Below are 57,671 nucleotides of genomic sequence, written 5' to 3' on the forward strand. Positions count from 1 at the left end.
AATGACCCCTCATCGCAGATCACTGTGCTTTGTCGTTCGATGTCCGGAAACTCCGCCTCAAATGCAGCCTCATAGCACCAATGAACCGAGAGCGGATGCCCCGCCACCAAACCTGTCCGTGCCAGCGGGAAAACCCCACCGCTGAAAGCGCCGAGCCGGGTCTTGCGTCGGGTGATCCGTTGCAAGGCTGCTTTGGCTCGTGCGGGCTGGTCAAACTGCGCATTTGGTCCCGCCGTAAAAAACAGAAAATCATGCTCCGCCAGGTCCGCCAGCACAGTATCCGGACCAAAACTGACCCCAGCTGAGGAGGCGACCGGGTCCGCAGTCTCAGCGACCACCGTCCAGCGAAAGGCCTCCTTCCCCGCGATTTCATTGGCGGCGCGCAAGGGTTCAATGCAGGAGGTCAGACAGGCCATGGGAAAGCCGGGGAAGATCAGAATGCCCAGTGTGAGCGGCGTGTCGGTTCGGGTCATGACAGGCCTCCTTCGGTCAGTTCAGCAGCACAGGTGAGAATGTGTTTTTCCAGCAGTCGCGCGGCTGGTGACAGGGCGGTATCGGTTTTGCGCAGCAGATGGATCTGGCGTGTGGCCTGCGAATCAGCCAGCCGACAGAACACTAGCTCCGGCGCATTTGCAGCCCGCGCGGCCATTTCCGGCAAAATAGTGATGCCAATTTCTGCCCGCACCATGGCCATGATGGAGGTCAGGTTCTGTGCTTTCAACAAAGCCTTATCGTGCAGTATCCGGGATGGTTCGGCATTGATGCCGGCTGACAAACTGTTGGCGATCAGACGCTCATTCTGCAGCATGCCCCAGTCGATTTTTCCTCGTTCCTGCGCCAATGGATGATTGCGGGTGCAGATCACTCCAAAGGCATCCGACAGCAGGTGCTGGCTGTGCAGGCCGGAGCTGTTTTGACCCAGTGTTGCAATCCCGATGTCGATTCGCTCACGGGACAATTCATGTAGGACAGATATGGAATCCATATCGCGAAGCTCGATATCGACATGCTCGAAATCACTGATATGTCTTGAAAAAACCAAAGGCATTACGGTGCCTGCAACAGATGGGACGGTGGCAATCCGCACATGTCCATGTGTGGCCTTGGCATAACCTTCAATCGCTTTGACCATTGTGTCGTATTGCTGCAACTCGCGCTCAGCCTGTTCCAGCACAAAGGCCCCCAGCGCCGTCAGGCGGTTCTTTCGATCGGTCTCAAACAGCGGTTCGCCCAGATGCGTCTCCAATTGTTTCAGCATCATCGACACCGCCGACGGTGTGCGCCCCAGAATGCCTGCTGCATCACTTAGGTTTCCGCTTCGGGCAACTGCGGCAAATCCGCGAAGCAACTCAATTTTCAGCGCCATAGCTAAAGACTTCAAAGTTTCTGAAATGATGTTCAGTTATTTGAGTTTGATTGAAGTGACCTCTCATGTCCATACCCATGGAAACTGAATTCTGTGTGAGGCCTCTGACCATGACTGATATCCAAAAGAACCTGATCGCCGGTGAATGGCTTGCTGGTGAGAGCGAAGTGGAGAACCGTAACCCGTCGGATCTGAGCGATCTGGTCGGTATCTTTGCCCAGGCCAGCGCCGATCAGCTGGAGGCGACACTGGATCAGGCGCAGGTGGCACAGCGCGAATGGGCTGCCTACGGTCTGGAGCGCAAACAGGCGGTGCTGAATGCCATCGGGAATGAAATGATGGCCCGCGCAGAGGAGCTGGGTACACTTCTCAGCCGTGAAGAAGGCAAGCCGCTGGCCGAAGGTAAAGGCGAAGTCTATCGCGCTGGCCAATTCTTCACCTACTACGCTGCCGAATGCCTGCGCCAGATCGGTGAGAATGCGGATTCTGTGCGCCCCGATATTGAGGTCGACGTCCGCCGCGAAGCTGTCGGAACCGTCGCGATTATCAGCCCCTGGAACTTCCCGACTGCAACCGCCTCCTGGAAAATTGCCCCGGCGCTTTGCTATGGCAATGCCGTGGTCTGGAAACCGGCAAATATCACCCCGGCATCGGCTGTTGCGCTGGCGGAGATCATTGAGCGGCAGGACATTCCCAAAGGTCTGTTCTCTCTGGTGATGGGGTCAGGCCGGTCCATTGGTCAGCGTCTGGTCGAAAGCCCCAAGGTGAACGCGATTTCCTTCACCGGTTCGGTGCCGGTCGGCAAGGGAATCGCGTCTGCCGCCATCCAGAACCTGACCAAGGTACAGATGGAAATGGGCTCCAAGAATGCGCTGGCAGTCATGGACGATGCAGATCTGGATTTGGCCGTGACGCTGGCACTTGGTGGTGCCTTTGGCGGCACCGGTCAGAAATGCACGGCCTCCTCGCGACTGGTGGTCCATGCCGGTGTTCATGACGCCTTCGTGGAGAAGCTGGTGGCAGGGGCACAGGCCATGAAGGTGGGTCACGCACTGGAAGCAGGCGTGCAGATGGGGCCAGTGGTCAGCGAACAGCAGCTGACTGAAAACCTCGCCTATGTTGATCTGGGCAAAACCGAAGGCGCCGAACTCGCCTGCGGTGGCCAGCGTCTCGAGATGCCGCATCAGGGGTTCTACATGTCCCCGGGCGTGTTCCTGAACTCAACAAACGACATGCGTATCAACCGCGAAGAAATGTTCGCGCCGCTGACTTCGGTCATTAAGGTTGGCAGCTATGATGAGGCGCTGAGCGTGGTGAATGACACCAACTTTGGCCTGACCTCGGGCATCGTCACCCAATCGCTGGCCCGTGCCACGCATTTCCGCCGCAATGCCCGCACCGGTGTTGTGACTGTCAATCTGCCGACCGCTGGAACCGATTACCATGTGCCCTTCGGTGGTCGTGGCGATAGCTCCTATGGTCCGCGCGAACAGGGCAAAGCAGCAGCGGAGTTCTACACCACAGTTAAGACTGCCTATATCAGCGCAGGCCCGGTTTGATGCGCCCGGCGCTCAGGATTGACGGGCTGCAATACGCCAACTGGTCGGAGAAGATCTTTCGCCAGCTGCGGGAGGGGGGCGTGGATGCAATCCACGTCACCATCTCCTACCATGAGAATTTTCGTGAGACGGTACTGAACTTCGAAAAATGGAACCGTTGGTTTGAACAGTTTCCTGATCTGATCATGAAGGGTCTCTGGGCCTCCGACATCGACAAGGCGCGCGAAACTAAGCGTACCGCTGTGTTTTTCGGCTTCCAGAATCCGTCGCCCATCGAAGACGACATCGGCCTGGTCGAAATCGTGCACACTCTGGGCGCGCGGTTCATGCAGCTGACCTATAACAACCAATCGCTACTGGCGACCGGCTGTTATGAGGCGGAGGACACCGGCATCACCCGTATGGGCAAGCAGGTCATCAAGGAGATGAACCGCGTCGGTCTTGTGGTGGATATGAGCCATTCCGCGGACCGTTCGACTATTGAAGCAGCGGATCTTTCGGAACGCCCGATCGCTATCACCCATGCCAATCCGCATGACTGGTCCCCTGCCCTGCGCAATAAGAAAGATGACGTGATCCGCGCAGTGACCTCCAATGGTGGGATGTTTGGGTTCTCAGTTTACCCGCATCATCTGAAAGACAAGTCCGCCTGCACGCTGCAAAGTTTCTGCGAAATGATCGCGCGGACCGCGGATCGCTATGGTGTGCAACACCTCGGCATTGGAACCGACCTTTGCCAGGATCAGCCCGACAGCATCGTCGAATGGATGCGTGTCGGTCGCTGGACCAAAGAAATCGACTACGGAGAGGGTTCAAAATCCGCGCCAGGATTCCCGCCAATGCCCAGCTGGTTCGAGGACAACCGTGACTTCGGCAATATCGAAGACGGTTTGCGCAGCGTCGGGATGAATGAGGAAGAGGTCGCCGCTGTCATGGGGGGCAACTGGTACCGCTTTTTCGATGAGAATTTCGGTGCGAAGTCAGGGAGCTGACGGACCGGGATACGTTTAACGGCCCAGTACAATGATATCGGGCCGACCAATGGGAGGGACAGATGTCAGAGACATCGATGGAAACAACACCGCAGGAGAGCCGCATTAACAAGCCGCTCTTTCTGCTTTCGGGCGGCTTTATCGCGCTGTTCTGTGTGGCGGCACTGGTCAATCTTGACGGCCTTTCAGCACTGGTCGATTGGGGATTTAACATCGCCGCGACCTATTTTGGACTATATTGGCAGATCCTGCTGCTAGCCACCTTCTTGATTGGGCTGGTCCTTTGCATACTGCCGGGTGGCCGCGCCATTATGGGCGGTTTGGCAACACCTGAGTTCACCACATTCCAGTGGGGCTCCATGATCATGTGCACATTGCTTGCGGGCGGTGGCGTATTCTGGGCCGCAGGCGAGCCGATTGCACATTTCCTCTATTCGCCGCCGCTTTATGGCGCCGAAGGTGGCAGCGAAGCCGCTGTGACACCAGCCATCGCACAGAGCTTCATGCACTGGGGGTTCTTGGCTTGGGCGATCCTCGGCTCGCTCTCGACCGTGATGCTGATGCATTACCACTATGAAAAAGGTCTGCCGCTGGCGCCGCGGACGCTGCTGTATCCTGTGTTCGGCGACAAGGCCATCAATGGTCCGATTGGCGTCATTGCCGATGCGTCTTCCATCATTGCCGTGGTGGCGGGCACCGTGGGTCCGATTGGCTTTCTCGGGCTTCAGGTCAGCTACGGTCTGTCTGACCTCTTTGGGATCCCGGATGTTTTTGCCACGCAGTTCGTGGTGATCGGTGCGCTGGTCGCGCTTTATACCATTTCAGCCATGACCGGGCTGTCCCGTGGCATTCAACTGCTGTCAAAGATCAATGTGATCCTCGCCGCGGTCCTGTTGATTTACGTCCTTCTGGCGGGGCCTACCGGCTTCATCTTCGGGTCGTTCTTCTCAGGCTTCGCAACCTATCTGGGCAACTTCTTCCAGATGGCTCTGTATCGTGGTGATGCGGCCGTCTTCGGCGCCCCTGGTTGGTTGGGTTGGTGGACCGTGTTCTTCTGGGGCTGGTTCATGGGGTATGGTCCGCTGATGGCCATGTTTATCGCGCGGGTGTCCCGCGGGCGGTCCATTCGCTCGATCATCATCATGCTGTCGATCATCGCACCGATTGTGACCAACTTCTGGTTCACCATCATCGGCGGTACCGGCATCGCTATGGAACTGGCCGAGCCGGGCACCGTCTCCGCGGCGTTCGAGGGCTTCAACCTGCCCGCCGCTCTGCTGGCGATTACCAACAACCTGCCGATGGGCTTCCTTGTCTCCATCCTGTTCCTGATCCTGACCACGATCTTTGTGGCCACAACCGGGGATTCGATGAGCTATGTGATTTCCGCTACAATGACCAAGGGCGACACACCCAGCACGGCTGTGCGTGTTTTCTGGGGTATTGCGATGGGTGTGATGGCCGTGATTTTGATCTCTGTCGGCTCCGGCGGCGTATCAAAATTGCAAAGCTTCATCGTGGTCACTGCTGTGCCGGTGTCACTGATCCTGCTGCCGTCGCTCTGGGATGCGCTGCGCATCACCCTGGCAAAGGGCAAAGAGAGCTAAACATCTGCCGGGCGTCACTGGCGCCCGGCACTCATTTCAACCGCCCGACCTGTTCAGATCATACGGGATATGACTAACGACCTGATTGCAAAGGCCAATCCGAATGACCGACATTCTCTGCCGTGAACCGAATACTGTTATGCGTCTGGCGCGCCTCGGTTCGATGCACCAATCTCGCCTGTCTTTCATGCGGGTGCTCACCCGACGTCTGGCACGCGAGGGCTGGCGTTTTGAACAAACTGCCTTTGAGATTGATGAGATGGGCCAAGGCCATGCGGTTTACACCGCGCACGGGCCAGAACGCTCCTATTCGCTGGTGGCCTTTGCCCATGACCTGCCGCCTGAGAAACGTTCTGACCGGGTCATCGCGGAGGCATGGGACGCCACATTCACCCTGTATGACGGGGTGCCGACCGACGCGGATATCGCACGGTTGTCGCAGAATATTCCTGTTCAGGAAGCCGGGCGTGTCTCCGGCTCGGAACTGTCTGTCTCCCGTGCGAACCGCTCTGTACGTTTGTGGGAACATGTGGTCAGCGCGTTGGCCTCAGGCAAGCAGCCTTCTGCCGAACAGATCGACGCGGTGGGTTATCTGATGCGGACCACGGCCGTATATGGGTCGGGAAAACTGGGGGCGGCAGATCGCGAAATGATTGCGGAGCGCCCAGAATTCCGCGCGCCCTTCCAAGTCGAGATGCTGTCGGTCTATCTGACCCGTTGGTTTGTGACCGATCTGGTCCAGCACATGGCCGACTGCCGCGCGAGAGTGAAGGGAACCACTGCCGTGAGACTGGCGCCGGAGTTGGCGCGATCAATGGGAATTGGCAATTCTACCGGCCTTGGAATGGCTCCGTTTCTGCTGAACCATCCCGTATTGTTCAACAATTGGGTGGCCGCGCGTGAAAAGGCCATTCAGGCTGTGCGCAACATTGAAGAAGCCCATCCAGATGATATTGCGCTGTTCCGTTCTCTGGTCGAGCGCAGCAAGATGACAATCGCGGACTGGCAGTCTGAACATCCGATCCAGATCCAGAAACTGAGCGCGCTGCGGTCGGATGCCGATCAGGTGACAAGCTATCTTGAAATCCAGACATTGGCTGGGCCAAAGCCATGGGATGTTCTCTATCGTTGGGCTGAAGAGACGCTATCTCTGGAAGGGCAGGAGTGGATCGCCTCGCTAATGCTGGAACCTTATGGCGGATTGGTCGATGGATTTGCCGAAGATATGTCGGCAGACAATACCGCCACCTTCCGCATTGCTGGCGCGATGACGATTGGAGATTTGCGCAAAATCCTCTGCGACGTCTACGCATGGGCAATCGATACCAACTGGCAGACGCCGGCGAACAAGGCACGTGCCTGGTATGTCTCGGAAGAGAAGCTCGAACCTCGGTTGGGTGAACGCTTCGAGGAGCCGATCGAAGAATATGAGCAGCCGCTGGCACCGGGTCGTGATGCAGCCATGTTGTATCAGGCCCTCGCCCATTGGCCGGACGAGGCTCAGGTCGCCGATTTCCTGCTGCGCCATTCGGAGCATCGCCACGTCCTGCGGAGGGCCCAGATCGTCGGGCGCGCGCCCTATGCGGAAATTCGCGACAACACGATTTCAGATCAGGTGCTCCCCATCGATATGCTGCGCTGCAAGCTGGCTTTTTTCGGGGCAACCAAGTTTGATCCCCGGTCGGATCGCTGGGTGCGGATCTGTATGTATGGCAACGCCCCGCTTCCCACTGAGTTAACCGCAGAGAACGCGGAATTTTGGGTGTTTCCTGAATTGGAAGAGGGTGCGGCATGAGCCATTCGTTGAATGAAATTGAGGCCATGAGCAAGCGCGCTGCCCGCGGGGCTGGTCTCTCATGGGGGCTGGCGGAAGAGGCTGCCAAGGGCACCCGCTGGCTGTCGTCCTTTGGCTTTCCCGGCACCGAAATGCTGGCGGGTCTTCTGACCATGAATGACCGCATTCCCTCGATTGATGTCTCGCCTGTTTCGTTGCGGGCAGAGATCTGGCACGCGCCCGCCCGCAGGATGAGCCCGCTGATTGCCGGCGCTGCGCTGAGCGATTGCGCTGTGCGCCTGTTGGAGCGCGGCCGGATCACGATGGAAAATGTGAATTTTCCCTTGCTGGCTGTCCCCTTTATGGGCGGGGCTGCATTGAGACTGGGGCGCCCGGTTGCTGCTGAATGGGATGGCGTGCGGCTTGCCACCGATGGCAAGCGGCTCTGCGTGCAGGGTGACAGCGAGGCCTTTCTTACACGGCTGGCGGATCAGATGGTGTTTTACGCTCCGGCAGATATGACGGGCCAGCAGGAACCGGTCATGCGTGCCGATGTGTCAGAGGAAAGCTGGGAACAGCTGGCTAAATTCGCACATCGCACATTTGCCCCCGCAACCGAAGAAAGCCGTTTGCGCGGCGCCGGCGCGGGTCTCAGCGACAACGATTGACGAAACCTATTGGGGCGCAGGTCCACCCTGTGCGCTCCGCATATGCATAACAGAAAGACCGACATGACTGCGACAGAAACCCTGACCCTTGCCGAAATAGAAGATCTGGCCTTCCGTGCGCTGGTTAAGGCTGGCACCTCTGAGGCCAACGCACGCCCCTTGGCTGTCGCCACAGCCATGACCGAAGCCGATGGCGTTGCCTCGCACGGGCTGGCCTATATCCCGATCTACGCTCAACATGTGGAATGCGGCAAGGTTGATGGTCAGGCCACCCCCGTTGTCGACCAGCCTCGCCCCGCCGTTGTCACCGTGGATGCGGCTACCGGATTTGCCCATAGCGCGATCGATCAGGGGTTCGAAAAACTGATCCCACTGGCCCGTGAAATGGGGGTTGCGGTTCTGGCAGTGAACAATTCCTACAACTGTGGTGTTCTGGGGGTTCATACCCAACGTCTGGCACAGGCGGGTCTGCTGGGCATCGGTTTCACCAACGCGCCTGCGTCTATTGCTCCATCTGGTGGGGCAAAGCCGGTTGTGGGCACCAACCCGTTTTCGATCGCCGCCCCGGATGCTGACGGCAACGCTGCGTTGCTGATCGACCAATCTGCCAGCACCATCGCCAAAAGCGAGGTGATGAAACACGCCCGTGAAGGCAAACCTGTGCCAGAGGGCTGGGTTTTGGATGCGGATGGCCAACCCACGACCGATCCCGAGGCGGGTCTCAAAGGCTCCATGGTGCCCTCCGGTGGCTACAAAGGGGTCGGTATTGCGCTGACTGTTGAACTGATGGCCGCTGCCATGACCGGTGCGACACTCGGTTCAGTCGCAAGCCCCTTCTCCGGCACTGCGGGCGGCCCTCCGAAAACCGGTCAATTCTTCGTCGCAGTTGATCCGGCGGCAACCGCAGGTGGCGCATTTCAGCAAAGGCTGGCCGACCTCATTGCATCGATCCATGATCAGGATGGTGCGCGCCTGCCCGGCGATGGGCGGCGCGCCTGCCGCATCCGCGCGGCCTCAGACGGTGTCGCCGTCAATGCCGCTCTGTTGGAGAAAGTCCGCGCCCTGCTGTGATATGGCAGATATGCAGCCAACATCCGGCATCGTGGTGTGAGAGAACGAAGTGGAGGCCGAGCGGCCTCCATTTTTCTTTTCTATATTGAGTTTTAACCGCGCAGTATGGCGCCATCGGGATCAAATGGCGGGCGGTCAAGGATCACTGCCCGATGCGGACGACCCAACACCATGACCTCTACCTCGTCACCAGGGCCTGCATCCCGCACAAAGCCAAGCGCCAGAGACATACCAACGCTATAGCCATAGGCGCCGGAGGTTACGCGGCCGATGCCCTTACCATCCTTGAAAATGGGTTCGCCGCCTGTCGCATCTGCATTGGAGGCAGCGGTCTCTGCCTCGTCCAGATGCAACAACACCAGCTGTTCGCGTGCCGGTTTTTTTAACACGTCTTCGGCAGCAGCTTTGTTCAGGAACTCTTTCTGCAGCTTGCAAAGCCGGCCCAAGCCAACCTCCTGCGGCCAGTATTCCGGACTGTATTCCCGACTCCAGGAGCCATAGCCCTTTTCGACACGCAGGGACATCAAGGCCCGGCTGCCAACGGGACCTGCCCCAAATTCCTCACCCGCCGCTAACAGGGCCGCATAAAGGCGTTGTTGATCTTCGCTTTTGCAATGCAGCTCCCAACCCAGGTCGCCGGTAAAGGACACCCTTAGCGCCAATACCTCAACGCCAGCAAGATCGATCATCGCCGACCGCATGAAAGGGAAGTCTTCCGTCGCAAGTGAGGTATTGGTCAGCCGCTGCAACATCTCGCGCGACTTGGGGCCGGCGACGTTAAAACCGCAGATCGCCTCCGTCCGGGGCTGAAATGTTGTTCCCTCAGGCAGCGGCACCGCCTTGAAGAACCGCTTGTGGTAGCGTTCGGCCATGCCAGACCCGATGATCCAGAATGCGTCTTCGGCCACGCGCGTCACAGTGAAATCCCCGGCAATCCCGCCGCGTTTCGAGATCAGAGGCGTCAGACAGGAGCGACCCACAGCTTTAGGCATAGTGTTCGCAAAAACCGCGTTCAGCCAGGTTTCCGCATCCGGCCCTGCACAGCGGTATTTCGCAAAGTTGGAGATGTCGATAATGCCTGCGCGGCTGCGCAGCATCCGGCATTCCGCGGCCACCGGTTCCCACCAGTTTTGGCGGGTAAACCCATTGGTGTCCTTGGCTCCGGGAGCTGTGGCAAACCAGAGCGGATGCTCCCAACCGGCATTGAGACCAAAAACCGCGCCCATTTCAGCCTGTAGCGCATAAATCGGACGGGCCCGTGCCGGACGGCCTGCACTGCGCTCCTCATTGGGGAAATGGATTGCAAAACGATGCGCATATTGATCCTGCACTCGCGCCTTGGTGAATTCTTTGGTGGCCCAAGTATCAAACCGTGCCATGTCCCAGGCGAACATGTCGTATTGGGTCTCGCCCTCGATGATCCATTGTGCTGCCATCAAGCCCATCCCGCCGGACTGAGAGAAACCCGGAATAATCCCGTTGCAGCAGAAATACCCCTCAAGTTCCGGGACCGGCCCCATCAGCACATTGGCATCCGGAGACCAGATCATCGGCCCGTTGATGACACGTTTGATCCCCGCCTCTCCTACCGCTGGTAGCCGCTCAATGGCGTTCATCATATTGTCCTCAATCCGCTCCAGATCGTCCGGGAACAGATCATGGGCGAAATCCAGCGGCGTGCCTTCCTCGGCCCAGAACTTCATGTCCTTCTCATAGGCGCCGACCAGAAGACCCTGCCCTTCCTGGCGCAGATAATATTCGCCATCCCGGTCGCTGACTGATGGCAAGCGGGTTCCGTGACCAGCGACATCGGCCATGGTTTCAGTCACGAAATACTGATGCTCCGTTGGCTGCAAAGGCAGTTCAACCCCAGCAAGGGCGGCAACCTCCCGACCCCAAAGCCCGGCGGCATTCACCACCCAAGGCGTGCGGATATCACCTTTCGGGGTTTTGACGAGCCAACTCCCGTCCGTCTGCTGCTCGGTGGCTGTGACGGGGGTAAAGCGATGGATCTCCGCGCCACGCTGACGCGCGCCAACCGCATAGGCATTTGTTACGCCGGACGGATCCACATTCCCGCCATCAGGTTCGTACATCACACAACGGATGCCGTCATAATTGACCAGCGGGTTCAGGCGTTTGGCCTCCTCAAGGCTGATCTCGTAGAAATTCATCCCGTACAGTTTGGCCTTGGCGGCCTGAAGCTTCAGCTGATGTTCACGCTCTTCGGTCTGCGCCAGATAGAGTGAACCGGGCTGAAACACACCACAGCTCTGACCGGTTTCCGCTTCCAGCTCTTTGTAGAGTGTCATCGTATAATGCTGGATACGGCTGATATTGGTACTGTCGTGCAATCCATGGATATTGGCCGCTGCATGCCAGGTCGAGCCGGAGGTCAGCTCATCACGTTCCAGCAGTACCACATCGGACCATCCCAGTTTCGTCAGGTGATAGAGGATCGAACAGCCGATGACACCTCCACCGATGACGACTGCCTGTGCTTCTCTGCGCATCTCTGCCCCCTTCAAGAGCCTTATGTGGCAGTAATAGTGGCCTGCACTGTCACTGCGACGGGTTGGACCTTTTAGTCCGGTTGAATGGCTTCACACCTTAGGGTGCCAGCCGGAATTGTATGGAAAATGCCCGTTTGCGACATCTCAGAAGACAAGCCGATGCGCCCGCCCCTGTGCTGCCAGCCGGGCGTTCAACGGGTCGGCCTCAGGCGCCCCGCTTTCCAGTGCAAAGACAAAGGCATGGGTGAGATAGAAACAGGCACGGTCAATCTCGCCTGCGCCCTCCGCCGCGTCCGCTGCCAGAGAGTAGAGCCGTATCAGAGCGGTGCTGTCCCCCTCCGCATGGGCCTGTAACAGGGCCTGATCAAGATCATCACGCTCCATGGCTCAGCCCTTCAGCGAAATCGCGATGTTCTTGGTCCGCACATAGTTATAGAGCGCCTCCAAGCCTTTCTCGCGGCCAAAGCCGGACTTACCGATGCCGCCAAACGGGGTGGAAATTCCGCCAGCGAACCATTCATTGACAAAAACCTGACCCGCGCGAAGTTTGCGCGCGACACGGTGCGACCGCGCAAGATCACGGGTAAATACCCCAGCGACCAGACCGAACTCCGTGCCATTGGCCATGGCGATCGCCTCTGCTTCTGTCTCAAAGGGGGTAATGCAAGTGACTGGTCCAAAGATCTCTTCTTGCGCAACTCGGGCGTTTGGATTGACGTCGGCCAGAATAGTCGGCGCCATGAAGTGACCCTCACACTCCAGTCGCCGACCTCCGGCGGCAATACGGGCACCGTCCTGCTCTGCGGTGGCGATCAGCGTTTCGATCCGCGATAGTTGCGTTGCGGAGATCACTGGCGTGTGCTCTGGATTGTCCATGCCATGCCCGACCTTGAGCCCATCGGCCAGCGATACCGCGCGGGTCACGACCTCGTCATAGATCGAACGATGCACCAGCACCCGTGCCATGGCCGAACAGACCTGACCCGCATTGAAGAAAATCCCCGATTGCAGGCTCGTCATCAGCTCATCCAGATCCGCATCGGCAAACACCACCGCTGCAGATTTGCCGCCCAGCTCCATCAGGGATGGGGTAATCGTGTCAGCAGCAGCCCGCAGGATCGCCTGCCCCGTTGGCACCGATCCGGTAAAGACGATCTGATCAACGGCACTGCTGGCGACCAGACGCGCACCAAGATCGCGACCGATACCATTCAGGATCGAAACTGCGCCCGCAGGCACCTCGGCGCGTTCCAGTGCTTTGCCCAACAGCGCGAGCGCGATTGGATCGAGTTCTGGCGACTTGATAATTGTGGCGTTCCCTGCCGCCATGGATGGGGCCAGCGACCGGGCGGCGATAGACACTGGAAAATTCCACGGCACCACCTGCGCCGACACGCCATGCGGCTCATATATCGTATAGTCGACATAGTCTGGCCCAAGCGGGATTGACTTGCCCTCAATCTTGTCGGCAACACCTCCGTAATATTCAAAATACAAGGCGGCTTCTTCGAATTCGTCCCTTGCGGCCTCCAGTGTCTTGCCGCTTTCGCGGCATAAGATCTCTGCGCCTTCCGCCTTGATGGCGCGAATTTCACGCGCTACGCGCAGCAACAGTCGCCCCCTGGCCGAAGGTTGCATATCCGCTAGGTCCCCCCGGTCAAAAGAGGCCCGCGCGGCCTCCAGTGCCCGGGCCAATGTTGCTTCCCCTGCCAGCGCCGCATCGGCAAAATCCTGTGCCGTGCCGGGGTCCTCAACCGCCAAACGCGCGCCGCCATCCCCTTCGACCCAGGATCCGGCGACGTAGTTCCGCGCCAGACCATCGCGCAGGAAATCGCTCATGCCGCGCGCCCCTTCTGTACCTGCGTTGCGACCCAGTGGTGAAAGTTATGCGTCGGCCCATCCATTGCCGGCGAGAAACGCCCGCCGTCGAACAGTATACCGTGGCGGCCTTTCTGCATCCCTTCGACAACAAAGACATCTTCCTCAAAAACAGTCTTCCAAAGCTGCGCGTTGGAGGCGCGTAACCCGTCAAGCTCCGGCGTGTCCCGTTCGCTTTGGGCATAGTAGAGCTCAATATGTTCAACCGTATGGCCACAAGCCTTTGGCTCCAGAACGATCGCAAAACTATGATCGCGCTGCACACCCAACAGGACGTTGGGATAGACTGCGATATATTCAGCACCTTCGTCCCATTGGCCACTCAACCCCGCAAAATCGGGCAGTTTGGCGCCCCCTTCGTCGGTCAGCTGGCGATATACCAAAGTTCCCTGGCCCGAATACTGCCCGCGCTCCTCAATATTGTAGTGATCTTCCAGTCGGGAATAGCTGTTGAGACCCGGATGCACCCAAGGCAGGTGATAACTCTCGCAGTAGTTTTCGACCGCCAGCTTCCAGTTGGTTGCGACCTCCAGTTTCAACGAGGAACCTTCGCCGCCATGATGGATCGGTGTCTCAAACTCCTGCCAGCGCTCCAGCAACCCCGCATGAGCCGTGGCGAAGTCAGGCGCCTGACCATCGACATTTACAAAAATCACATCGCGCCAGATATGTGAGCGGATACGGATCAGTCCCAGCTTGTCCATATCCACATCCTCATGGGTGTTCTGCCCTGGCCCGCCAACATGCGGCGTTGTCCGCAAGGCACCGTTCAGCCCGTAGCACCAGCTGTGATAGGGGCAGCGGATGGCACCGCGGATTTTCTGCGGTTTGTCCACTAGGATCATGCCGCGGTGACGGCACGTGTTCTGAAACACGCCAATCTCACCAGTACGGTCGCGCACCAGCAACAGCGGCATGCCGAGGAAATCAACCGGCTTAGCGTCCCCCGGCTCCGGTATGTCCTTGCCAAATCCGATGCCCGACCAATTCGCAAACAGAACGGATTTCTTTTCTTCGTCAAAAACGCGTGGATCGACGTAATGCTCATTTGGCAGGCCATTGGCGGTGTTGACCGAGGCCAGCACGGACGACAGGGGGCTATGTGTGTTCATCGAACTCTCCATGACGAAGTTGATTGCCCTATTGGAGGTGCAAACCGAATGCGCTCAATAGGGGAAAACTTCATTCATGGATGAGAAAAACTAAAGCCATGTATCGCGGGTTTGCGATAGGATCCACTGCTTCAGTTTGAGTGCATTGGGGGAAAGTTCGTCATCTGGCAACCCGACCAGATAGAATTCCCGTGGTGCCGGAACACTATGGCGGCCAACAATCGCAAGCTTTCCGCTGTCCAGCATCGGCTGGATCAATCGGCGCCACCCAAGCGCAACGCCTGCGCCTTTTCGCGCGATTTGCAGCGCAACCGAATAGCTGGTCACCCGGGTGCCAGCAACGATGTCGCCCTTGTGGCCCAATTCATGGAACCAGTCGGCCCAGGTTGTCCAACTCTGACTGGCACTTTGAAGGTGGATCAGCCGTTGCTGTGCAATTTCCTGCAGGGAAGCGCCGTCAAGGCCCGCCGCTAGATCAGGCCGTGCCACGGGCACCAGCTGATCGCGGTAGATTGCAGTGTGGGCCAGTGCGGCATCACGATCACGTCCATAGCGGATGAAAAAATCAAACTCTCGCGTGTCATGAAACGGGCGGTCCTGTGTGATCTGATGAATGTTTAGATCTGGGTATTCCCGCCAAAATTGGATGATCATCGGAGATAACCAAAGCGCTGCCACCGCTGTGGTCGATCCGACTGTTACCGCGTCCTCCTCACCCATTTGCCGGGTTTTCGACAGTTGACGCGAGATCTGGCGGAACGACGTGGCCAAGCTCTCATAAAGCCCCTGCCCCTCACGGGTGAGTTCAACACCACGATGTTTTCGCTGAAACAGGGCAACACCAAGCTCTCCTTCCAGTGCCTTGATCTGGTGGCTGACCGCGCCCGGTGTAACAGATAGTTCCTGCGCGGCATTCTTGAAACTGAGATGGCGTGCAGCGGTTTCAAACGCCGCCAATGTGGTGAGGGGTGGCAGATCATAATGACGTCTGGACATGGTGGCTCTGCTGTTGGGCGTGGCTAGGCGTGATATGAATTCACCTGAGTATGAGTATTTTTCGAATTGAATAGCAAACTCAAATGCGGTTCTGAGAGACTGGAATTCACCCTCTTGGAGGAAGGACAGCAGATGGACACCCGGACAGCTCGTCTTGTTGGCAAAACTGCGCTGAGCCCTGACACCGTCGATTTTTCCTTTGAACTCATTAATGGGCGGTTTTCTGGGCTGGAACCGGGTGCGCATATTGATGTGCACTTAGGTCCGGATCTTGTGCGGCAATACTCGATCTGGAACTGGAGACAGGATGGCCGTCAACTGAATATCGCCGTCAAGTTGGAAGCCAGCGGTCGTGGTGGATCCCACGCCACGCATGCGCTGAAACAGGGGGACGAAATCCTGCTCGGCACCCCTCGTAACAATTTCAGACTACAGCCCGACACGCCGTATGTCACTCTGATTGCAGGTGGAATTGGTGCAACGCCTCTGGTGGCCATGGCGCGTGAGCTGGCAAATATGCGGCGGGATTTTCAGGTCTACTATCTGGTCCGCTCGCAGGATCTGGCCGCAATGGATGAACCGTTCCGCGCATTGGATCTGGGGGATCGCTATCATCTGCATTGTGACGATGCGGATGGTCAGCTGGATCTGGCAGCGGTTTTGCGGTCAATGCCCATGGGCAGCGATGTCTACACCTGCGGGCCGGAACCGATGCTGAACGCGGTGCTGGAGGCGGGAAGCGCCATGCGCGGTGGCACCATCCATTTCGAACGTTTCGCGGCGGTTGCGGATGCGGATACCTGCAGCAACGGCAGTTTTGACATTGAAATCCAGTCGACCGGCGCAATGCTGCGGGTTTCTGCCGAAGAGAGCATTCTGGACGTCCTGAAAGCCAGCGGGATTGCAGTGGATTTCGGCTGTTCGGAAGGGCTGTGCGGCGCCTGTCTGGTTGATGTGCTCGACGGGGAGGTGGATCATCGCGATGGCATTCTCACACCAGAGGAACAAGCGACAAACAGCTATCTCTGTACCTGTGTCTCCCGTGCCAAGGGCGATAAATTGGTGTTGAATCTCTGACGCGTTTCGCGGTGGACGTTGGGGATGCAGCTTGAGCCAATCACGGGGCAGCGCGGCACTCTCGCCGCGCCACCAAGCCGTTAGTCGATCTTTGCCGGCAGGCTCAGATCACCGGATGCAATGTCAAAGACGTCAACCACACAGAGCAACGGGGCATGCACGTTAGCATTGACCCGCAGGGCTGATGTCACGCCATCATAGGCCACGCCAGCAAGGTCGACATCGCTGCGAAAGCCAACAGTCACGGTAATTTCCGGCCCGTCGAACAAAGGCGTGAAGCCCGGACTGTCCAGATAGATAGGCAGGCCGGGCCATGTTGCAGGCAGCTGCGGCGTCGCACCTTCGGGGATGTCACGGACTGCCAATGCGCCGGAGCCGCAGGCCTCGGTCGGGGTCAGGACCACCCAGTGGCTGTGCCACAGAAGGCCATCGTTGCCGGTATCCCCATCATTGTTCTCATCCACCAGAGGTGTGTCATCAAAATCAGGATGGCTGGTGGCTGCCAGCGCGAGGATTCCGGTGCCCGCTTCAAATCCGACTGCCTCGGGATCCAGCGAGGTAGGCCAGACGTATGAGAACACTTCTGCTCCGCCGACCCCGCCGACGGGTTCCGGCGTGTCGGCCCCTGCATTGCCATTTGTTGTCATGTGGAAGGTGACGGTGTTGTCGGCCCGGTGGGCATGAGCCGCCAGAATATCAAAGGAGGCCACTTTCTGGGTATCTGTTTCAGACAGAATAGCACCCTTCTGGTGCAAGGCGTGGTCGCCATCGGCAAGAACTCCGCCCGCCCCAAGCGTGAGGATGGCGGCTGTTGCTAAAAATCGTGTCATGGTCGTCTCCAGTTTAATAGTAGCGAGTCGCTACAGATAAACCGTATTGCACTATTGGTATCGAGTCGATACCAATAATTCATGACACCACAATCTCGCATTCGCTCGCTGATCAATCGTCTGGCCCGCATCGATGCCGCTGGCGGATGGTCGGGCAGCCTCAATCCGGCCCAATACGCGGCGTTGGATTACCTCGCGCGCGCCAATCGACACTCACGAGCGCCCTCGCATGTGGCTGAGTTCCTAGGCACAACGCGCGGCACCATGTCCCAGACGTTAAAGGCTTTGGCGCGCAAGGGTTTCGTTCAGGAGGAACCCAAAACCGGTGACCAACGCTCGATTTCCTATGCTTTGACAGCAGAAGGGATGGCGCTTGCCGAAGCGCCCTCTGTCATTGGCACGGCCTTGTCGGGGCTGGAAGATAGGGTGACAGCAGCGTTGGAGACTGCGCTGACGGACATCTTGCGGGCTGCGTTAGACGCCCGTGACGGGAGAGCTTTTGGCCTATGCAAAAATTGCAGGTTTCACGATGCAGGCCCTGTTCATGGCTATTGCACCCTGCTGGACCTTCCACTCCAGCACGGTGACAGAGATCTAATTTGTGTGGAACATAAGGCGCCTTCAGATGATGCAACCTGACCTCTCAACCCGGATAGCGGGGATTTTCCACGGACCAATTGCCACTCCTTGGGCTGGCAAAGCGCCAACCGCCATCCACAAATCCCCTGTTCTTGGGCCCCAGAAGATAGACTTTGACGGTTTCACCGGGGACGCCCAGGCAGATCTGACGGTCCATGGCGGTGCGGATAAGGCGATCCATCACTACGCAAGCGACCATTACAGCCTTTGGCAGGACGAAACAGAGATGCCGCTCACCTCGGTGCCTGCCGCCTTTGGGGAGAATATCGCAAGCTTAGGTCTGACCGAGAAAACGCTCTGTATTGGTGACATCCTGCGATTGGGCACGGCCGTTGTTCAGATCAGCCAAGGGCGGCAACCCTGCTGGAAACTGGGGCTCTATACCGGCAACACACGGATGCCCTATCTGTTTCAGAGAACCGGACGCACCGGATGGTATTACCGGGTGCTTGATCCCGGAATCGCACAGACCGGCGATAAGATCACATTGATGGAACGGCGACAGCCAGACTGGACGGTGGAGCGTGTCACCCACGCACGGCTCACCCGCAAGGTTGCGCCGGACGATGCCGCAGTGCTCGCACATATGGAGGATCTCGCGGCAGGTTGGCGCGCAGCTTTTGCCCGCATGGCTGAGGGAGATAGCGGCGAAGATACCCGCGCGCGCTTGATCGGCGCGCAGGAATAGGGCTCAGGTCGACCCCTGTTTCTGGGATTGCATCACGGCCGTGGTGATCAATTGACCCGGTATTGCGGGGTCGTGGCGAGAAACTGCCCGTAGGCGGTCGCATCCGGTGGCGCAAACTGCTCCACGAGTGGGTTCTTGCGTTTGTGTACCCGGGCGCCCATATCCGACAGCAATTCGTCGAAGTGCTTGAAATGAAAGGGTGCTGAACACAGCCCGCCGTAAACCTGCGCCGCTGGCCGCTCGCGGCGGCGCCAGTTCAACATCATTTCAATACTGTCATCCATCTCAGCGCGGCTCGGTTGATTGGCCAATTGCCCGTCGGCATAGCGCACCAGCCAATTGGCGATCATCTCGGCCGACAGAACCGTGCAGAAGCTGGAATTGAACCCGACAAACCCCATGTCAGGCAGATCCGGGTTCACCGATAGCCGGTAAACGCGATACTGCCCGTCCTCCTCGATCAGCTTGTCTCGATACTCTTGCGCCAGATAGGGCACGCCAAGCTTCCAGCCAACCGCCAGAATGGCGATATCGCAGGGAACCACTTCGCCAGTGCTCAGCCGCAGACCGTCCTCCTGATAGCTCTCAAAGGTGCCGATGACGGATATGATACTGCCGTCATTCAGCCCCTCAAAGAGACCAGGTGTCACAATCGGCACGGAGCAGGACACTTCTTTCTCAATGGGTGTGGTGGGCACCATATTGTGCTTCTTAAGTCCCAGTTGCAGTTTCAGCAGGGTTTCCAGCCCGCGAAAATTGGCCCAGACCAAAGGCTTCAGCGCCGCTGCAATAACGCGCTGTAGGGGAGTCTTGCCCCATTGATTGAACTGCTGTTCCTGCGCCCGCATATAGAGCAGCTTCTTGAAGTTGATGCCGCCTACGAAATAGGGCACGCGCCAGACGTTCTCTCGGTAGACCAGCCGCACAGATTTTGCCCCGTTCTTGGCTGCGTTGACAGCAATATCGGTGGCAGACTTGGACCCGCCAAGGACCATAACGTCCTTTCCCGCCATCAGGCTGGGATCTGTGTAATCCGATGAGTGCATCACCTGCCCACCCCGCGCGACAAACTCCTCCTGACCTGGATGGCGGATGATGTTCTTTTCTGAAAATTGGCCGGTGCATATCGCCACGAAATCAAAATCCTGCTGCCAGGTCTGCCCAGCGGCCTCAAGTGTGAGGGTCCATCCAGGTTGACCATCCTGCCGCCGGTCCATCGCTGTGATAGAGGTATTGAGCCGGAACAACCGCGCCAGCCGATGTTTCTCAGCATAAGAATGAAGATAGGCATGGACCTGTGGTCCCTTGGGCCATTCCGGGTAATCCGCGGGCATCGGATGGTCGGTATAGCAATAGAGATCTTTTGGGGATTGTGTCTGCACGTCCGGGTAAGAGCGTGACAATTCCCAGACACCCCCAAAATCATGGCTGCGTTCAAACCCGATCACCCGATGCCCGCGCTCGTCAAAGGCTTTGGCTGCGGCCAAACCGCTGACCCCCCCTCCGATTACGGCAACTGTCTTTCGTTTTATCATATTGCATTCTCCCCTTCCGGCCCGCTCTCCCGGCAGGCCGTCCTCATATGTCGGCCCGCCTCCCCCGCGGGCCGGTCGCTGGCAGGTATCTGACGGGCCAGATGGCGATCCGGCCCGTTTCCACATCACGCGTCAGCGGGGGGTGGCAGGAAATCGACCTCATGCAAGGCAGACAGGCGCACCAGTTCCTCCGGATCAGTCACGCCATCCAATTCAATGAAGAGATCAAACAGCTTGCGAGCGGGCGCCACGCCGAAAATGCAATGCGCCTCTGCGCCGGATCGGTTGAAAATCGCATGGGCTTCGCCCTTTGGCATACGCACCGTATCGCCCGGCCCGGCCTTGTGGACGTCCCCTAAAAATTCCACTTCCAGCTCCCCTGCCAAGACACTGATCCATTCATCCTGAGTGGGATGGATATGCGGCGGCACAAATGTATCGGCAGGCAATACCGCATCCCAAATAAACGCATCGTTGCTGAGCAATTTGGGGACGTAGGTCTGTCCCACCACCGTCCAAGACATCCCCTTGATGCCGTCGCTTGCCTTGGTGATCCCTTTTTCCATCGCGGTTTCCTCCCTGAAACTGTTTTGCGACGATCAGCCTGCACCGAGAGCGAAAATCCGATTATCCAGAAAACGAACCCTTCTGATCCCAGAATGGTTGAGGCTTGAAATATCGTTGCAGCGTTCTAAGCTGGAGCCACCAGACGTGGAGGCGAGATGACCATCGCTACCCAGGCAGAGGCTGTTGAGTATCTGAGAAATCACCCGCTGCTACGCACCGGGGATCTGGATGAGGCACGCCATCGGGTGGGGCAGAAATTTTGCGATCACCGATTGGATATTGCGCAGCGACATCAAGACCTTGCAGTCCGTCACAACCACGTGGCCGGGCGACACAGCTCGATCAACTATCTGCACTATGGTGCTGATGTGACTATTGATCCGGGCATGTTAGACTCCTTCTATTTGTTGCAGATCCCGCTGTCCGGGCAGGCAAGTGTTCGGCATCGCGGCTCAGATATCATTGCAAGTGCAAGCACTGCGACGCTGCTCAATCCTGACCGGGACACGACAATGCAGTGGGGCGCGGATTGCCGCAAACTGCTGTTACAGATCGACCGGGGGTATCTGGAAACCGTGGCGCGCCAGATCATTCGGGCAGAGCTACCGGGACCGATCCGATTTGCCAGCCGCATTGATCTTCATTCCGAGGGTGGACGGCGCCTGAGGCAGATGGTCTGTGCCTGTGTACAGGCGGCAGAGGCCGGAGTTCTATTCCAAGGCGCGCTGAGCGGCTCCGATCTCCGGGTGGAAGAGGATCTGGCACGCGCGTTGCTGACACGGCTTCCCAGCAATATTTCTCATATCATTGAACGCGCTGAGCACGGCTCGCTGCCGCCCGGTATCCGGGCAGCAGTGGAGTACATCCACGCGAACCTGAGCAATCCGATCCAGCTGAGCGATATTGCGGCCCATGTGGATCTGAACATTCGCACCCTTCAAAACGGATTTCGCCGCGCCTTCGGACAAAGCCCGATTCGGGTGCTCCGCAACGCCCGGCTGGATGCCGCGCATTATCACCTGATGGCGCAGACCGACACGCCGGATGTGACCACCGCTGCCTTTTCCAACGGGTTTTCTCACCTTGGTCGCTTTGCCCGCGATTACAAAGCCCGCTTTGGCCACTCGCCCAGTCACACTGCCCGCCATCAAGACTGCGGCTAACGTCCCGGCCTTGCCTGCCTCTGACGGCGGGGCTACATCTTGCAGCAAGCCGCATGGGCGAGCGCCGATGCCATGGAGATACCAGCCAAGGACACAGATGTCAGACGGCCAGCGCAAACCCACCCGGATTGAGACCACCGCCAAACGACGGCAGCAAATCCTCGAAGCGGCGATCATGTGTTTCCTCGAAACCGGCTATCATCAGACCGGTGTACGCGACATTGCAAATCGCGCAGGTGTCAGCCTCGGCAATCTCTACAATCATTTCCCGGGTAAACATGACGTGCTGGTGGAGATTGCCGCTCTGGAACGCGCGGAACTTGCCCCCTTTATCGACGGGCTTGCGCAACCACGCGCACCGATGAAGTTGCTCGAAAACTTCGTCAAATCCTATGCGAAATACCTCGCGGTGCCGGAGAATGTCATTCTCGGACTGGAAATCACCAGCGAAGCCATTCGCAAACCCGATATTGCCCGCCTCTTTCTCGCCAATCGCAACGCATTGGTCGTCGCACTCGCCAAGGTTCTGGAACGCGGAACAAATGCGGGTGAGATGCGTGGCCAGCTGGCTCCCGACGACACGGCGCAGATGATTGTCGAACTCATCGAAGGCAGCGCCTACCGCAGCGTGTTGGATAAGGTGCCAATGCGGCATCTGCGGAGCAGTCTTTTGGATTTCATTCTCGCGGCGGTGCGCCCGGATTAAGGCTAAAGTGGAGTATCCCGGACGAGCCTCAGGCCCAGATGTGCTGGCGGTGATCCCACTGCGCAACCGCCCCGTGCTGGGTCGCGGACAAGGAATGGAACCGCTGCCAGATGTTCGCCCGCCACAAAATACGCCGGGCAGCGGCTGGTGCTGGCACCGGAGGCGCCGGCATAGCAATCCTGTGTCCATTCCCAGACGTTGCCGTCCATATCAACAATCCCATCCGGCGTTGTAGCATAGCTGCCCTGCGGACGCAGGGCGCGGCTTTTCTGTTCGCCCAGAAGATAGGTTGATGCCCAAGTGAGATCTGGATCGGTGAAGATCGGGTCGAGCTCTTCCGGGAGGACGGGTGCTGCGAGATGCTCCCACTCCGCCACACGCGGCAGGCGATATCCGCCATCGCTGCGGGCATTGATCCAGGCCAGGTATTCGCTCACGTCAAGATAGCTCAACCCGGTTGCAGGGGTGGTCCCTGCATCCTGTTTGGCGCGTGTACGCAGTTCCAGCGCGCAACCCCCGTCGGCATGGCAGCGGTTCCACTCTGCTACGGTAACCTCATGTTTCATGACGTAAATAACACTCTGCCCGTTATGCTCAGCGACCGCAGGCACCAGTTCTGGCTGAAAGATACTCCCCCCCGCGGGTCCGTCAGACAGGCGGGGGGGAAATATGGCGACCAACAGGATCAGCGCCGCCACAAGGGCGCCCAGACCCAACAGGACAATCCGGTCAGCGGGGCGGTGCAATGTGGCAGCGGGCATTGTGCTCTCCTATGGTCGTTATGCGCAGTGCGTTGGTTCAGGTTTCAAAGCTGCGCGGAGCAACCACCTGTTCCATCAGCGCATTGTCCCAGGCGCCATCGACGACGAAATGGGCCGTGGCCCCCAGCAGAACCGCCTCAATCAGATTGTGGTTCACATAGGCATAAACGCCGGGTTGTTCGAAGGTGTACATGGCTGCCATGGCGCTGCCGCCACGAACAAACCAGCTTTCGATACCGGTCAGCGGCGCGTCGGTGAATGACCCGGTCTCCCAGACATAGTTGCCATGGCCGCCGATCAGGTGCGGACGGGAGTCGCGGTTGGCCTGATTATGGATCATCAGAACCGTCTCGCCGACCTTCGCGCGCAGTGCGTTGTCGCCGGTCAGGGCGCCGACAGCGCCGTTGAAGACCGAGTGGGTCGGCACCAGCGTCCGCATCGCGTCCATACTGTCGGCGTAATCGTCGCCTGCCAGTTCGTAGGTGCGATAGTCGCCGTTTTCGTCCATCGGCAGATAGTAATCCTGCTCACCGATATAGGCGATGCTGTCATAGCGCAGTGGATTGCCCTCGCCGTCTTTGAGGCCATCGCGCGGCAGCACCATGATGGCACCATTCATTCCGTGGGTGACATGATAGGGGATCATCGCGCCGCCGGGCGCACAGTGATAGGTGAAGCAGCCAGGTTTGGTTGCTTTCCAGCGCAGGACGGTTTCTTCGCCCGGGAAGACATGGGTGAGGCCGCCGCCCCCGAGCGCTCCGGTCGAGGCGTGAAAGTCGATGTTGTGTTCCATCTGACTGTCCGTCGGGTTGCGCAGCGTGAGTTCGACATAGTCGCCCTCATGCACGATGATCAGCGGACCGGGAACAGACCCGTTGTAGGTCAGCGCCCAGATCTCGGCGCCGGTGTCCTCATCCACCATCATCAGCCGCTCTTCAGTGATCAGTTCAATCTCGACGATCTTCGGCCCGCCGGATGCAACCTGCTCATGTTGGGGCGCGAACGGCGGTGCAACCAGTTCTTGTTTGACGCGGGTATACCCCGACAGATCCACCGGGGCCGCCTCAGCCTGTGCCTGTGCTTCGGCTTGAAGGAACTGGGGCGCAGCACCGCGCAACGGTGGCACCGATGTCCGACGGCCGGCCCCGTTTGCCGAGGAGGCCAGCCCGCCGGTCATCGCCGCAGCACCGGCAAGAACAGTTCCGCGCAGCACGTTGCGACGGCTTGTCTGAGCAAGCCCGGGGTTGAAACGTTTGGTCATTGTCGCTCTCCTTGTCTTAGGCGTGCTCCGCCTTGGGCGAGCCGCGTTTGCTGATGTCGCGATAAATTTAGCTGATCGTCGCATTCGGGACGTTGCGGCAGCGCAAAGACAGCGGCGGTTTTTTGGCTGACCAAGCCCAAGCGCGATCAAAACGCGACGCGGGTGACGCCCCCCCGGTTTTGTTTTAGGATCATGACAACGCTTGTTCGGAGATGCCGTGCGCCACCTACATGAAAGCCTGCTTCGTCCGCTTCCGCCATTCTCGCAGCTGGCCGACGCGCAGATCCGCACGATCCTTGACCACGCCAGCAGTCGCGGAGTTGGTCCCGGCCAAACGGTCTTTGCCGAAGGTGATCCTGCGGAGACATTCTATTTGCTGCTGGATGGTACCATTCGGGTCGTGCGTATTTCCAGCGACGGTGAACAGGTGACCTCCCTGCATATTCCGCCCGGACAGCTATTTGGAATTGCGCGGGCACTGGGGCGCGACAGCTATCCGGCCACCGCCGTTGCCGCGAGCGAGGCGCTGATGCTTTGCTGGCCGACCTCACTGTGGGACAGTTTCATCGTCGACTACCCAGGCTTTGCCACAGAGACCTATAAAACGGTCGGTGCCCGTATTGGTGAGATGAACGCCCGTATCATGGAAATGTCGACACAACATGTCGAACAGCGTGTTGCGCGCGCTTTGCTACGTCTGATCAATCAATCCGGCATCAAAGTCGCTCAGGGGATCGAGATCGGGTTTCCGATCACCCGTCAGGATGTTTCAGAACTCACAGGTACCACATTGCATACCGTCAGCCGCCTGCTCAGCGCTTGGGAGAAGGACGGGATGGTCAGCAGCAAGCGCAAGAAGATCACCATCTGTGACCCCCATCGGCTGATGCTCCTCAGTGATCCATAAGAGTGGCACCGACGCTGAGCGGGCTTGGGGTATCCCTCCGCAGTGGCGTCTTCTGATCGGATAGACAACCGGGGTCAGCCCCAACGCCGGTGCGCGGCCTCTACTGCGTCTGCCAACGCAGCCCGAAACACCACTTCATCCAGATGATATTCCGCACAGGCTTCGCTGACGGAGTGGAACGGGCTGACCATACAGCCAACACAAAGCATATCGTGGTCCATGAAAACCCGGACCGTCTCCGGCCAGGTTGTCATTAGGACATCCAGCGGCAGGTCGGGGTCGTCCAGTTTTGGCGGCGGCATGACGGATCAATCCTCCCTCAGAGGTCAGGCTAGCAGCGGCAATCGCGCCAAACCTTGCGCTTGCACAACCTTTGCCACTGCTGCCTGGGCTATCACCAAGCGATCAACAACTGCCGGAAAGGGCCAGGCCATGGCTGAATTTCTGACCAAGTCGCGGGCGCGCAATGTGTTCTACGGGGGATCGATTTTTTTCGTCGTGGTGTTCATTGGCATGACCGTGCACAGCCACCGCTATGTGGTGACGACCTCCACCGCAGGAATGCCCCTGACCGAAGCCGTCGCACTGGGCAAACGGGTCTGGGAACGACACTCCTGCATCAATTGCCACACGCTACACGGTGAGGGGGCATATTTTGCGCCGGAGGTCGGCAATGTGATGACCAGATGGGGTGTTCAGGATGAACCGGAAGAGGCTTTCGAAATCTTGAATAGCTGGATGGAGAGTCAGCCCAGCGGTGTCGAGGGTCGCCGTCAGATGCCTTATTTCGAGTTGACCGAAGAGGAAACCCGCGGCTTGGCCGAATTCCTGCGATGGGCGGATCAGACCGACACTCAGGGCTGGCCGCCGAATGACGCGGGCTAAGGGAGAGACATCATGAAATATCAATCTCAAAAGGTCGCTCAGGCCTATTTCATCTGCGCAATGGCGCTGTTCGCAATTCAGGTCCTCGGCGGGTTATTGGCAGGTTGGGTCTATGTCTCCCCCAATTTCCTGTCAGAGCTGCTGCCCTTCAATATTATCCGTATGCTGCATACCAATGCGCTGATCGTCTGGTTGCTGCTCGGCTTCTTCGGCGCGGCCTATTTCCTGATCCCGGAAGAATCGGAGCGGGAGATTTACTCGGTCAAACTGGCCTATCTGCAGCTTGCAATCCTGATGATCGGTACACTTGGGGCGGTTGGCTCCTATCTTGTTGGTATTCACGGTGGGCGCGAATTTCTGGAGCAACCGCTCTGGGTGAAGTTCGGTATCCTCGTCGCCGCGCTGATTTTCCTCTTCAATGTGTCGATGACAGTGCTAGCGGGGAAGAAAACCGCGATCACCAATGTGTTGTTGATGGGGCTATGGCTGCTGTCGCTGCTGTGGATCTTCGCCTTCATCAACCCGGAAAACCTCTCGCTGGATAAGATGTACTGGTGGTTTGTTGTCCACCTCTGGGTGGAAGCAACCTGGGAGCTGGTGATGGCAGCGATCCTCGCCTTCCTGTTGCTGAAGCTGACCGGGGTTGACCGAGAAGTGGTGGAAAAATGGCTTTATGTTATCGTCGCCACCGCTCTTTTCTCCGGGATTCTGGGCACTGGTCACCATTTCTACTGGATCGGTTTACCCGGCTATTGGCAGTGGGTCGGCTCGATCTTCTCAACGTTTGAGGTGATCCCTTTCTTCCTGATGATGTCCTTTGCCTTCGTGATGGTCTGGAAGGGACGTAAGAACCACCCCAACAAGGCCGCTCTTTTGTGGTCGCTCGGGTCCAGCACTGTTGCCTTCTTCGGTGCGGGTGTTTGGGGGTTCCTGCATACGCTGCATGGGGTCAATTTCTACAGTCACGGCACCCAGATCACTGCTGCACATGGGCATCTTTCCTTCTACGGGGCCTATGTGGCGCTGAACCTCGCGATCTTCACTTATGCGATGCCAATGCTGCGTGGACGGGCACCGTATAATCAGGTTCTGAATATGGCGAGCTTCTGGCTGATGACCGGTGGGATGGCCTTCATGACCTTCGTGCTGACCTTTGCCGGTACCATCCAGACCCATATGCAGCGCGTCATTGGGGACTACTACATGGATGTGCAGGACAGCCTGTCGATTTTCTATCTGATGCGGTTCGGGGCTGGGGCTGCGGTCGTGATCGGGGCTTTGCTGTTCATCTACGCGCTTTTGGTGGTGCGCAAGGACGAGGTGATTGCACCCGGTCCGTCGCATAAAGCCAGCACTGTTGCGGGGGAGTAATTGATGAACATGCACACCCCCCGTCCGATCCCGCGCTACCATGAGATTGCTCAGGAATGCGCATTGTTCGAAACCGCCCATGCCCAAGGCCTGCCCCTTCTGTTGAAGGGGCCGACCGGCTGCGGCAAGACACGCTTTGTCGAACATATGGCAGTTAGGCTGGATCGGCCGCTTTATACCGTGGCCTGCCATGATGATCTCTCCGCCGCTGACCTGATTGGCCGGTATTTGCTGAAAGGAGGCGATACCCATTGGGTTGATGGTCCACTGACCCGCGCTGTGCGCGAGGGGGGGATCTGCTATCTGGATGAGATTGTCGAGGCGCGCAAGGACGTCACTGTGGTTCTTCATCCACTAACCGACAACCGCCGCATGCTGATGATTGATCGCACCGGCGAAGAACTGGTGGCGCCGCCCGGCTTCATGCTGGTTGCTTCTTACAATCCCGGCTACCAGAACGTGCTGAAGCGGCTCAAACCTTCGACACGGCAACGGTTTCTCTCGGCCAGTTTTGATTTCCCGAATCCGGCGTCGGAGAGTGCCATCGTCGCACAGGAAAGCGGGCTGGATGCGTCTAGGGTGCGACCGCTGGTGCGATTGGCCGGTCATATCCGGGCCCTGTCAGGGATGGATCTTGAAGAGGGCGTGTCGACCCGGCTGCTGATCTACACTGCAAGTCTGATCCACCGCGGTATGCCGATTGAAACGGCGCTGGAGGCCGCGATCATCGAACCCCTCACCGACGAAGAGGACATCAAACAAGCGCTGCGCGATCTGATCGCGACAATCTACGGGTAGCGCTATGAAATTGCTCGACCTGATGGAGCCGGAGGAAACTGTTGGCAACCTCTGGCACGATATGGCCAGCAATCTCGCCGGTGAGGTCGCAGAGGATGGCGCGACGCTGTCTGCTGCGGCCTGCCGGTTGCAGGATCTGAGGCCAAGCCTGGCAGTGCTGTTTCGCGCTTTGGGCGGGGCCGCGTCGGTCGATCTGGTCGAGGCACCCGCAACAGTGGCGCAACATCGACGCTCCCTTACGCACCGGGTTGCGGCGGACCGAATGCGCGAATTCATTCCCTGCTATGATGGTAGGCGATTGGCCCTGCCCCCAGTGATGGCCTGCTTTCCCCGTTATGAGTTGAACCGGGCCACGTACTTCTGGCTGGTCGCGCAGGCTGCGGTTGCCGAGGGCGCAGAGCTGCGACCGCAGTCGGAGAAATTGGCGCGCGCCGCCGATCTGGCACGGATCCGGGTTACTCTCAACGCCAGCCGCCGCGCCGCCCAACAGTGCCCCGGCCTGCGGGAAACCTATCAACAAATGGCAAGTCTATGCTTGCAACAGCGCAAGGCGCAGCCGCCGCATGCCGCTGACCGGCTGGTCGCAGAACAGGTTGTCGCGGCTTTGTCTCAGGACCCTTGGGAGGTCACGGCCGGTCAGCCGTTTAGCGCGGAACTGCCGACGGAGGCGGGGGTGGGGCGCTATCTGCCTTTTGCACCAGTGCCGTTCTGGCTCCGCTTCGAGGCCCCCGGTCATTCCGTGGTGGCTGCGGAAGAGCCCGCCGATCAGACAAGTCCCTTGCCCACTGCGGCAAGCAGCAGTCGCAAGCTGGGCGCGCGCATTGATCAGGATCAGGCGCGCCGGAAGGACAGCTTCATCTTGCATCGGTTTGAATCCATCCTGTCCTGGGTGGAGTCGATGAATATCAACCGCAGTGTCGATGATGACGACCCTGACAATGCTCAAAAGGCCGCAGAGGATCAGGATCTGATCCCGCTCACCAAACATGACCGCCGGTTGGCGTCCCGGTTGCGGTTGCATCTGGACCTGTCGCCCGCAGATGCCGAACACGAACGGTTGAGCGCTGAATTCACCTATCCCGAATGGAACCATCGCAGCCAAAGCGAGATGGCGGATCACTGTCGCGTGCTTGAGGCGGCCGCTCAGCCTGACACCAAGCACCCCTTTCAGCCCGATCTCCGCCAGATCCGGATGGTTCGTCGCCAATTCGAAGCGCTGCGCCCACGTCGGATCTTGCAACCACGCCAAGTCGAAGGCGCTGAACTGGACCTGGATGCGGTTATCTCTAACCAAGCGGATCTGGCGGCGACCGGACGTGGCAGTGACCGGCTCTGGCAGAGCGCACGCCAGCAGCAGCGCGATCTATCGGTCGCTTTTCTGATCGACACCTCACGGTCCACCGAGGCCGCGATTGCCGACAGCAGCGTGATTGAGATCGCCCGCAATGCAATGGCGGCGCTGGCTTTCGGGATTGATGTGGCAGGCGACCGATTGGCGATCTGGGGGTTCTCATCCCTGCGCCGTGACCGGGTGTTCCTGACCCGCTGCAAGGGGTTTGACATGCCGATGTCCGATGCCGTCACCGCCAATATCGGCGCGCTGCAACCGGGCCACTACACCCGTCTTGGGGCAGCGATCCGCCACGTCAGCACCCGGCTGGCTGCAGAGCCATCCAGCCGCAAGCTGTTGATTGTCCTTACAGACGGCAAGCCCAATGATTTGGACCATTATGAAGGCCAGCATGGTATTGAGGACAGCCGCATGGCCGTGCGCAGCGCCCGCAGCGTCGGCCAAAGCCTGCATGGCATCATCATCGACGAAGACGGACAGGACTGGTTCGCACGGATTTTCGGCCGCGGCGGGTTTTCGCTACTGCCGAACCCTGCCCGATTGTCGCGTGCCCTGCCCGACATCTACCGAAGCCTGACACAGGAGAACTGACATGCGTCACATCTTATCGGGAATATTCTACGTCGCGATCACCGCTCTGCCCGCGATGGCGACAGGCTTTGACCGTCCGGCACCGCAGGCGCAATCCGCGACTGCTGAATTCTGGTTTGGGCTGGCCTGTATCGCGCTGGTGCTGGCTCTTGCGGCGGTCCATGTTCTTGTGAGGCGGCGATGACGTCGCAGTCGGGCTGGTCACGCAGGCGTATCGCAATCGCACTTTATCCTCTTTGTGCAGGTGCCATGGCCGTCAATGTCTTCTTCGCCTCACTGATTACCAGCTGGCTTGGGATGCCAGTGCTGGGAACTGCTGCATCCATCGCGATCGGCGCCATGATCGCGGTGCCCGCCACCTATGCCTTCGCCGGACATATCCGGCGCCTGATGGACACCTGAGGTTTTATATGAACGGATCTGACCTATGACAGTGACAACAGACGCAGGTCGCAAGGAGACAAACGCGTCATCCTGGGCACCTGCCATTCTCTCCTACGGTTTTCGCCCGTTTTTCTTTCTCGCCGCGCTTTGGGCCGGTCTGGCGATGATCGCCTGGATCGGACAGCTGAGCGGTGTACTCACGCTCCCGATCATGCGGGATCCGGTCTCCTGGCATGCCAAGGCATTCCTGTTTGGGTACCTCAGCGCAGTTCTGGCAGGCTTCCTGCTCACGGCGGCCCCAAATTGGACTGGAGGCGCGCCGCTCAATGGATGGCCGTTGCTGGGTTTGGTCCTGCTCTGGCTGGCAGGGCGCGTCACCGATCTCTATACCGCAGATCTGCCTGCCGTCGTCGTGGCCTGTGTCGATGTGAGTTTTCCGCTCATCCTAGGAGCCGTAATCCTGCGTGAGGTTATCGCCGGAAGAAACTGGCGCAACCTTGTTGTTCTAGTGTTGTTGGGGCTGCACACATTGGCGTTGCTATTGGTACATCTGGAGACGGCAGGAGGTGGATACCCCGCCCAAGGTCTCGGCATGCGTTTGGGATTAGCAACGGTGATTGGCATGATCTGTCTCATTGGCGGTCGCATCATCCCCAGTTTCACGGGCAATTGGCTCCTTAAGATGGGTGTTGATGCCCGTCCCGCCAGCCCGATGCAGCGCCTCGACAAATTTGTCTTTGCTATCAGCCTGCCTGCCCTTGGCATCTGGGTTGCGGCGCCGGATCATATCGCGGCGGCTGTTGCACTAACGATCTTTGCGATGGGGCATCTGCTGCGCCTGGCGCGCTGGCAGGGACACCGCACAGCGGCGGAGCCATTGCTTGCCGTGCTGCATCTGGCCTATGCGATGGTTCCCTGCGGCGCGGTCCTCATGGCTATTTCAAAGATCCCGCACGTGCCACTGGACACAGCCGCAGCTCAGCACCTCTGGATGGCAGGCGCCATTGGCATGATGACCCTCGCCGTGATGATACGTGCCACGCTGGGCCATACCGGGCGACGGCTGGTGGCGGGTCCCGGCGCAAAATTGATCTTGCTGGCGGTTCTGGTGGCGAGTGTCATCCGAATTGTCGCCGGGATTGGCGTGGGTAGCGCTGGTTGGCTTTATCACCTCTCGGCCGCGGCATGGTGTACGGCGTTCTTTGGATACGCACTGGTATACGGGGCAGCTCTTTTCTCGGCCAGACGAGCTGCCGTGCAGGCATAGCACGTTGTCAGAGCCGAGACCCGCCATTGCACGCCAGACGACCCCTTCGGTCTGCAAAGCCCTGTTTCCACCTCAAAACCACTCGCAATTCAACCGCAGTCGAACTACGACACTGTCTATGCGATTCGCGGTTCATATCTTTCCACGACTGGCCATGATGCTGGCGCTCGTGCTCGCCCTGGCCAGCACTGGTTTTGCACATACGATTGAGCGCGCCGAAGACTCACCGGACTACGCAGCCTTTGTCGCGGCAGGCGGCGCACTCAGTGATCTATGTGGCGACAGTCAGGATCCGGGCCACGGTACTCTCGCGCAATGTGAAGCGTGTCGACTGGTCGCGGCCGCGCTGATACCTGACCATCCGGCAACGCCCGGCGTCGCATGGGTGCAACGTTCAACGGCATCTGCTCCATTGACGAGACTGCCGCACAGCACGCTTTGGCGTGATCCGGCCCATGGCAGCCGAGCTCCTCCTCCGCTTTTGACCACTCTTCTCTGACGTCAATTGCAACTCAGGTGCTGTGACAACAACAGCATCCAAAGGCCTGGAGCCAACCCATGACTATGCCCAATTCCACCGCGCAGCCGCAGGGCAGCGCGCAAAAACTCTATTTTGCCGCCTGGCGGTGGCATTTCTACACCGGACTGTTTGTCATTCCGTTTCTCGCTACACTCGCGGTTACCGGCCTCGCCATGCTGTGGATCGCCTGGATCGATGGTCGCGATGGTGAGCGCACGCCCGTGGCGCCGCAAGAACAGGTTCAACCACTCTCGGTGCAGGCCGAGGCCGCGCAAGCACGCTTGCCAGAGGGCGAGTTAAGACAATACGTGGCTCCCCGCGATGCCGATCTCGCCGCGCTTTTTCGTGTTGATCATGATGGCGATGCCGTCATGATCGCGGTTGATCCCTACACCGCTGAGGTCATCGAGACCTTCCCGCGCCGCAGCGGTTGGTATGATTTTGCGGATAACTTGCACAGCGATCTGATGCTAGGTGTCAGCGGTGACCGGATTTTGGAAACGGCAGCCTCTTTGGCGTTGGTGCTGATTGCAACCGGCCTTTACATGTGGTGGCCCCGGACGATCGGGTGGCGTCGCGCCCTGCTGCCCAGCCTAGGACGTGGTCGGAGCCTGTGGAAATCACTGCATGGTGTGGTCGGCATCTGGATCTCGCTGTTTCTCACACTGTTTCTAGTTTCTGGCCTAGCGTGGGCCGGCATTTGGGGGGGTAAAATGGTGCAGGCCTGGAGCCAGTTCCCAGCTGAAAAATGGGACAATGTACCGCTATCCGAAGACGTCCACGCCAGTATGGATCACGCCCGGCGCGAAGTCCCCTGGGCGTTGGAACAAACGCCGATGCCTGCCTCGGGCAGCGATGTGGGACGGGTCGGTGTGACAACTGCTCTCGTCGACATCGACAGCATCGATGCCTTGGCCCGCCGCATCGGGTTCGAGGGGCGGTATCAGCTGAGCATTCCGCGCGGCGACACCGGCGTCTGGACCGTCAGCCGGGATTCAATGAGCACAGACAGCACCAACCCCACCTCCGACCGGACCGTTCATATCGACCGCCATACGGGTAAGATCCTGGCCGATGTCCGGTTTGCCGATTACTCTTGGGCGGGGAAGGCGATGGCGGTTGGCATCGCCCTTCATATGGGGACCCTGGGGCTATGGAGCGTTCTCGCAAACACGCTGGTTTGTCTGTCCGTCCTGTTCCTATGTGTCAGCGCAATTGTGCTCTGGTGGAAACGTCGTCCGACCAGGGCTGGCCGTCTTTCGGCGCCGCCGATGCCAAAGGAAATGCCCATCTGGCAGGGCGCAGTCCTGGTTGGCCTCGCCGTGTCCATGGCGTTTCCCATGGCAGGGCTGGCGCTTCTGACGCTGCTGGTAGTTGACTGGATGCTCCTGTCCCGCCTACCGGCTCTGCGCCATAGGCTGACGTAACATCGCCCTCCAATGCGCGCCGACATTTTTTGGCGCGCATTTTTTTGACAGGGAATACCGAGAAATTTTGGGGTGCCACGTAGTCTCCCCATCTGGGATGGGGTCAGAATCCATTGATTTCCGTACTGCGGAGTGGTTCATCGCGCGCAAACGAGCGGTGAACATGTCTGATCTTTTCTGGCTGACGGATGCACAGATATCGTGTTTTGAGTGGGATTATCTTTATCAATCGTAGTAGCTTGCGCTGCTATCGCTCCGACTGCAACGGTCATCTACTGGCTCTGAAACTCAATGAATCCAAACCCTAGAACAGGAACACAGCCTCATTCAGATCCGCCAGCGATATGTTGTGGAGGGTTAGCGTGCTGCCATCCTCAAAACTGAAGATGAAATCGCCATCTGATTGCATGCCAAAGGCAAGCGCCTGCTCACGATCAGTGAAGCTGAAGTCCCTGAGGTTAAGCTGATCATCTTGCACATTGAAATCTGAAATTCGGTCGTTGCCGCGCCCGCTGGCAAAAATAAACGTATCACGACCCGCGCCTCCGCGTAACAGATCATCGCCCATGCCGCCGTTCAATGTGTCCTTGCCGTCGCCACCAGCGAGGCTATCATCGCCGCTGCCGCCGAAGGCCCTGTCATCATCGATACCGAGGGAGATCTGGTCGTTCCCGAGGTCACCGCGGACACGATCGGCACCAGAACCGGCAAAGACCGTATCGTTACCCTGCCCGGCACGGACACTATCGGAGCCCTGGCCGCCATAGACACGGTCCGCGCCTTGGCCACCGCGCAGCGTATCATCGCCTTGCCCGCCATGAAGCATGTCATTCCCGCCGCCACCGTTCAGCTGATCATTCCCCGCGCCCGCAACACCGCGGTCGTTGCCTAAACCGAGGAACAGCCGATCGTCACCGTCACCACCGCGCAATGTATCAACGCCCTTGCCACCATGGAGGAGATCTTCGCCTCGATCCCCGGTAATGCGGTCATTTCCACCGCCGCCGTTGATGGTGTCATTGTAGTTAGTGCCACTGAAGGTGTCATTGTCATCACCTGCCGACACATCCATCGGTGTTTCAACAGGAGCTGGCGTTCCGCCTGACGATCCACCACCTGAGGACGCGGGATCTACATTGATCGTAATCACGGCCAAATCAGATATTGCACCATCACCGCCAACGATCCTGACACCGATCTCCCGGTTTCCATCTGTCGGGGCACCGCCAGATGTGTTGTCATATTGAACGGCACTGAGAAAGCTTTGCATCGCCGCATGGGTTGCGCCTGCGGTAAGGTTGATCACCAGATCCTCTCCCGCGCCGCCAGTTCCGGTGGCCGAAACAGTTCCGATGGCTACGCCGCTTACCGATACGACAGACCCATTGCCCAGACCTGCGGATAGGGAAACGACGCCGCTGACATCCACCGAGATACGGTCTTCGGCCTGCATGCCGTTTTCGTAGGAAATCGTCACGGTCCCCTGATCAAAATTTGCATCGTCCGGGTCGCTGACGGTCAGATTACCATCCACATCAATGGGGGTCGCATTAGCGCCTTCGGTAAACGTAAAACTGTCGCCGTCCAAGTTTCCGATGACCGGAGGACTGCTGACGGCAAGAATATCAAACGTGCCAGAAACATCCTGATCGCCGCCGTTTGTGCTACCATCATTATCATTCAATGTCAGATCGAAGGTCCGCGTTCCGCTTGCGGAGGGCGCAGAATAGGTGAGATTCTGCAGAAGCGTTTGCACGTTGGCGCTGGTCGCACTTCCGGTTGTGAAATTAATTGTGAGCGTTCCACCATTGGCGCCGACATTGGTGGGGTCAATGGTCCCAACCGTCACCCCATTGACCTGCACGGTCTGCCCTGCGGCTATGACTGCATCCCCATCTGATGTGACAAGCGTGCCATCCACGCCCCAGGACCCATTTGCAGTTCCCGAGGTCTGTTGGATGGTCAGAGACCCCCCTTGGTAGTCATCAGAATCGAGGTTCGAGACCGCGGCATCATTGAGCCCGCTGAGGTCTGCAAAACCCGTCCCGAGAACAATCTGGCTGGCGGCCTCGGCAAACACCGCGTCCACCACGGGTGCGTCATTCACCGGGCTCACCGTTACAGTCGACGCCAGTGACAGCGTGGCACTGTTCTCATCGCTGCCCGTTGCACTACCACTGTCGGTCAAGCCCGTGATTGTGACAACACGGTTGGAGGCATTGGTCGGATCCTCTGACGTGTTCTCATAGGTGATAGCGTCCACCAAGGTTTGAACGGCTGCCGAGCTCATCGTGCCGCTTGTCAGCGTGACGGTGGCGGTTGTGCCAGTGACCGAAACTGTGGCTGATAGGCTATTTGTTGCAGTGGTGAGCGTGTTGGCATCGGTCAACGCAAGTGCACTGCCATCAATGTTCAGGATTTCCGCGCTGCCATCGGCCAAGTTGGTGATAGTCAAACGCAGCTCAGTAAAGGTCTGCCCGGACTCTATCGTATCGGCGCTGACTGTATGGAACAGATCCATAGCAGTGCCGCCTTCGATGAAATTCGGATCGGTGCCGGTTGCGCTCAACGTGGGCGCATCATCCGTCGCGGCGACGGTTACGGTCACGGTCGCCGTATCTGAAGTGATGCCAACATCATCCACGATTGTGACACCCAGCGTTCGGTTTGCTGTATTTGGTTCATCGCTGGTGTTGTTATACGACAGCTCGGTTATGAGGGCCTGTACCCGTGCTGGGGTCGCGTTGGTGTTAAGGTCGACCACAAGGTTTTCATTCGCGCCACCTGTTGACCCTGCAGCGAGCGCTCCGATCATCACCCCCTGCACCGTCACCGTTGAACCAGCAGTCTGTCCGGCAGACAGCGCAACATTTGCGCTGGTGTCAATGACAATGCGATCATGGGCGGTTTGCCCGCTCTGAAACGCGACGGTCAACGAACCGCTGTTGAAATTGCCGCCATCTGCATCACTGACAGTGATGTCTGCGTTTGTATCCAAGGCAACATCGCCACCGTTTTCAACGAATGCAACAGTGTCACCAGAAAGATTGGCGATCACAGGTTTGTTGCCAATGGACATTGAAAAGTCGACCGAGATATCCTGATCACCGCCATTGGCGGTGCCGTCGTTGTCGTTCAATGTTATGGTAAAGGTCTGCTGACCGGATCCCGCGGCAGCGCCCCAACTCAGGTTCTGGATCAAGGACTGGATGGTGGCGTTGGTGGCATTGGCCCCAAAATCTATCCTGAGATCATTGCCGCCTTGGCCGTCGTCAGTCGCGTCAACCGTACCAATGCTCACGCCGTTGACCGCGATGATTTCACCGGCTGCAATTGTGGCGTCCGCGTCCGATGTAACAGTTGTACCATCCACAGAGAAATCGCCGCTGGCTGTATTGTTGCCCCCGTTATCGGTGATCAGCAGGAAGCCACCGTCATAATCACCTGAGTCCGCATTCGTCAGGGCTGTATTCCCGCCTGCGTCGATATCTTCGACGGTGCCCGGTAGCAGCGTGGCATTGTCACCGCTCAGATTGCTCAGACCCGGCGCGTCGTTTACAGCGGTGATGGAAACTGTGCTTGTTAAGGACAGCGTCGCAGAATCGTCGCCGCCATTTGCGGTGCCGCCGCTGTCTGTCGTCTCGGTGAGCGTGACAACTCGGTTGGCGCTAGTCGTCGGATCGTCAGAGGTATTCTGATAGGATAGGCCATCCACCAATGTCTGCAAACCCGCCGCTGAAAGAGACGCGCCAGAGAAGCTGACCGTCGCGGTGGTGCCGCTGAGAGAGACTGTCACGCTCAACCCATTGGTCGCGGTGGTGGCAGAGAACCCATGCGTCAGAGTCACCTGAGAGCCGTCGAAATTCAGCACCTCATCCGCGCCATCGCTGACGTTGGTAACGGTGAGGGTCAATCCGGTGAACATTTCGCCACTCTCGACAGTGCTGGCGGTCACCGTGTTGAACAGATCGGACGCTGTTGCGCCTTCTACATATGTGGGGTTACCGCCAGTTGCGACCAGTGTCGGTGCGTCATTGACCGAAGTCACATTGATGCTGATGGTGTCTGCAGTGCCGGTAGCGGTTCCATCACTGGGCGTAACAGTCAACGTCGCGGTTGTCGTGTCGTTGCTGCTGGCGGTGAATTCAATCTTGGTCGTGTCATTCAGATAGGTGTTCAGGGTCGCAGCGCTGCCCTGAAGGGTCATCGAACCGGTGCCGGAATTTGCAACCGTCACGCCCCCAGTGACCCCATTGCCATCGGTAGAGGCAATCGTACCGCGATCTACAGCCAGGGTCAGAGTAATGGTATCGCCATCCGCGTCCGATACATTATAGGCAGAGAGATCAATCGCCGTTGCGACATCCTCAGTCGCTGTATCATCTGCCGGTGTCCCGCCGAGTGCAGGCACAACATTCGATGGCGTGGCGGCATCGACGGTGATGCTCACAACTGCAAATTCCTGAAAATCGGGGTCATTCGAATAGTCAACGACCACGGTTCGGACGGATGCCCATGCAGCATCGCTGTCCCAGCTCCCGGACCCGATATTGTAAGTTGCCGTGACACTCGCTCCGCTGGCTCCCCAATCGAGACTGTCTGTGACAACCTCAGTTCCGGAACTGTTGAACCCGCGGATCGTAAACGTGTCACCGCTGAGGCTGTTAGCACGGCCTATTACCGTAAAACCCTCAAAGCTGAAGTCGCCGTCTCCAGACAATTGGAAACCATTGCTATCATTGTTGAAGAAGGTGCCGTCTGTATTACCAACATTGCCACCGAGCACGGCACCTACCGCCATGTTCATCGCGCCGCGAATATTCAAATTGGTGAAGGTATTTGCCCCTTCGGTCCCATCTCCATAGTCCAGGGTCACCGTGATGCCGGGAAAATCCGCTATACCATCGCTGCCGTCGGCCCAATCTGCCTTGTTGTCCCCACCGTTAGAGTAGGCGCTATAGTCAATAACTGTGGACAGAACCCCGGAAAACTGGGCCTGCGCTGCCGCCGACACACCAACTGGTGTCGTCACGGCACCTTGTTGCAGGCCAAGCGTCCAGTCGCCGCCCAGTTCCGCCGCCCCCGTCAACGTCTGCGACGCGGCCACATTGGCGCCGGTCGCCTCTGCCAGAGCGGTGACAAAGGCCTCGCCCTGCGCTGTCGCAGCGACCTTGCAGCCATAGAGAAGGATGTCGCCAGTTGGATAGAGCGCTTCGCCCAGCACCTCCATCACCTCGGGATTATCTGTAATGACGCTTTTTGTGACAACCTCATTCCCAATAAACAGTTTGCCCTCGTCACCATGTGAGACAACATGCAGGGAAGACAGGCCACTCATATCGCGTAGAGCATCCGCGATCTGGGCCAGACCGGGTTTATCGCTGTCCAGCAGGACAATTTTCGCTTGCTCGGGCAAGTCTTGCAGCAACGTCTGGTACTGTTCTACGGAAGGGTCAAAAACAAAGACTTGAATATCAATCATTATAAATCTCGGCAGCCATTATGGAGGGAACTAATTGACCATGGTATTCAAGACTCTAGTAGTCGAGGTTAATTTTTCCGACAACTCATCGTAAAAAGATAGGCACAAACATCTTTTTCTTTGGTCATGCACCTAACGCCCCGTTGGCCATTGAAGAGGACGGCTCACTATGTGGTTTCAGGCACATGTTTTACCCGCTGCACGCCCCCCAACAGGGGGATGACGCACGGGACGGAAAAGGCGAGCGGATCGCTTTTCAGCTGTGTCTGCCTGGCCGTACTGACGCAATACAATATGTGACATGGAGGCAGTTTTCACATTCAGGCGTTCTGGTCCCATGATGGCTGATCACCGCCAAGATGCTCCAGGATGAAATCAATGAAAACCCGCACTTTGGCGGGCAAATAGCGGCGCTCCGGATAGACGGCATAGAGCGTCTGAGACGGCAGCCGACATTGGGGCAGTACCCGTACCAGTCGCCCGGTCGCCAGGTCCGGGCCAGCGCTGAAAGTCGGCAACCGACCTATCCCTGTCCCGCCCAAAATAGCCTCCCGCAGCGCGTCACCATTGTTAACGCTGTAGCTACCACCGGGGCGGAAAGTCTCCACCTCGCCACCGGAGTTGAAAACCCATTCCTGGAAATCCCGGCTATAGGAATATTGCAGACAGTTGTGGGTACTGAGATCGCGGACCGCCTCCGGCGCGCCGTGGCGTTCCAAATAGGCCGGGGCAGCAACCAGAACGTTGTGCAATGGTGCAATCTTGCGGGCGACCAGCGCGGAATCCGCGAGCGTTCCGCCGCGCAGCGCTAGGTCGAACCCGTCAGCGAACAGATCTGCCACCCGGTCATCCATAACCATTTCCATAGATACGCCGGGGTGACGCGCCAGAAAGGCGGAAATCAGCGGAGCCACATGCAAACGCCCGAAGGCCATCGGCACATTCACCTTCAGACGCCCCTTGGGGGCCTCTTGCAACGCCAGCACGCTGTCCTCGGCCTCCTGCGCCGCCTCTTGCGCCCGGACCGCATGGGCATAGAAATGCTCGCCCGCCTCGGTCAGGCTGACATTGCGGGTGGAGCGGTGAAACAGTTGCGCCCCCAGCCGCCTCTCGATCTGGGTGATCCGCTTGCTGACTGCGGATTTTGTCACCCCCAATCGCCGCGCTGCAGCAGCAAACCCTTGGGTTTCGGCTACTGCCACAACCACCGGGATGTCCCCCATTCCTTCCATCAGCATTCTCCGACTGGGGTGAGTTTTTCTCAACGATAAGTTTCACCTTAGCCAGATTATCGCGCCTATGGAAACATTCTATCTTTGCCCCGTCATCAAGGAGGCGACCCATGGCAAAGATGCCGATTGACGGTATTCTCACCGAAAAACCAAAACCGGGAGACGGGGTGTTCCGCCGCATGAGCAGTGGTTTCCGCAATCGGATCGAGCCACAGGCGGAGGCGGAATTCCCGGCTGAGGTAGGCCGCTACCACCTTTATGTCTCCATGGCCTGTCCCTGGAGTCACCGCACCACGATCCTGCGTGCGCTGAAGGGGCTGGAGAAGATTATCACCGTCACCCAGATGCTGCCGATGGCAGGTCCTGACGGGTGGCAGATCGACGCCGCAGCTCATGATCCGACAGCCGGAGTGCCGCGGGATGAGTACCTCTATCAGGTCTATCAGCGCGCAGATCCAAGCCACACCGGGCCGGTTACCGTGCCGGTGCTGCTGGACAAGAAGACCTGCCGCATTGTCAGTAACGATTCCGGAGAGATCATGCGGATGCTGAATTCGGCCTTCGATGAGCTGGCAGGCGCCACGCCGGATTTCTACCCGCCGGATCTGCAGCAGGACATCGACCGGATCAGCGCCGAAATCTATGCCCCGGTCAGCAATGGCGTCTACCGTGCAGGCTTTGCCACCACCCAGGCCGCCTATGACGCCGCAATCACCGATTTGTTCGGCAAGCTGGTGGAGCTGGACGCCCTGCTCGGCACCCGTCGCTACCTGACCGGGGAGCGGACCACCGAAGCGGACTGGCGCCTGTTCACCACCCTTGTCCGGTTCGACCCAGTTTATGCGACGCACTTCAAGACCGACCGCAAGCGGATCGCTGATTACCGCAACCTCGGCCCTTACTTGCGCGACCTATACCAAGTGCCCGGCGTGGCCGCCACGATCGAGATGGAGGCCATTCGCCAGCACTATTTCCTGAGCCACCGGCACATCAACCCGCACGGGATCATCTCTACTGGTCCGGATCAGGATCTCGATGACCCGCATGGGCGGGACGGCACAGCCTACCCCACCTGAGCACATCACCCACAACCCCGCCGGGTCCACTGCCCCGGACACTGAACTGGAGAACTCCACTATGAAACTGCTTTCAAAACTTGCCGCAGCCGCAGCCGTACTGTGGCTCCCCGCCCATGGGCTTGCCGGCGCCGCAGACACCGCCGGCCTCCTGGAACTGGAATACACCGATAGCCGCCCGGCCTCGCTTGGCGTGGAGGACGTGAATGCGGTGCTGAACAGCGTCGGTGTCCGCATAAGCACCGTTGCAATCCCGGATCAGGCGCTTCCGGTCCTTGAGGCCTCCCGCAGCCGCGCCATCACAGCCGAGGAGGAGGCGCAGCTGATCTCTGCCCTTGAACTGACCCGCGAAGATCTGCTGGCGGAAATCGCCGCCGCAGGGCGGGAGCCGACGGTCGAAAACGGCGGCTCGCTCACCACTTCGGAACCGGGTGTTGCGCCCTACCCCAAGGTCTATGACATGAACAAGATGGACGCGGAGACCCGGGTCTGGGTCCACAAGAAATTCGGCCCGCTGCACATCAACCACGCCGAGGACGGCACCGGCATCGATGAGGTGATGACCGTCGTCTCCGGCGGCCCTTGGGTCTGGTTCTTTGAGCTGCCCGGCGATGTCATCGGCAAGCTGACCCTGGGTCATGTCGGCCCGGAGGGCGAGGCCTGGCGCATCAGCTATCCTGGCATCCGGCCGCACGGCGGATTTCTTAACCCGGAATACGGGCTTTTTGTCGCCTATGCGCACGGGCCCGAGCAGTTCGAGATCCATTTTGATGCGGACAATGTGGCCGGTTCCCGCCTGAACGGCACCAATGCCTGGATCGACTTCTCGGGGGAGAAGCCGGTGCTTCTGGATACCCTTTCGAAAAACAACTGAACCGCGAGCGTCTGGCGACTCTTGAATAGTCGGCAGACGCCGTCCGCCACGAATGTGTTCCATAAAGGGGGCTCTGTTGCACAAATTCCGTGTGGGATTCATCTCATGAATCCAGCGTGGTAGCTGGGATGCATGAGCAGACCTTCACCCCCGACCTACAGGACCAGGAACTGGCCAGCCTACAATCATGCGCTCAAGCGCCGCGGCTCGCTGACGATCCGGTTTTACCCTGAGATGAGCTGGGATGCCGCGCCGACAGGCAGGCGCGGCCGCCAGCAGACCTACAGCGATGCCGCCATCCAGACATGCCTTTCGATGAAGGGGCTGTTCGGCATGGCGCTTCGGCAGACGATAGGCTTCGTCGAAAGCCTGCTGCGGCTGGTCGGTCTCGACTGGTCGGTGCCTGACTTCAGCACGCTGTCCCGCCGTCAGAAGACCCTGGCCGTAAACATCCCGTATCGCGGGTCGAAGGGCCCACTGCACCTGCTGATCGACAGCACGGGTATCAAGGTCGAAGGCGAAGGCGAGTGGCACGCCCGCAAGCATGGCGGTCCCAAGCGGTGCGTCTGGCGCAAGATCCACTTGGGGATTGATGAGGAAACGCTGGAGGTTCGGGCCGTAGAGATCACAGGGAACCATATCGGCGAGGAGCCGGTATTACCCGACCTGCTCAACCAGACCCCCGCGTACGTGCAGATCAGCAGCGTCACTGCCGACGGTGCCTACGACACCCGCAAATGCCACGATCCAATCGCTGACCGCGGTGCCCACGCTGTCATCCCGCCCCGCAAGAACGCCAAACCGTGGCAGACCGTCACCGCCGGTGCGGTCGCACGAAACGAAGCACTGCGGGCATCGAAATACCTCGGTCGTGCCCTCTGGCGACGATGGAGCGGATACCACCGTCGAAGCCGCGTCGAAACAAAACCTCTCGGGATCATGCTTCGCATAACCCTGCCGGTCAGTGGATGCATTGCGTGAAACTGTTGGGGCAGCGCCTCATGGCGCGGGACTTCGACCGGCAGGTCGCGGAGTTTCAGGTCCGTATCGCCGTTCTGAACGGCTACACTGCGCTCGGCATCCCTGTCACAGAGCCCGTGGGATAAGTCTGTCCGGGGAAAGGGGAACACCGGCCATCAGCCGGTTTGTGCAACAGAGCCGTCACAAGCGCTCATGCCGAACTTATGTTTGGCAGTTCTGAGGTGCTGATAGTGGCAAAGCATCTTGTAAACGATTGCAGTATCCGGGCAAAACCAGGCGGTGAGGTTGAGTATTACCATCTACTGTTTGATCGGCACCAAGTGATTTATGCTGAAGGCGTGCCTTCCGAGAGTTTTTATCCGGGAGATCAATCGCTCGACAGTTTCTCTGAAGAAACGCGAGAAGAGATTCTGGAGCTGTTTCCAGAACTTCGCACAACATGAGTGCTATTTCCGTGGCCCGGCCTTCTTTGAAATCTTATGAAGGCCAGCTACTGCAGAGATATGTCTGTTAGCTTCGGTGGACAAGCGTTGTTGTTCCAAGATTGATGCGCCTTGATCAAACAGCCCGAAAGGTCGCCAGCTTCCGTCTCAGATTATGCGCTGCCGCAGAAAGTCTGGCGTTGCAGCACCAAAGTTGCAGTAGATCCCGTACCTCCGCCTATCATGGGATCACCGCATCCAGCCCTAAGCGGACATGGCCTAACGATGCCATGGAAGGACTCCGATCGTTCGCTGCATACTGGTGATACACGCAAAATAGCGAAGAAAACCCACATCCAGCTTATTTTACGCGTCCACAGTGTTTACTCTCGACATAATGCTCTTATTAATCCGTCGACGTGTCAGACTGCTGTTTAAATATCAACAATGTGTGATCAGAAATCCCCTGGTGCACATTGGAGGCAAACGAGCCCTTCGTTGCGCCAAGCCTCGACGACCGAAGTGCGGTCATCAATTACCAGCCAAGGCTTGAAGCCATCTGCTTTCATTTCGTTCAGCGCACTGCGCTTTACTTCTGGGTCACTCGCACTGTCCTGATCCATCGCCCGCAAATATATACCGTCGAAAGGCAGGTCATGTTTGTGAAGCCATGCAATCGTGTGTTCGGCCCAGCCTTTTGGCCGCCCGGAACAGATCACGATGGTCTCCCCGCTTTCTTTCAGCCGGCGCATAAGTTTCGCAATTGGTGCAATCAACGCGGCATCAGCCATGGCATGATGAAACTCATCCCAGTGTTTTTCAACACCATGCACAAGATGGCCAAGGCGGTCTGCATCGAATTCAGCAAGTGTGCCATCGACGTCGAATACCACACATGGGATAGGTGTTGCTTGAGTCATAGGGGCGTCTCCATCATTTTGCTGTCTGTCTGTTTGAAAAGGAGCGGTGTCGCATTTGGAGGGCGCCGCCCTGCGTCGCCGGTTGTCCAAAGGATACGAGCCGCACGAATGATGCCTGAATGACAAACAAGAACCGGTAGTTTTCCCTGCGAGGCCGCGCAAATTTCTGTAATCGCGGTGTGCACTCGCATTATCATGCCGGACCAGCATTCGCCTTGATCCGGCGTATCTTCCCGGAGGGGCTGTTCAGTCAGTGGTTTCCCCTCAAACACGCCCCAGTCGCGTTCTCTTAATCCGTTGTGCAGCCAGAAATGCTGGCCCGGAAAGGCAAGGCGTGCAGTGTCTTGCGCCCGTGACATCGGACTGGCGTAGATCGCGATTTGCTCTGGCCATGTCGTGTGAGATAGCGCGCGCGCCTGATTGCGGCCCAGCTGGGTCAGCTGAACATCCGTGACACCCGCGATGATCGCATCTGCGTTGGCGGTTGTCTCTCCGTGCCGGATCAGGCAAAAGTCTTGAGATGGCAAAGGGGGCGTGTTCATAAGCGCACCCGTTCGTGGAAGAACACCTCGGCATCCAATCCTTCAACAAGGTAATCCTCAGGATGGGCGCAAAAAGCGGGCGCAAAGCGCTTTGCGCCAAGGCGCTTTAGCATCTTCACCTGATCGCGCAGGGGAGGATGCACGTTCCAACGTTGGAAATAGCCGCCCGGAACACTGCAAATGCCACGCGCATGGGCCGTCATATGGCCTGTGAATACAACATGGGCATCGCGCCCCAAACGGCCGCTTTCATGCCAGGCCTGCACATACCCCCAAGCGGCACCACCGTCGGCGTTGGGTGTATCGCAGATTAGGAAACGCGCTTGCTCCATCGGACCACGGTCCAGAAGCGGAGCGATTTCTTGGGCATTGGCACTGACATTGCCACTGTTCAGCGCGGCGCGCAGCGTATCTTGGCACTCAGGGTCAAGCATTACACTTTCAGGTCCGTAGCACCGGATCAGATGCAGCGCCATCTCACCTGCACGGCCAGACGGGGGCACAGGTAAAAGCACCTGACCCTGCACCCTGTCCAGCAGGGCATGCATCGCCTCAAGGCGTTGAGATTGCGGGACATCATCCAAATGATAAGAGCAATCCAAAATGGCTGTCGCAGCCGGAGGCGGCGCATCGAAGGAAAACCAATCAGATTCCTCAGACCAATCACCAGAATAGTAGAACCCTTCTCCCAGATCGAAGTGGAACCAAACACCGCCCATCGCGTGCCCATTGCGGCCCGTGGTCAGTGTTACGCCATCGATCACCGTCTGACCTTGTTCGGGCAACAGATGCACTTTAGCGGCAGGGGGAAGCGCCTTGGCAGTCTGCGCCGTGGCATATATAGGCAGCCCTGCCTCCACAGCATAAGAGGCCCCGCCGATGTGATCAATGTGGTCGTGGGTGATGAACACAGCCTCGGCCCCCTCAAGCCAGAGGGGATCGAAATACGCGTTAGCCTCGGGGCCAAAGCCGCAATCAAGCAGCCAAATCCGATTATCCGAGGTCAGTTTTATGCATGCGGGACCTTTGTCCCCTATGCCGGAAAGTAAACGTATGCTTTGCATTTAATCCTCCCAAAAAGCCCAAGGAGTTGTAATTGTAAGGCCCAATTGGGTGCCGACCTCGAAACGGGCGCGGGTTTCGGCAAACAGGCGTGCACCGCAGTCGGTCACCGCTTCCAACAGGTATTTACCGCCCACATAGGTGACCCGCGCGACTTTGCTGCGCAGATCTCCTGTCTCGGTAATGGTCAGGTTTTCAGGGCGCAGACAGACATGGCTGACCTGCGCCTCCTGGCTTGCGGATTGCACTGCAACCTCGGCCCCCAGAATACGCGCCTGTTGCGCGTTTCCGCCGGATTTGTGCTCTTGCACCGGCACTACTGCGCCGCGCCCGACGAATTCTGCGACAAAGCGGTTCTTTGGCCGCTCGTAAAGGGTTTGCGGTGTATCGAATTGCTGAATGCGCCCTTGATCCATGACTGCAATCCTGTCGGCCATCGCCATGGCTTCGGTTTGATCATGAGTCACATAAACCATCGTGGCGCCGGTACGCTCGTGGAAGTCGGTAAAGACGCCCTGCATCGTCGCGCGGAGTGCCACATCAAGGTTGGCCAAAGGCTCATCCAGCAGGACCGCGCAGGGGTCAGACACAAGGCAACGGGCCAAGGCTACCCGCTGCCTTTGCCCCCCCGAAAGGTCAGAAGGCATACGATCGGCATAGTCCACCAGCCCGGTTGAGGCCAAGGCGGCATCGGTCTGATTTGCGATTTCTGCCTTGGATAGTTTTCGGATCTCAAGCGGGTAGGATATATTGCGCCGCACAGACATATGCGGCCAAAGCGCATAGGATTGGAACACAAACCCGATTTTGCGCACCTCGGGGGGCAGGTTCGCGCCCGTCCGGGCGTTGGCCATTTCGCGCGTCCCGATGCGCAGGCGTCCGTAGCTGGGCGCTTCAAAACCTGCCAAGATCCGTAAAAGCGTGGTTTTGCCACAGCCCGATGGCCCCAAAAGCGCAATAAATTCGCCGTCGTCAAACCGCGTTGTAATGTCTTGTAGCGCAGGCGTACCTGCGAATGTCTTGCCAACGCCGGACAGGTCTATGTCTGCCATGGGACAACTCCTTTGGGAAAGCGGCGTGATAACAACTGAATCAGCGCCATGAGGACGATGACGACAAGCACGATGGTCATCGCCAATGCGCTGGCCATGCCGGTTTCGCCGCTGTCATCGAGATTGAAAATCACCACGCCAAGCGTCTCGGTGCCCGAGGACCACAAAAGCGCAGACACCGTGACTTCGTTGAACGCGGTGAGAAAGACAAGAATCGCCCCCGCCGCCGCAGCAGGTGCCGAAAGCGGAAAGATCACATCACGCAAACGCCGGTAAAGCGAAGCACCAACCGATTGCGCTGCCTCGTCCATCGCCGGATCAAACTGTTTGAGGCTGGCCTGAACCGGACGGAACATGACCGCAAAGAAGCGCGCGATATAGGCCAGAAAAATAATCCAGATGGTGCCGTAAAGCGTGGCATCTGTGAAAGGCAGCTTGATCAGTAGCAAGATCATGGCAATCGACAAAACCACCCCCGGCAGCGCGTAGGGCAAGTCAAGCAGGCTATCGAACAGGCGGGCAAGCCGGTTCTTGCGCCTCTCCATCAGCCACGCCAGGGGGAAGCAAATCACGACAAGCACCAAGGATGCGCCCATTGCCAGCCCGAATGAGTTGGTAAACGCGCGTGATGTTGAGGGTTGCCGGAAAATCACCTCCTGCCACGACGCAATGCTGACCGTATCAAGGCGCAGCGGCACCCCGTAGGCGGGTATCAAGGAGGTGGCCAAAAGGCCAAACATCGGCAACACAAGGATGGCAAAAATCACCGCCCACAGAAGGATTTCAACAGGCAGGCGCGCCTTACCCAGCGGCAGAACTAAGGGGCGGGATGTGCTACCGACAAGGTGTAGCTTCTGACGGGTCTGGAAGAGACGTTGCAACAAAATACCGGCAACAGCCACAACCCCGATTAGCATCGCTAGAACCGAAACTTCGGCCAAGACCGTCGTCCCCATTCCCGCCAGCTTCTGATAGACAAGCGTCGGCAACGTCGCATAGCCTGCCGGAATGCCCAGCATCGCCGGAATGCCAAAATTGCCAAGAGCGGTCACAAAGGTGATTGCCGTACCGGCACCCAGACTGGGCAGGGTCAGCGGCAGCACCACTTGCCACCATATGCGCAACCCTTTCGCACCGCTGATACGGGCGGCCTCAACAACGTCTTGGGGGACAGATCGCAGGCCAGCGCGCAATGTCAGAAAAATGATCGACATATGCTGGATGCCCAGAAGAAAAATAATCCCCTCAGGCGAATAGAGTGGCTGCGGCGCCCCAAGTGGAGGCGCGATGCCCAGCGTTTTCAACAGAGCCGACGAAGGCCCCATAATCTGGACCCAAGACAGCGCGGTAATCTGCGGCGGGATCATCATTGGGATCATCAGGCAGAAAACCAGCGCCGCCTTCGCCCTCAGGTCTGTCAGCGCGACGAGAAATGCAAAAGCAGATCCCAGCACCAAAGATACCAAAGTGCCACAACCAGCCGTGATCAAAGAATGTTTAAGCGCGCTCAAGGTTGAGGGCTGCGCCAGCACATCGCGCATCAGGGTAAGGCTGGGGTCCCCTTGATACGTGACGCCCTCGACAAAAAGGCGCAACACTGGGGCAAGCGTCAGACAGATCGCGACGACCAGAATAGCAGAGAGCAGCCGGGCCTCGGACCGGCTGCCTCCGTTGTATTGTGCGGCAAACATTACTCAGCGCCGAAAAGCTCTGAGAATTTGGCTTTGTTGGCATCTGCGTTTGCGAGCGCTTCGGCAGGATCAAAGGCCATCAACTTGATGTCATCGCGCGCGGGGAAACCTGCGGGGACACCCATGCCGTCGCGAGCCGGGATATAGCCCATATCCAGAACCAGGTCCTGACCGTCTTCGCTCAGCAAGAAGTCGACAAACTTCTCTGCGCCCGCAACGTTCTTGGCAGAGGACAAGATCGCAACCGGCTCAGTCACATAGGAGACGCCTTCCTCAGGGAAAACGAACTCTACTGGCGACCCATCGGCCTTGTTGCGGATCGCGAGGAAGTCCACGACCATGCCGTAGGGTTTTTCGCCCGAGGCGACGGCCTTGAACGTACCACCATTGCCGCCCTGTGCGCGCACCCCGTTGGCGGCAAGGCCTTCGTAGTAGTCCCAGCCCAAGCTGTCGTCGCTTGTGAGCGTGGCAAGGTGGATCAACGCGGCACCGGAATACAGAGGTGATGGCATTGCGATCTGACCCTTGATTGAGGCGTCAGAAAGGTCGCCCCAAGATGTCGGTGCGGTTTCAACGCCGGTATTGTAGACAAGGCCGGTCGTGATCAGTTTGGTGGAGTAGTAAAACCCCTTGGGTGAGAAGAGGGCTGCGTCGTAGTTCTCGGCTTCGGGGGAGCTATAGGCATTCAGCAGGCCCTGTTGTGCCATGCCTTCAAGGGTTACGGTGTCTGCGATCAAAAGCACGTCAGGCTGCGGGTTACCGGCTTCGATCTCCGCGCGCAGGCGTGCCATCAGCTTGGTCGTGCCATCACGCACCCAATCGACTTCAGTGCCGGGGTTGGCTGCCATAAAGGCATCAACCGTGCGCTGCGCGTCAGCATTGGGTTGCGAGGTGTAAAGGGTGATCGTGTCGGCAATGGCTGTGCTGGCCAAGAGCGCGAAAGCGGAGGATGTGAGGACGGACTTCATAGGGCTCTCCTGAAGGTTATTTTTTCGAACGAAAGCATTTTGCGAGTCGCCTTATCGCTGAGAACCTTGACAGGTTTGTAACAGTTACTTGAAGGTTATATTTATATTGCAGTGCGCCGCCGAGTTTCCTAACATTATGGAAAAATTGATATTTTATTAGAGGACCCTGCCGTGAAAAGGGGTGTTACCCAGCGAAGAGATACGATCATATCGCTATTGTCAGAGAATGATATGCTTTCGGCTATGGATCTTTCGTTCGAACTTGATGTCTCTGTTCAAACGATCCGCGCAGATCTACGGGATCTGGATGAGGCCGGCTTGGTACAGCGGCGTAATGGTACCGTGCGACTGCGCCAACAAAGCGAAAATATCGGCTATCTGCCACGCGAAGGGATTGCACGGCAGGAAAAGCAACGAATTGCTTTATCAGTCAAGAACTTGATCCCAGATGGTGCGCGCTTGGCTTTGGGCACCGGCACGACAGTAGAGACATGCGCGCGTTTTTTGGCCTCGCACAAGGACCTATTTGTGGCCTCCAACAGCATTCACGCGGTCTGCGCTCTGCAACATGCTCAGGGCGTTGCGGTTGAACTGGCAGGTGGGGCTGTCCGAATGCGCGACCTGGATATGATTGGGACGCCTGCACTTGAATTTTTTTCTAAATTCAATGTGGACTATGCCGTGTTCAGCTGCGGCGGCCTGTCGGAGACCGGCAGAGTAATGGATTATAATTCTGACGAAGTAACCGCACGCACAGCTATCGCCAATTGCGCTAAAAATAGCATTCTGGTTATGGATAGCACAAAGAACGGGTTGGATTTGACCTGTCAGACTGGGAATGTCTGGGACTTTGACGTTGTGGTCACAGGTGCAACCTTTTCAAAGCCAATTCTACAAAGTTGTGCGCGACATGGTTGCCGCGTCATTCAAATATGACGATGGGATAATTCTGCGGGTATCTGGCGAATTTTAGGCTTGGCGTAAAAGAGGGATGCTCCAAACAAAAACACCTACCGCCGATCCATACGAGCTTCGTTATGTGCGCAAATAAGACATTCAATGCGGATGGCTCCAAGGGGCACTCTGGGTCGTTCGCATAACTTTGCCAAGGTCGCTTCTCTAATTGGGTGTTTGGGTCAAGCTCGTTTTCCTTGATCGCTGGGTCATTGTCACTCATCCGGGTCACATGTCTCTTCGCAGTCTGATTGATGCTCTGTTGGCATCGTGCAGCATGATCCCGAGCAGATCGGCTTGGCGGGCCAAACTCAGCTTGTGGTCGCGGTTGGTCATTTCTTTACGCTCCCCAACAGACCGGCCTTGGCGAGCGCTTCGCGCAAAAAACCGTTTTCCAGCGTCAACTGGCCAATCTTCGCGTGCAACGATTTGACATCGATCTCGGGCTCCTTCGACGCCTTCGGCTTGTCGTCAAAAACGTCTGTCACGCCGTCTAGGAGCTGGTCTCTCCATTGCTTGATCTGGTTTGGATGAACGTCAAACTGCGTCGCCAATTCGCTCATCGTTTCGTCGCCCTTCAAAGCTGACAATGCGACTTTCGCCTTGAATGCCGGGCTGTGGTTCCGTCTGGGTCGTCTTGCCATCGTTGCTCCTTCGTCCCGGCACGCCGCCGGATCAGGAGCGGAAAATCCACCTAGCTCAACTGTTCATATTTCTCGGGCCACCTCTTGTGATCGTACTGGGAGCTCGACCTCGAAACAGAGGTAGCCCAACTACGCATACTATCTGCGCTTCGCTGCCCTTGGTGCTGTCCGCAGCATCACCTGAGACAGCTTAGCCCTGCCGAGCGTCCGCTTCGGGGAATAACTGACCATGGAATTTTGCACCGACAGCATCATGGCACCCGCGGCCATGTCTATGTCCGCTCCGGGCTGGCTGGCGTCCTCTCCGGGCTGGCTGGCGTCCTCTGAGGACCGGGAACATGTGCGCGCACGCTGCAACCCTGCTGGTGCATCGCCGCAAGGCAGCAAGAACCCTCTTTGACCGATGCTGCAGTTTACATAAAGGTCTGCTACGCTGCCATGATCGAACTTGGAGAAGCCTATGGATGATCAGCACCCAAACGCTGAACGCGCATACACCCGAAAACAATGGAAGCGGGCAGTCAATTTGTCAGCTGTTCTTGGTTGGCTGTCGATAGCGGTTCCTATTTCTGCCGGTATGAACAGTGCCGGACTTCTCCAATTCTTCAACATACTGATTTGGGCCGCAGCCATCGGCCTCCCGATTGCATTTATTGCGAGCTGGCTAATTGCGGCTCCGATACTCAACAGACTAATGCGAAAGAATATTTCTTGGTTTCAGGCTGTAATTTGGGGAGGGGCGATCATGTTTCTCGCAGCTCTGGCAAGCATTGCAATTGGTCTTGTCACGCTTTCGTGCCGCTCCAAGTGCTCGTTTAAGCCACCTTCCGTTCGAAAGCGACCGGGCTTATCCAGCCCAGTGCTGAGTGACGGCGTCGTGGATTGTAGAACCCGTTGATGTATTCGAAGATTGCCATCTCAGCCTTCCGCCGTGTCTCCCAAGGATGCCGCCAGATCAGCTCCGCCTTGATCGTCTTAAAGAAGGTTTCGACGGCAGCATTGTCGTAACAATTACCCTTGCCGCTCATGGACACCTTAAAGCCGTGCTGGCGCAGGATCTTCTGATAATCATGAGAACAATATTGCGATCCGCGATCGGTGTGGTGGATGCAGTCCTTGGGCGGTTGCCGGAACGCGATGGCCATGTTCAACGCTCGGATTGCCAAGTCGCGTTTCATGCGGTTGCTAACGGCCCAACCGATTACCCGCCTGGAATGTAGGTCCAGGATAACAGCCAAATACAACCAGCCTTCGCGCGTCCAGACATAGCTGATGTCACCCGCCCATTTCTGGTTTTGTTTATCAGCGTTGAAGTCACGATCCAGCAGGTTGGGTGCTATATTGAGCTTATGATCGCTGTCAGTGGTCACCTTGTGTTTGCGGGTCCGAACAACAGATATGCCGTTCTGACGCATCAATCTGCCCACACGGCGATGGCCAACATCCAAGCCGATCTCCTTCAGCTCTTCGGTCATACGCGGCCTGCCATAACTGCCTAAACTGAGACGCGACTGTTCTTTGATATGCGCCAGCGTGACCAGGTCAGATCGCTGTCTGCGGCTGGCTGGCCGACTGCGGAACGCACGCAAACCGCGCAGGCTGACATCCATAACCTGACACAGGCGCGCTGCCGGAAACGCATCCCGGTGTTCTTCGATGAACCTAAACCTCATGGCTTTTGGCTCGCGAAGAACTGCGTTGCTTTTTTTAGGATGTCCCGCTCCTCCTTGAGAATGCGGTTCTCACGCCTAAGCCGGTCATTCTCTTGAGCAAGGCTCAAATCTTCTTTCGACACCACGTCTGTATCTCTGTGCGCGGTGATCCATTTGTTCAGCGTCGACATACCGACGCCAAGATCATCCGCCACCTGCTTACGCGTTAGCCCGCTGGTTAACGCAATCCGCACCGCATCTTGGCGAAATTCGTCCGTCCGTTTTAGTCCCATAGTTCATCTCCTTTGGTGCAGTAAATGCTATCAAAGGAGCGGCATCAAACCGCGACAGGTCCAGTTTAAGTTCTTTCGTCGAGTTCTGAAGCCGGAACACTGACGGAGATCCTCAAACTCTAGCAGGGGCGGCGCATCCCGGTGGGCGATCCCATCGAGTACGAAGCACTGCGGTGCTCGGACGTTCAACCCGTTGGGCGTCAAATGCAGGCGCTGTATGTTGTTGGTTTCATCGTAGTGCATTGTGTAAGTGCAATCGACGTTGGGAAGGCTGTTGATTGCAAGCACGGGTGCGCGGAGTTCGTTGATATCGGTCATCGTGTCCGTTGTTAGGATAGGTTATCTGCTCTACCTTTTAGGGCGGAGACCGCTTGAAGGTTGCATAATTAGAAGCGCTGAAACGTCGATCACAAAAAGTGTTGCGTCGGGCGCCCCCAAATAAAACCTATGCGGGGCCAAGCTCCGGGTATGCTTGGTTTGTCCTGCTCAGCCATTTTTTCCTGATAGACCTTGAACGGCCGCTTGGCGCCGTTCGCGGCCTGCCGCATGAACGTACGTTTTCTGATTTAGGGTCAGCAACCTGACAAGAGGGTCAGTTTTGCTTGGCGTCCAACAACAGGAGGTAGTGGCGGACCGAGGAGGATTCGAACCCCCGACCCCTTGATTCGTAGTCAAGTACTCTATCCAGCTGAGCTATCGGTCCACTGCTGCGGGGTTTATGCGTAGCAGAGCACGGGCGCAAGCCAAAAGCGAAGGGTCGGACAGATTTTTGCCCGACCCTCGAATTGGATGTTTCTTTGCGACTGTCAGAAGCCCAGTTTCGAACGGGTCTGCCGAACCTGTGTCTGGAATTTATATCCACGCACCAGGCCTGCGTCCTTTCCCATCGGCCACCATTCTGGGTCATTTGGCCAACTGCGCCACATGACGCCCCAGGCATCTACGACATGGCTGATGCAGGATTTGTCGCTTGCGCTGACGCCGGCGCGGCGCCCGCTGGGGTAATACCAGACAAGATCCTGGCACATCTGGCCATTGGCATCGACGCTCCAAGTACCCGCGCCCAGGTTTTCACTTTGGTCAGCACACCAGGCTCTTGCCTGACCGCCTGGCCCGAAATAGATGCCGCCACCACAGTTGTTGGTCCAAAGTTCGGTCTTCCCAGAGTAGATCTTTGCAATCTTCTGCGGGCTTGCGATCTTCGCGCTGCGTGGCAACGGATCCGCAGCTGCCGCCATCGGCAGGATGCAAGACAGTGCTGCGGCAACGAGTTTACACCTAACAGTTATCATCATTTACCTCCTTCGATGAGCCTGAAGTTGGCTCGCTTGTTGCCGTCAGTCGGCCCAGAAATCAGCCGATCTGAGGGCTGATGCCGGGTCGGCGGGACATTTGGCCCTACGGCCACTATATCAGAACAGAAAATGGTCTGCGCTTTGTAGTTCGGAAAACGCCGTGTCCTCGACCAGTATGGTCACATTGGCAAAATAGATCGCGGCATCGTCGCCGACCTGTGCGAAGTCGACGTCGTCCATACTCTCCGCTCCACGACCCAGTTTGATGCGGTCAACGCCAACCTCAAAGTCGGTTATGCGATCTGTGTGATCGCCCTCATTGAACACAAAGATATCGGCCCCGTCACCGCCTGTCATGACATCATCCCCGGTTCCGCCGTACAGGCGATCAACACCGGCGCCGCCGCGAATTGTGTCACTGCCTGACCCACCGATCAGGCGGTCATTGCCACGACCACCTCCAAGTAGGTCGACTCCCACGCCGCCGAAGATGACATCACGGCCAACATCACCGCGTAGTACATCATCGCCACCATTGCCGTGCAATGTGTCGGCTCCCGAACCGCCGCGAAGAACATCAGCACCCAACCCGCCGGTCAGAAAATCATTACCAGCCCCGGCCGCTACGGTATCGTCGCCGGCGCCCAGCGAAATCCGATCTCCGCCAGCATAGGTTCGAATTGCCGTTACATTGTCATTCAAGAGCGCGGTGATTTGGTCATCGCCGGAGAGAAGTTCTCGTGCGACGTCTTCGGCGCGCAGCGAAACGAAACGGTCAAAACTCATCGAGATGTCAGAAATCGAGACGATCGGGGAGCCATCAAGCGAATGATCCATCGAGAAAATCTGCCAATCGGCCTGATCGTCGCTGGAGAAATCGCCGCCTAAACGCAGAATTGACCCATCTTCGCTGATCTGTTCGAGCTCGGTCGGTGAGACGACGGTTCCGAACGATGTACGAGAGGTTTCAAACCCGTCGAAAGCCAAGTAATTGCTCAGCGAGGACACGCCTGGAAACGACGCAACGAATACATTTGCCATTGAGGGCTCTCTTTCGCGTTAGATGGAACGATTTGACTAAAAGCGATAGGGTTTTTCCGGATTGCACGCAAATCTTTGGCCGACAATCATGGTTAACGAAGCATTAATGGGCGCACATCGCGCACAAAGACCCTCGATGCAATCGACTGTTTCTTGATCCGCTACGAGGGCTCGATGCCGTTCGCCTTTGCTACGTCCTGATTCTTGGTGTCACGACTATTCGGAGATCGCGCGGCTCTAGGCCGAAAATGGCGCAGATGTTTGATCGTTGTGCGCAAGTTTCAGCACAAGTCGCCACCTTCGGTTCTGCTGTCGAAGCTGATTCTACCGCCCCAAATAGCAGCTGTTCTATGTGGAAAATGGGATCCGGGTTTGCCGTTGGCAGCCTGAAAATGCCTGTAATAATTTGAAAAATATTAGAAAATATAGCTATACGCATTTTGCATAGCCGCATTGCAATCGGCATTGGATTGTTCGCCAGCGCTGCGATACCGATGATGTAACAATACCGTAACGGGAGGACGAATAATGAAACATTTTGCGAGCACGCTCGCTGTTGCCACGCTGACGGCGACCCTGAGCACGGCAGCAATGGCGGAAGTGACCATCAAGGTCGCCTACGATGCCGATCCGGTTTCGCTGGACCCGCACGAGCAGCTGTCGGGTGGCACTCTGCAGCTTTCGCACATGGTTTTTGACCCGCTAGTGCGCTGGACAAAAGACCTGCAGTTCGCGCCACGTCTGGCCGAAAGCTGGGAGCAGATCGACGAGACCACGATGCGGTTCAAACTGCGCGACGGTGTGACCTTCCATAGCGGAAATGCGCTGACGTCGGCTGATGTCGATTGGACATTTGACCGCCTGAAGGCCAGCCCTGATTTTAAAGGGATCTTTGCACCTTTCACCGACGTCGAAGTCGTGGACGAACTGACATTCGACCTGAAAACATCCGAGCCTTATCCGCTGATCTTGCATACAGCGACGTATATTTTCCCGATGGACAGCCAGTTTTACTCCGGCACGACCGAGGACGGTAAAGAAAAGGCCGAACTCGTTAAGCACGGCGACAGCTTCGCCTCGCGCAATCTCTCGGGTACTGGCCCCTTCACCGTCACCGAGCGTGAACAGGGCGTGAAGGTGGTCTTCGACCGTTTTGACAGCTATTGGGACACCGCTTCCGAGGGCAATGTCGACAAGATCATCCTCACTCCGATCAAAGAAGATCC

Annotated in this window: 50 protein-coding genes, 1 tRNA gene and 2 pseudogenes (2 of these 53 cut by a window edge); 27 read left to right on the forward strand and 26 right to left on the reverse strand. The window is 57.9% G+C overall.

All coding sequences use genetic code 11. From position 1 onward, the window contains the following. Nucleotides 1-473, reverse strand: the start of a protein-coding gene (locus INHI_RS0101750; protein ID WP_027246495.1) for a GlxA family transcriptional regulator. The gene continues 535 nt to the left of window position 1, outside the view; the window shows 473 of its 1,008 coding nt (coding positions 1-473); its start codon is at nt 471-473; its stop codon lies off the left edge, out of view. Further along, entirely contained in the window at nt 470-1,366 is an 897-nt protein-coding gene (locus INHI_RS0101755) for a LysR family transcriptional regulator (protein ID WP_014881777.1), read from the reverse strand. The genes INHI_RS0101750 and INHI_RS0101755 overlap by 4 nt, the downstream gene beginning before the upstream one ends. Before the next feature lie 110 nt (nt 1,367-1,476). Here INHI_RS0101755 and INHI_RS0101760 point away from each other — a divergent pair, with 110 nt between their 5' ends. From INHI_RS0101760 to INHI_RS0101785, 6 genes are all read left to right on the forward strand, one after another. Next, nucleotides 1,477-2,925, forward strand: coding sequence for an aldehyde dehydrogenase family protein (locus INHI_RS0101760; protein ID WP_027246496.1), 1,449 nt, complete (start codon nt 1,477-1,479; stop codon nt 2,923-2,925). Continuing rightward, the gene (locus INHI_RS0101765) at nt 2,925-3,917 is read left to right on the forward strand and encodes a membrane dipeptidase (RefSeq protein ID WP_014881775.1); all 993 of its coding nucleotides are present in this window, start codon (nt 2,925-2,927) and stop codon (nt 3,915-3,917) included. The genes INHI_RS0101760 and INHI_RS0101765 overlap by 1 nt, the downstream gene beginning before the upstream one ends. Before the next feature lie 62 nt (nt 3,918-3,979). Next, complete coding sequence (locus tag INHI_RS0101770; RefSeq protein WP_014881774.1) at nt 3,980-5,524, forward strand: BCCT family transporter; 1,545 nt, start codon at nt 3,980-3,982, stop codon at nt 5,522-5,524. Nucleotides 5,525-5,627: 103 nt separating this feature from the next. After that, a complete protein-coding gene (locus INHI_RS0101775; protein ID WP_027246497.1) occupies nt 5,628-7,319 on the forward strand; it encodes a hypothetical protein in 1,692 nt (563 codons plus the stop codon). Next, the gene (locus INHI_RS0101780; protein WP_027246498.1) at nt 7,316-7,966 is read left to right on the forward strand and encodes a DUF3726 domain-containing protein; all 651 of its coding nucleotides are present in this window, start codon (nt 7,316-7,318) and stop codon (nt 7,964-7,966) included. Before INHI_RS0101775 ends, INHI_RS0101780 begins: the two co-directional genes overlap by 4 nt. Before the next feature lie 63 nt (nt 7,967-8,029). Then, the gene (locus tag INHI_RS0101785; protein WP_027246499.1) at nt 8,030-9,037 is read left to right on the forward strand and encodes an Ldh family oxidoreductase; all 1,008 of its coding nucleotides are present in this window, start codon (nt 8,030-8,032) and stop codon (nt 9,035-9,037) included. Between the two features lie 92 nt (nt 9,038-9,129). Here the strand turns inward: INHI_RS0101785 and INHI_RS0101790 are convergent, their stop codons facing one another. The 5 genes from INHI_RS0101790 to INHI_RS0101810 form a co-directional block, all read right to left on the reverse strand. Further along, the gene (locus INHI_RS0101790; RefSeq protein ID WP_027246500.1) at nt 9,130-11,550 is read right to left on the reverse strand and encodes a GcvT family protein; all 2,421 of its coding nucleotides are present in this window, start codon (nt 11,548-11,550) and stop codon (nt 9,130-9,132) included. 144 nt (nt 11,551-11,694) lie between these two features. After that, nucleotides 11,695-11,934, reverse strand: a complete 240-nt coding sequence (locus INHI_RS0101795) for a hypothetical protein (protein ID WP_014889337.1) — start codon at nt 11,932-11,934, stop codon at nt 11,695-11,697. A gap of 3 nt (nt 11,935-11,937) precedes the next feature. Beyond that, entirely contained in the window at nt 11,938-13,389 is a 1,452-nt protein-coding gene (locus INHI_RS0101800; protein WP_027246501.1) for an aldehyde dehydrogenase family protein, read from the reverse strand. Beyond that, nucleotides 13,386-14,540, reverse strand: coding sequence for an aromatic ring-hydroxylating oxygenase subunit alpha (locus INHI_RS0101805; RefSeq protein ID WP_027246502.1), 1,155 nt, complete (start codon nt 14,538-14,540; stop codon nt 13,386-13,388). Before INHI_RS0101805 ends, INHI_RS0101800 begins: the two co-directional genes overlap by 4 nt. Nucleotides 14,541-14,630: 90 nt before the next feature. Beyond that, complete coding sequence (locus INHI_RS0101810; RefSeq protein ID WP_027246503.1) at nt 14,631-15,536, reverse strand: LysR substrate-binding domain-containing protein; 906 nt, start codon at nt 15,534-15,536, stop codon at nt 14,631-14,633. A 132-nt stretch (nt 15,537-15,668) separates the two neighbouring features. Here INHI_RS0101810 and INHI_RS0101815 point away from each other — a divergent pair, with 132 nt between their 5' ends. Beyond that, nucleotides 15,669-16,613: a PDR/VanB family oxidoreductase gene (locus tag INHI_RS0101815; protein ID WP_027246504.1), complete on the forward strand. Its 945-nt coding sequence runs from the start codon at nt 15,669-15,671 to the stop codon at nt 16,611-16,613. An 80-nt stretch (nt 16,614-16,693) separates the two neighbouring features. Here the strand turns inward: INHI_RS0101815 and INHI_RS0101820 are convergent, their stop codons facing one another. Further along, nucleotides 16,694-17,443: a hypothetical protein gene (locus INHI_RS0101820; protein WP_014881764.1), complete on the reverse strand. Its 750-nt coding sequence runs from the start codon at nt 17,441-17,443 to the stop codon at nt 16,694-16,696. 81 nt (nt 17,444-17,524) lie between these two features. Between INHI_RS0101820 and INHI_RS0101825 the strand changes: the two genes are divergently transcribed. Together INHI_RS0101825 and INHI_RS0101830 are read left to right on the forward strand one after the other, a co-directional pair. Next, a complete protein-coding gene (locus tag INHI_RS0101825; protein ID WP_027246505.1) occupies nt 17,525-18,082 on the forward strand; it encodes a MarR family winged helix-turn-helix transcriptional regulator in 558 nt (185 codons plus the stop codon). Next, on the forward strand, nt 18,069-18,770 hold the full coding sequence (locus INHI_RS0101830) for an MOSC domain-containing protein (protein WP_027246506.1): 702 nt from the start codon (nt 18,069-18,071) through the stop codon (nt 18,768-18,770). The genes INHI_RS0101825 and INHI_RS0101830 overlap by 14 nt, the downstream gene beginning before the upstream one ends. 47 nt (nt 18,771-18,817) lie before the next feature. Here INHI_RS0101830 and INHI_RS0101835 read toward each other — a convergent pair whose 3' ends face one another. Continuing rightward, nucleotides 18,818-20,305, reverse strand: coding sequence for a flavin-containing monooxygenase (locus INHI_RS0101835; RefSeq protein WP_027246507.1), 1,488 nt, complete (start codon nt 20,303-20,305; stop codon nt 18,818-18,820). A 125-nt stretch (nt 20,306-20,430) separates the two neighbouring features. Continuing rightward, entirely contained in the window at nt 20,431-20,871 is a 441-nt protein-coding gene (locus INHI_RS0101840; RefSeq protein ID WP_014881760.1) for a cupin domain-containing protein, read from the reverse strand. Between the two features lie 156 nt (nt 20,872-21,027). Between INHI_RS0101840 and INHI_RS0101845 the strand changes: the two genes are divergently transcribed. Beyond that, on the forward strand, nt 21,028-22,035 hold the full coding sequence (locus INHI_RS0101845) for an AraC family transcriptional regulator (RefSeq protein ID WP_027246508.1): 1,008 nt from the start codon (nt 21,028-21,030) through the stop codon (nt 22,033-22,035). A gap of 97 nt (nt 22,036-22,132) precedes the next feature. Next, complete coding sequence (locus tag INHI_RS0101850) at nt 22,133-22,741, forward strand: TetR/AcrR family transcriptional regulator (RefSeq protein ID WP_051338921.1); 609 nt, start codon at nt 22,133-22,135, stop codon at nt 22,739-22,741. A 2-nt stretch (nt 22,742-22,743) separates the two neighbouring features. Here the strand turns inward: INHI_RS0101850 and INHI_RS0101855 are convergent, their stop codons facing one another. Beyond that, nucleotides 22,744-23,502, reverse strand: coding sequence for a formylglycine-generating enzyme family protein (locus INHI_RS0101855; protein WP_027246510.1), 759 nt, complete (start codon nt 23,500-23,502; stop codon nt 22,744-22,746). A gap of 37 nt (nt 23,503-23,539) precedes the next feature. Next, on the reverse strand, nt 23,540-24,763 hold the full coding sequence (nirK, locus tag INHI_RS0101860; RefSeq protein WP_027246511.1) for a copper-containing nitrite reductase: 1,224 nt from the start codon (nt 24,761-24,763) through the stop codon (nt 23,540-23,542). Nucleotides 24,764-24,980: 217 nt separating this feature from the next. Here nirK and INHI_RS0101865 point away from each other — a divergent pair, with 217 nt between their 5' ends. After that, nucleotides 24,981-25,670, forward strand: a complete 690-nt coding sequence (locus INHI_RS0101865; protein WP_036766773.1) for a Crp/Fnr family transcriptional regulator — start codon at nt 24,981-24,983, stop codon at nt 25,668-25,670. Between the two features lie 74 nt (nt 25,671-25,744). On the opposite strand, the gene INHI_RS0101870 is transcribed toward INHI_RS0101865, so the two are convergent. Then, nucleotides 25,745-25,972 (reverse strand): DUF1858 domain-containing protein, encoded by a 228-nt coding sequence (locus INHI_RS0101870; protein ID WP_014881754.1) that lies wholly within the window; start codon nt 25,970-25,972, stop codon nt 25,745-25,747. 130 nt (nt 25,973-26,102) lie between these two features. Between INHI_RS0101870 and INHI_RS0101880 the strand changes: the two genes are divergently transcribed. The 9 genes from INHI_RS0101880 to INHI_RS0101915 all read left to right on the forward strand — a co-directional run bounded on the left by INHI_RS0101880 (nt 26,103) and on the right by INHI_RS0101915 (nt 34,264). Further along, nucleotides 26,103-26,555 (forward strand): c-type cytochrome, encoded by a 453-nt coding sequence (locus INHI_RS0101880; protein WP_014881753.1) that lies wholly within the window; start codon nt 26,103-26,105, stop codon nt 26,553-26,555. Nucleotides 26,556-26,567: 12 nt separating this feature from the next. Continuing rightward, the gene (locus tag INHI_RS0101885; RefSeq protein ID WP_014881752.1) at nt 26,568-27,926 is read left to right on the forward strand and encodes a cbb3-type cytochrome c oxidase subunit I; all 1,359 of its coding nucleotides are present in this window, start codon (nt 26,568-26,570) and stop codon (nt 27,924-27,926) included. 3 nt (nt 27,927-27,929) lie between these two features. Then, complete coding sequence (locus INHI_RS0101890; protein WP_027246512.1) at nt 27,930-28,724, forward strand: CbbQ/NirQ/NorQ/GpvN family protein; 795 nt, start codon at nt 27,930-27,932, stop codon at nt 28,722-28,724. A gap of 4 nt (nt 28,725-28,728) precedes the next feature. After that, on the forward strand, nt 28,729-30,666 hold the full coding sequence (locus tag INHI_RS0101895) for a nitric oxide reductase activation protein NorD (protein ID WP_027246513.1): 1,938 nt from the start codon (nt 28,729-28,731) through the stop codon (nt 30,664-30,666). Between the two features lies 1 nt (nt 30,667). Next, on the forward strand, nt 30,668-30,850 hold the full coding sequence (locus tag INHI_RS0101900; RefSeq protein WP_014881749.1) for a hypothetical protein: 183 nt from the start codon (nt 30,668-30,670) through the stop codon (nt 30,848-30,850). Further along, a complete protein-coding gene (locus INHI_RS0101905) occupies nt 30,847-31,068 on the forward strand; it encodes a hypothetical protein (protein ID WP_014881748.1) in 222 nt (73 codons plus the stop codon). Before INHI_RS0101900 ends, INHI_RS0101905 begins: the two co-directional genes overlap by 4 nt. A 25-nt stretch (nt 31,069-31,093) precedes the next feature. Continuing rightward, nucleotides 31,094-32,317, forward strand: coding sequence for an NnrS family protein (locus INHI_RS0101910; protein ID WP_027246514.1), 1,224 nt, complete (start codon nt 31,094-31,096; stop codon nt 32,315-32,317). Nucleotides 32,318-32,435: 118 nt separating this feature from the next. Next, nucleotides 32,436-32,816 carry a hypothetical protein gene (locus INHI_RS20805; RefSeq protein WP_014889317.1) on the forward strand — a complete coding sequence of 127 codons (381 nt, stop codon included), beginning with the start codon at nt 32,436-32,438 and terminating at the stop codon, nt 32,814-32,816. A 59-nt stretch (nt 32,817-32,875) separates the two neighbouring features. After that, nucleotides 32,876-34,264, forward strand: coding sequence for a PepSY-associated TM helix domain-containing protein (locus INHI_RS0101915; protein ID WP_027246515.1), 1,389 nt, complete (start codon nt 32,876-32,878; stop codon nt 34,262-34,264). A 304-nt stretch (nt 34,265-34,568) separates the two neighbouring features. Here the strand turns inward: INHI_RS0101915 and INHI_RS0101925 are convergent, their stop codons facing one another. Both INHI_RS0101925 and INHI_RS0101930 read right to left on the reverse strand, forming a co-directional pair. Then, the gene (locus tag INHI_RS0101925; RefSeq protein ID WP_027246516.1) at nt 34,569-39,746 is read right to left on the reverse strand and encodes a DUF4347 domain-containing protein; all 5,178 of its coding nucleotides are present in this window, start codon (nt 39,744-39,746) and stop codon (nt 34,569-34,571) included. A gap of 320 nt (nt 39,747-40,066) precedes the next feature. Then, on the reverse strand, nt 40,067-40,978 hold the full coding sequence (locus INHI_RS0101930) for a LysR family transcriptional regulator (protein WP_027246517.1): 912 nt from the start codon (nt 40,976-40,978) through the stop codon (nt 40,067-40,069). Nucleotides 40,979-41,088: 110 nt separating this feature from the next. On the opposite strand from INHI_RS0101930, the gene INHI_RS0101935 reads away from it, so the two are divergent. The 4 genes and pseudogenes from INHI_RS0101935 to INHI_RS0101955 all read left to right on the forward strand — a co-directional run bounded on the left by INHI_RS0101935 (nt 41,089) and on the right by INHI_RS0101955 (nt 44,352). Further along, entirely contained in the window at nt 41,089-42,054 is a 966-nt protein-coding gene (locus tag INHI_RS0101935; protein WP_027246518.1) for a glutathione S-transferase family protein, read from the forward strand. Between the two features lie 61 nt (nt 42,055-42,115). Continuing rightward, nucleotides 42,116-42,928 carry a hypothetical protein gene (locus tag INHI_RS0101940; RefSeq protein WP_027246519.1) on the forward strand — a complete coding sequence of 271 codons (813 nt, stop codon included), beginning with the start codon at nt 42,116-42,118 and terminating at the stop codon, nt 42,926-42,928. A gap of 132 nt (nt 42,929-43,060) precedes the next feature. Further along, nucleotides 43,061-44,034: pseudogene (locus tag INHI_RS20170) on the forward strand (IS5 family transposase). 105 nt (nt 44,035-44,139) lie between these two features. Continuing rightward, the gene (locus INHI_RS0101955) at nt 44,140-44,352 is read left to right on the forward strand and encodes a Hint domain-containing protein (RefSeq protein WP_162148079.1); all 213 of its coding nucleotides are present in this window, start codon (nt 44,140-44,142) and stop codon (nt 44,350-44,352) included. Nucleotides 44,353-44,786: 434 nt separating this feature from the next. Here INHI_RS0101955 and INHI_RS0101960 read toward each other — a convergent pair whose 3' ends face one another. From INHI_RS0101960 to INHI_RS0101985, 6 genes are read right to left on the reverse strand one after another with little or no spacing between them, the layout of a single operon-like run. Continuing rightward, nucleotides 44,787-45,251 (reverse strand): phosphatase domain-containing protein, encoded by a 465-nt coding sequence (locus INHI_RS0101960; RefSeq protein WP_027246522.1) that lies wholly within the window; start codon nt 45,249-45,251, stop codon nt 44,787-44,789. Beyond that, nucleotides 45,248-45,793 (reverse strand): histidine phosphatase family protein, encoded by a 546-nt coding sequence (locus INHI_RS0101965; protein WP_014889308.1) that lies wholly within the window; start codon nt 45,791-45,793, stop codon nt 45,248-45,250. The genes INHI_RS0101960 and INHI_RS0101965 overlap by 4 nt, the downstream gene beginning before the upstream one ends. Next, nucleotides 45,790-46,857, reverse strand: coding sequence for an MBL fold metallo-hydrolase (locus INHI_RS0101970; protein WP_027246523.1), 1,068 nt, complete (start codon nt 46,855-46,857; stop codon nt 45,790-45,792). The genes INHI_RS0101965 and INHI_RS0101970 overlap by 4 nt, the downstream gene beginning before the upstream one ends. Further along, a complete protein-coding gene (locus INHI_RS0101975; RefSeq protein ID WP_027246524.1) occupies nt 46,858-47,907 on the reverse strand; it encodes an ABC transporter ATP-binding protein in 1,050 nt (349 codons plus the stop codon). Further along, nucleotides 47,895-49,598 (reverse strand): ABC transporter permease, encoded by a 1,704-nt coding sequence (locus tag INHI_RS0101980; RefSeq protein ID WP_027246525.1) that lies wholly within the window; start codon nt 49,596-49,598, stop codon nt 47,895-47,897. Before INHI_RS0101980 ends, INHI_RS0101975 begins: the two co-directional genes overlap by 13 nt. Next, entirely contained in the window at nt 49,598-50,566 is a 969-nt protein-coding gene (locus INHI_RS0101985) for an ABC transporter substrate-binding protein (protein WP_027246526.1), read from the reverse strand. The genes INHI_RS0101980 and INHI_RS0101985 overlap by 1 nt, the downstream gene beginning before the upstream one ends. Before the next feature lie 204 nt (nt 50,567-50,770). Between INHI_RS0101985 and INHI_RS0101990 the strand changes: the two genes are divergently transcribed. After that, nucleotides 50,771-51,502: a DeoR/GlpR family DNA-binding transcription regulator gene (locus INHI_RS0101990; protein ID WP_282052749.1), complete on the forward strand. Its 732-nt coding sequence runs from the start codon at nt 50,771-50,773 to the stop codon at nt 51,500-51,502. Between the two features lie 300 nt (nt 51,503-51,802). Here INHI_RS0101990 and INHI_RS0102000 read toward each other — a convergent pair. The 5 genes and pseudogenes from INHI_RS0102000 to INHI_RS0102040 all read right to left on the reverse strand — a co-directional run. Next, nucleotides 51,803-52,164 (reverse strand): annotated as a pseudogene (locus tag INHI_RS0102000) (transposase); the annotation flags it as partial. A gap of 815 nt (nt 52,165-52,979) precedes the next feature. Beyond that, a protein-coding gene (locus tag INHI_RS0102010; RefSeq protein WP_155805531.1) for an IS3 family transposase occupies nt 52,980-54,109 on the reverse strand; the annotation gives its coding sequence in 2 pieces (ribosomal slippage) (nt 52,980-53,875 and nt 53,875-54,109; 1,131 coding nt in all). A 626-nt stretch (nt 54,110-54,735) separates the two neighbouring features. Further along, a tRNA-Arg gene (locus tag INHI_RS0102030) sits at nt 54,736-54,812 on the reverse strand. 103 nt (nt 54,813-54,915) lie between these two features. Next, the gene (locus INHI_RS0102035; RefSeq protein ID WP_027246530.1) at nt 54,916-55,404 is read right to left on the reverse strand and encodes a DUF995 domain-containing protein; all 489 of its coding nucleotides are present in this window, start codon (nt 55,402-55,404) and stop codon (nt 54,916-54,918) included. A 117-nt stretch (nt 55,405-55,521) separates the two neighbouring features. Continuing rightward, nucleotides 55,522-56,445, reverse strand: a complete 924-nt coding sequence (locus tag INHI_RS0102040; RefSeq protein WP_027246531.1) for a calcium-binding protein — start codon at nt 56,443-56,445, stop codon at nt 55,522-55,524. Between the two features lie 528 nt (nt 56,446-56,973). On the opposite strand from INHI_RS0102040, the gene INHI_RS0102045 reads away from it, so the two are divergent. Then, nucleotides 56,974-57,671, forward strand: partial view of an ABC transporter substrate-binding protein gene (locus INHI_RS0102045; RefSeq protein WP_014881735.1) — the start only. The gene runs 859 nt beyond the window's last position; the window shows 698 of its 1,557 coding nt (coding positions 1-698); it begins with the start codon at nt 56,974-56,976; the stop codon falls past the right edge of the window.

The organism is Phaeobacter inhibens DSM 16374, assembly GCF_000473105.1.
GTDB classification, from domain to species: Bacteria; Pseudomonadota; Alphaproteobacteria; order Rhodobacterales; family Rhodobacteraceae; genus Phaeobacter; species Phaeobacter inhibens.

Bases quoted from the DNA above. Each gene is read 5' to 3' on its own strand.
- INHI_RS0101755 (WP_014881777.1), bottom strand. From the start codon at position 1,366: ATGGCGCTGAAAATTGAGTTGCTTCGCGGATTTGCCGCAGTTGCCCGA.
- INHI_RS0101760 (WP_027246496.1), top strand. From the start codon at position 1,477: ATGACTGATATCCAAAAGAACCTGATCGCCGGTGAATGGCTTGCTGGT.
- INHI_RS0101765 (WP_014881775.1), top strand. From the start codon at position 2,925: ATGCGCCCGGCGCTCAGGATTGACGGGCTGCAATACGCCAACTGGTCG.
- INHI_RS0101770 (WP_014881774.1), top strand. From the start codon at position 3,980: ATGTCAGAGACATCGATGGAAACAACACCGCAGGAGAGCCGCATTAAC.
- INHI_RS0101775 (WP_027246497.1), top strand. From the start codon at position 5,628: ATGACCGACATTCTCTGCCGTGAACCGAATACTGTTATGCGTCTGGCG.
- INHI_RS0101780 (WP_027246498.1), top strand. From the start codon at position 7,316: ATGAGCCATTCGTTGAATGAAATTGAGGCCATGAGCAAGCGCGCTGCC.
- INHI_RS0101785 (WP_027246499.1), top strand. From the start codon at position 8,030: ATGACTGCGACAGAAACCCTGACCCTTGCCGAAATAGAAGATCTGGCC.
- INHI_RS0101790 (WP_027246500.1), bottom strand. From the start codon at position 11,550: ATGCGCAGAGAAGCACAGGCAGTCGTCATCGGTGGAGGTGTCATCGGC.
- INHI_RS0101795 (WP_014889337.1), bottom strand. From the start codon at position 11,934: ATGGAGCGTGATGATCTTGATCAGGCCCTGTTACAGGCCCATGCGGAG.
- INHI_RS0101800 (WP_027246501.1), bottom strand. From the start codon at position 13,389: ATGAGCGATTTCCTGCGCGATGGTCTGGCGCGGAACTACGTCGCCGGA.
- INHI_RS0101805 (WP_027246502.1), bottom strand. From the start codon at position 14,540: ATGAACACACATAGCCCCCTGTCGTCCGTGCTGGCCTCGGTCAACACC.
- INHI_RS0101810 (WP_027246503.1), bottom strand. From the start codon at position 15,536: ATGTCCAGACGTCATTATGATCTGCCACCCCTCACCACATTGGCGGCG.
- INHI_RS0101815 (WP_027246504.1), top strand. From the start codon at position 15,669: ATGGACACCCGGACAGCTCGTCTTGTTGGCAAAACTGCGCTGAGCCCT.
- INHI_RS0101820 (WP_014881764.1), bottom strand. From the start codon at position 17,443: ATGACACGATTTTTAGCAACAGCCGCCATCCTCACGCTTGGGGCGGGC.
- INHI_RS0101825 (WP_027246505.1), top strand. From the start codon at position 17,525: ATGACACCACAATCTCGCATTCGCTCGCTGATCAATCGTCTGGCCCGC.
- INHI_RS0101830 (WP_027246506.1), top strand. From the start codon at position 18,069: ATGATGCAACCTGACCTCTCAACCCGGATAGCGGGGATTTTCCACGGA.
- INHI_RS0101835 (WP_027246507.1), bottom strand. From the start codon at position 20,305: ATGATAAAACGAAAGACAGTTGCCGTAATCGGAGGGGGGGTCAGCGGT.
- INHI_RS0101840 (WP_014881760.1), bottom strand. From the start codon at position 20,871: ATGGAAAAAGGGATCACCAAGGCAAGCGACGGCATCAAGGGGATGTCT.
- INHI_RS0101845 (WP_027246508.1), top strand. From the start codon at position 21,028: ATGACCATCGCTACCCAGGCAGAGGCTGTTGAGTATCTGAGAAATCAC.
- INHI_RS0101850 (WP_051338921.1), top strand. From the start codon at position 22,133: ATGTCAGACGGCCAGCGCAAACCCACCCGGATTGAGACCACCGCCAAA.
- INHI_RS0101855 (WP_027246510.1), bottom strand. From the start codon at position 23,502: ATGCCCGCTGCCACATTGCACCGCCCCGCTGACCGGATTGTCCTGTTG.
- nirK (WP_027246511.1), bottom strand. From the start codon at position 24,763: ATGACCAAACGTTTCAACCCCGGGCTTGCTCAGACAAGCCGTCGCAAC.
- INHI_RS0101870 (WP_014881754.1), bottom strand. From the start codon at position 25,972: ATGCCGCCGCCAAAACTGGACGACCCCGACCTGCCGCTGGATGTCCTA.
- INHI_RS0101880 (WP_014881753.1), top strand. From the start codon at position 26,103: ATGGCTGAATTTCTGACCAAGTCGCGGGCGCGCAATGTGTTCTACGGG.
- INHI_RS0101885 (WP_014881752.1), top strand. From the start codon at position 26,568: ATGAAATATCAATCTCAAAAGGTCGCTCAGGCCTATTTCATCTGCGCA.
- INHI_RS0101890 (WP_027246512.1), top strand. From the start codon at position 27,930: ATGAACATGCACACCCCCCGTCCGATCCCGCGCTACCATGAGATTGCT.
- INHI_RS0101895 (WP_027246513.1), top strand. From the start codon at position 28,729: ATGAAATTGCTCGACCTGATGGAGCCGGAGGAAACTGTTGGCAACCTC.
- INHI_RS0101900 (WP_014881749.1), top strand. From the start codon at position 30,668: ATGCGTCACATCTTATCGGGAATATTCTACGTCGCGATCACCGCTCTG.
- INHI_RS0101905 (WP_014881748.1), top strand. From the start codon at position 30,847: ATGACGTCGCAGTCGGGCTGGTCACGCAGGCGTATCGCAATCGCACTT.
- INHI_RS0101910 (WP_027246514.1), top strand. From the start codon at position 31,094: ATGACAGTGACAACAGACGCAGGTCGCAAGGAGACAAACGCGTCATCC.
- INHI_RS20805 (WP_014889317.1), top strand. From the start codon at position 32,436: ATGCGATTCGCGGTTCATATCTTTCCACGACTGGCCATGATGCTGGCG.
- INHI_RS0101915 (WP_027246515.1), top strand. From the start codon at position 32,876: ATGACTATGCCCAATTCCACCGCGCAGCCGCAGGGCAGCGCGCAAAAA.
- INHI_RS0101925 (WP_027246516.1), bottom strand. From the start codon at position 39,746: ATGATTGATATTCAAGTCTTTGTTTTTGACCCTTCCGTAGAACAGTAC.
- INHI_RS0101930 (WP_027246517.1), bottom strand. From the start codon at position 40,978: ATGGAAGGAATGGGGGACATCCCGGTGGTTGTGGCAGTAGCCGAAACC.
- INHI_RS0101935 (WP_027246518.1), top strand. From the start codon at position 41,089: ATGGCAAAGATGCCGATTGACGGTATTCTCACCGAAAAACCAAAACCG.
- INHI_RS0101940 (WP_027246519.1), top strand. From the start codon at position 42,116: ATGAAACTGCTTTCAAAACTTGCCGCAGCCGCAGCCGTACTGTGGCTC.
- INHI_RS0101960 (WP_027246522.1), bottom strand. From the start codon at position 45,251: ATGACTCAAGCAACACCTATCCCATGTGTGGTATTCGACGTCGATGGC.
- INHI_RS0101965 (WP_014889308.1), bottom strand. From the start codon at position 45,793: ATGAACACGCCCCCTTTGCCATCTCAAGACTTTTGCCTGATCCGGCAC.
- INHI_RS0101970 (WP_027246523.1), bottom strand. From the start codon at position 46,857: ATGCAAAGCATACGTTTACTTTCCGGCATAGGGGACAAAGGTCCCGCA.
- INHI_RS0101975 (WP_027246524.1), bottom strand. From the start codon at position 47,907: ATGGCAGACATAGACCTGTCCGGCGTTGGCAAGACATTCGCAGGTACG.
- INHI_RS0101980 (WP_027246525.1), bottom strand. From the start codon at position 49,598: ATGTTTGCCGCACAATACAACGGAGGCAGCCGGTCCGAGGCCCGGCTG.
- INHI_RS0101985 (WP_027246526.1), bottom strand. From the start codon at position 50,566: ATGAAGTCCGTCCTCACATCCTCCGCTTTCGCGCTCTTGGCCAGCACA.
- INHI_RS0102035 (WP_027246530.1), bottom strand. From the start codon at position 55,404: ATGATGATAACTGTTAGGTGTAAACTCGTTGCCGCAGCACTGTCTTGC.
- INHI_RS0102040 (WP_027246531.1), bottom strand. From the start codon at position 56,445: ATGGCAAATGTATTCGTTGCGTCGTTTCCAGGCGTGTCCTCGCTGAGC.